This window comes from Alicycliphilus sp. T452 (genome assembly GCF_054512775.1).
The window spans coordinates 54,812-106,411 of record NZ_JBTNEH010000018.1 but is presented as its reverse complement, the minus strand read 5'-3'; the positions used below and the strand labels follow the sequence as shown (position 1 = coordinate 106,411).

Sequence of the window (51,600 nt, the reverse complement as noted above, 5' to 3'; positions counted from 1 at the left end):
CCTGATGACCATAGCAAGTCGGTACCACTCCTTCCCATCCCGAACAGGACAGTGAAACGACTTCGCGCCGATGATAGTGCGGGTCCCCGTGTGAAAGTAGGTCATCGTCAGGCTCTTACAGCCCAAATCGCCCCCCTGTGCATTCGCCCAGGGGGGCGTTTTGCTTTTGGGCAAAGGAAAATGTGCGAAATTCCACGCTCATGCAGCTCCAAGACATTCTCTATTCGCAAGGTTTCGGAACCCGCCGCATTTGCGCGGGCTTGATTCAGCAGGGCTGGGTGGCCGTGCACGGTGCCGGCTCGCCGGAGCCAGTCGTCTGTCTGGAGCCGGCACAGGATTTCGAGACGCAGGGGCTGGTGCTGCGTGTGCAAGGCCAGGACTGGCCGTACCACGCCAAGGCCTATGTGATGCTGAACAAGCCTGCCGGTACGGAATGCTCCCAGAAGCCTTCTGCCTATCCCAGCGTTTATACGCTGCTGCCAGCCCCGCTTCGGCAGCGGCCCAGCAAAGGGGCCGTGAGCGGGGTGCAGGCCGTGGGGCGGCTGGACCAGGATACGACGGGCCTGCTGCTGCTCAGCGATGACGGGCAATTCATCCACCGCATGGGCTCTCCGAAAAAGCATGTGCCGAAGGTGTACCAGGTGACGGCCAAGCATCCCGTCGATGCGGCGCAGGTCGAGCGCCTGTTGGCTGGCGTGGTGCTCGATGACGATCCCAGGCCTGTGCGCGCGGCGGCCTGCGTGCAACGTGACGCGCACCGGATCGACTTGACCTTGACCGAAGGCAAGTACCACCAGGTCAAGCGCATGATCGCGGCGGTAGGCAATCGCGTGGAGGCCCTGCACCGCGCCCGCATGGGGGGGCTGGAGCTCCCGGCTGGCATGGCGCCGGGGCAGTGGCGTTGGCTGGGCCCGGATGAACTCGCGCTGCTGAAATGACTTGCACAATGGGCATCACGTCAACGCCATGTGCCGCGCGGACGTTGTCCATGGGTCCTCGTGATGCGGGCTATGCCGAAGGGAGTTTTGGGGTGAAAGAATGGACAATGGGGCGCATGGCGGGCGTCCTTGTAGCCGCGTGCCTGGCGCTGGGAGCCCATGCTGCGGAACCGCCGGTGTTCGTGCTCAACTCCCTGCAGGCGGATATCAGCGTCATCGACCCGGTGACATGGACGGAGACGGCGCGCATCGCCACGGGCAAGGAGCCGCATCACCTCTATCTCACGCCCGATGAGAAGTCGCTGATCGTGGCCAACGCCCTGGGGGACAGTCTTACCTTCGTGGACCCGGGAACGGCGCAGGTGCAACGCACGGTGCGTGGCATCGTCGATCCCTACCACCTGCGGTTCTCGCCCGACATGCAGTGGCTGGTGACGGCCGCGAACCGGCTCAACCATGTGGATTTCTACCGCTGGGACGGCAAGGAGCCGACCCTGGTGCAGCGCGTTCCCACGGGCAAGACGCCCAGCCACCTGTGGATCGACAGCGCCAGCCGTACGGTGTATTCCACCATGCAGGACAGCGACGAACTGGTCGCGATCGATATCGCCACGCAGAAGATCAGGTGGCGCACCGGTACGGGTGCCATGCCGGCGGACGTGTATGGCAGCCCCGACGGCAGGCATCTCTTCGTCGGGCTCACGGGCAGCGACAGCGTGGAGGTGTTCGACATCTCGGGCGAGCTGCCGCGTAGCGTGCAGCGCATCAAGACCGGCAGCGGCGCCCACGCCTTCCGCGCCGCGGGCGACGGGCGCCATTTGTTCGTGAGCAACCGGGTGGCCAATACCATCAGCAAGATCGACATGCAGGCGCTGCGCGTAGTGGACTCCTATCCGGCGCCGGGCGGCCCCGACTGCATGGATGTATCGGCCGATGGCCGCTGGATCTATGTCAGCGCACGCTGGGCGCGCAAGATGCTCGTGATCGATACGGCCGAGCGCAAAGTGGCTCGCGCCATCAATGTCGGCAAGTCGCCCCACGGCGTCTGGACGCTCAGGCATGCCAAGCGTTAGCGGGTTCACTGGCGCGCAACCGTCGTGGCGGGCGTGTTGTGCAATCATTTTGATAGCTGCAAGCGCTTGTCCACTGGGCGCTAGTGCCCAAAATAATGCACAAGGCAGCTGCAATGGAGCGGTGTACCTGACCTTCGATACGGGGCACATGGGCATCGCGCCCCTGGTGGCCGAGGTGCTGCAGCGCCAGCGCGTGAAGGCCACCTTCTTCGCCGCCAACGAGCGCACGCAAAGCGGCGGCGGCAGCCTCGACGAGCAGTGGGCGCCGTGGTGGCGCGCACGGGCCGCGGAGGGGCACGAATTCGCCTCGCACACGCTGCACCACGTGTACTGGCGCGCCGACGAGGGCGCGGGGCTCAAGGTCAGGCCATCGGCGGGCCCCCAGGCCGGCAAGGATCTCTCGATGACGGCGGCGCAGTATTGCGCGGAGATCGATGGCGCCGCGGACCGGCTGCGCGCCATGACCGGCAAGGAGCCGCTGCCGCTGTTTCGCGCGCCGGGCGGCAAGACCTCGCCGCGCCTGCTGGAGGCCGCCCGGTCCTGCGGCTACACGCATGTGGGCTGGACGCCGGCAGGATTCCTGGGCGACGAGCTGCCGAGCGAGCGCTACGGCAACCAGATGCTGCTGGAGCAGGCGCTGCGCACCATCCGCGACGGCGACATACTGCTGGCCCACCTGGGCATCTGGTCGCGCAAGGACCCCTGGGCGCCGGCCGTGCTGGAGCCCTTGATCAAGGGCCTGAAGGAGCGCGGGCTGTGCTTTCGCACCCTGCGCGAACACCCCGTCTACGGGACGAAGGCCCAGCAGGGGAAGTGACATGGCCCGCGGCTATGCTGGGCGTTGATGAGCGCGATGCGATGGTGAATCCCATGTCCTGGCTATCCCTGCTGTTCGATGCCGCCCAGCAGTGGCTGTTCGAGGCCGTGGTGCAGCCGGCGTTGTTCGCGCTCGGGCTGGCCAATGTGCTCGAGGATGCCTACGTCGCCACGGGCTGGCTGCTCGTCGGCCTGCTGCAGCTGCTGGTGATGCTGGCCGTGATCGGCCCGCTGGAGCGCTGGCGGCCGGTGGAGCCCCTGCGGGACCGCGCCGCCGTGCGGGTCGATGTGATCTACACCCTGATCCACCGCCTGGGCCTGTTTCGCCTGGCCCTGTTCTTCATGGCGGAGCCGTTGTGGGACGGCCTGTTCGGCACGCTGCGCACCCATGGCTGGCGCACCTTCCAGCTCGACGCGCTGTGGCCGGGCGTGACGGACCGGTCTCTCGCGAGCCTGCTGCTGTACCTGCTGGTGTTCGACTTCGTGGACTACTGGATCCACCGCGGCCAGCACCGCCTGGGCTGGTGGTGGCGCCTGCACGCCCTGCACCATTCCCAGCGGCAGATGACCATGTGGAGCGACAGCCGCAACCACTTGCTGGACGACTTGCTGCGCGACGCCATCATCGTCGTCGTCGCGCAATGCATAGGCGTGGCGCCGGGCCAGTTCGTGGCCATCGTGGCGCTCACGCAGCTCAGCGAGAACCTGCACCACGCCAACCTGCGCCTGTGGTTCGGCAGCCTGGGCGAACGCCTGTGGATCAGCCCGCGCTTTCACCGCCTGCACCACGCCATCGGCACAGGGCATGAATCGGCGCCGGCGCAGCACACCGGCGTCCCGGTGCTCGGCGGGCACAACTTCGGCGTGCTGCTGCCCTGGTGGGACATGCTGTTCGGCACGGCCAACTTCGAGCGCCGCTACGACCCCACGGGCGTGCGCGACCAGGTCGAGCCTGGCCCCGATGGCCGGGTGCGCGACTACGGCAGTGGCTTCTGGGCCCAGCAATGGCGCGGCCTGCTGCGCCTGGCGGGGCGCGACTGAGCAGGCAATGGCGCTATGCTTGCGCGCATGGGGCCTTTTCTCGATTCTTTCTGGCGCGCCGCTGCCTACTGCCTGATGCCGCGCGTCGTGGCGCTGTCGCTGCTGCCGCTGCTCTTGATCACCCTGGCTGCCTGGGGCAGCGGGCATTTCTACTGGCAGCCGGCAGTGGCCTGGATGCAGGCGGCGCTGGAGGGCTCCGACTGGCTAGGCCTGCTGTGGGGCTGGCTGCGCCACTTCGGCGTGGACAACCTGCCCGTGGTGCTGGCGCCGCTGCTGGTGCTGATGCTGGCCACGCCCGTGGTCGTCATCGTCTGCGTGCTGGCGGTGGCCGTGCTCATGGCGCCGGCCATCGTTTCGCTGGTGGCGGAGCGGCGCTTTGCACAGCTGCAGCGCAAGCGGGGCGGCTCTTTCGTGGTCAGCGTGCTGTGGTCGCTGGGCTCCACCATCGCCGCGCTGCTGGCGCTGGTGGTCTCCATGCCGCTGTGGCTCGTTCCCCCGCTGGTGCTGGTGCTGCCGCCGCTGATCTGGGGCTGGCTGACCTACCGCGTCATGGCCTTCGACGCGCTGGCCGAGCATGCGAGCAGGCCGGAGCGGCAGGAGATCTTCAAGCGCCACAGGCTGAGCCTGCTGACCATCGGCGTGCTGTGCGGTTTCCTGGGCGCGGCGCCCGGCATCGTCTGGGCCTCGGGCGTGGTGTTCGCGGCGGCGTTCTTCATGCTCGTGCCCATCGCCATCTGGATCTACACGCTGGTGTTCGCCTTTTCTTCCCTGTGGTTCACCCACTTCTGCCTGGCGGCGTTGCAGCGGCTGCGGGAGCAGGACGGCGACCCGTCCTCTCCCCTGGCCACGCCCGCCATTCCTGCCAGCCCACCGCCGCCGGCGCTCGCTCCTCCGCCTTCTCCGGACTCGCATCCCGCATGATTCCATCCTTCGGCCTCATCATCGTCGGCGACGAAATCCTCTCGGGCAAGCGCGCGGACAAGCACCTGCCCAAGGTCATCGAACTGCTGGCCGCCCGCGGCCTTGCGCTGGCCTACGCGGACTATGTGGGCGACGACCGCCCGCGCATCACCGCGGCCCTGCAGCGCGCGTTCGCCTCGGGCGACGTCGTCTTCAGCTGCGGCGGCATAGGCGCCACGCCCGACGACCACACGCGCCAATGCGCGGCAGCCGCGCTGCAGCGGCCCCTGGCGCTGCACCCCGAGGCGGCGGCGCTGATCCGCGAGCGCATGCAGGACGTCGCGCGCGAGCAGGGCGAGGCGTTCGATCCCGACCGGCCGGACAACGCGCACCGGCTCAACATGGGCGTGTTCCCCGAGGGCGCGCGCATCATTCCCAACCCCTACAACAAGATCCCGGGCTTCTCCTGCGACGGGCCGGGAGGCGGCACGGTGCATTTCATGCCGGGCTTCCCGGTGATGGCCTGGCCCATGGTGGAGTGGGTGCTGGACCACTACTGTGCCCAGTGGTTCAACCGCCAGCCCCAAACCGAGCATTCGATCGTGCTGCATGGCGCTATGGAGGCCGCGCTCACCCCGCTCATGGAGCGCATAGAGGCCGCGCACCCTGGTATCAAGGTGTTCAGCCTGCCCAGTGTCGATCACCCCGTGCACGGCAGGCACGTGGAACTGGGGGTCAAGGGCCCGGCCGCGCTGGTTCCGGCGGCATGGCAGGAGCTTTACCAGGGTCTGCACCAATCTGGTGCGGGCATGGGCCCCGAAATGGTGCGCAATATCTGAGAAGGTGCCCCACTTAGAATCCCGCACGCAATCGGTGCACCGTGCGCCGCCTGGAATCGAGGGCGACCACGGTGGAGCACCCCAGCCCCACGGGCGCCGCGCGGGCTGGCACGCAACCTGCTTTTCCTTGCGCATCCTTTTTCGATGCGCATTTCTATCCCTGGAGAACCCTGATGGCCAAGACCGTTGCAGACGTGATGAAGATGGTGGAGGAAAACGAAGTCAAGTTCGTCGACCTGCGCTTCACGGACACCCGTGGCAAGGAACAGCACGTGACCGTGCCGATCTCGCACTTCGACGAGGACAAGTTCACCTCCGGCCATGCGTTCGACGGCTCCTCCGTCGCCGGCTGGAAGGGCATCGAAGCCTCGGACATGCAGCTCATGCCCGACCCGAGCACGGCCAACATCGACCCGTTCTTCGAGGAAACCACGCTGTTCCTGCAATGCGACGTGGTCGAGCCCGGCGACGGCAAGGCCTATGACCGCGACCCGCGCTCCATCGCCAAGCGCGCCGAGGCCTACCTGAAGGCCTCGGGCCTGGGCGACACGGCCTACTTCGGCCCCGAGCCCGAGTTCTTCATCTTCGACGGCGTGCGCTGGAGCAACGAGCCGGGCAAGGTGTTCTTCGAGATCGAGGAATACGAAGCTCCCTGGAACAGCGGCACCAAGTTCGACGGCGGCAACCGCGGCCACCGCCCCACGACCAAGGGTGGCTACTTCCCCGTGCCGCCCGTGGACAGCACGCAGGACATGCGCGCCGAGATGGTGCTGATCCTCGAGTCCCTGGGCATCCCGGTCGAGGTGTTCCACCACGAGGTGGCCGGCGCCGGCCAGAACGAGATCGGCACCAGGTTCTCCACCCTGGTCGAGCGCGCCGACTGGACCCAGGTGATGAAGTACGTCATCTGGAACGTGGCCAACGCCTATGGCAAGACGGCGACCTTCATGCCCAAGCCCTACGCGGGCGACAACGGCTCGGGCATGCACGTGCACCAGTCGATCTGGAAGGACGGCAAGAACCTGTTCGCGGGCGACGGCTACGCGGGCCTGTCGGACTTCGCGCTGTACTACATCGGCGGCATCATCAAGCACGCCCGCGCGCTCAACGCCATCACCAACCCCGGCACCAACAGCTACAAGCGCCTGGTGCCCGGCTTCGAGGCGCCGGTCAAGCTCGCCTACAGCTCGCGCAACCGCTCGGCGTCGATCCGCATCCCCTACGTGGCCAACCCCAAGGGCCGCCGCATCGAGGCGCGCTTCCCCGATCCTTCGTCCAACCCCTACCTGTGCTTCTCGGCGCTGATGATGGCGGGCCTGGACGGCGTGGAGAACAAGATCCATCCGGGCGAGGCCGCCACCAAGGACCTGTACCACCTGCCGCCCGAGGAGGACAAGCTGGTGCCCACCGTGTGCCACAGCCTGGACCAGGCGCTGGAGGCGCTGGACAAGGACCGCGGCTTCCTGACCAAGGGCGGCGTGTTCTCCGACAACATGCTGGACGCCTACATCGAGCTCAAGATGGGCGAGGTGCAGCGCTTCCGCATGGCGCCGCACCCCGTCGAGTACGACATGTACTACTCGCTGTGACCGGCACGGGGGGGCATCACGGCCTCCCGGCGGTGTGCCACAGGGCGGCTGCGGCCGCCTTTTTGCATGGCGGACCGTGCGGGCCAATCGGGCGCCGCAATTGGCGGTCCGGGGTGATTGGGGGATACTCAGCGCCGCCGTGCATGCGCCGCGCATGTCATGTGAGGAATCCGATGAAACACAGCCACAGCCTGCTTGCCCTGACCATCATTGCCGCCATGCTGCAGCCCGCCTGGGCGCAGGACCGTATCTACCGCTGCGGCAACGAGTACACCAACAACGCCGCCCAGGCCAAGGAGCGTGGCTGCAAGCTCGTCGAAGGCGGCAACGTGACGGTGCTGCAGGGGCCGCGGCCGGCCGCGGCGGCGCCAGGCGGCGGGGCCGGCGCCAGCGGCAGCCCGCCGGCGAATGCGCCGCGCGTGGATGCTGCCGACCAGCGCGCGCGCGACGCCGATGCGCGCGCCATCCTCGATGCCGAGCTGCGCAAGGCCGAGGCGCGCCTGGCCGAGCTGCGCAAGGAATACAACGACGGCTATCCCCAGCGCTCGGCCCTGGAGATGCGCAACCCTCAGGGCTACATCGAACGCACGGCCGAGCTCAAGGCCGCCGTGGCCCGCGCCGAGGCCGACGTGGCCGGCATCAAGCGCGAACTCGCGCGCTTGAACAAGTAAGCGCGGGCAAGGCAAGGGGGCACCATCATTTCGGCACCCCGGCCCGCGGAGCGCTATCAGGCGCTCGATCTCATCTCCACGCTGGTGGCCGTGCTGCACCCCGATGGTGCAGTGGTGTTCGTCAACGCCGCGCTGGAGGACGCCCTGGGCCTGTCGCGCCGCATGCTGGAGGGCGCGGACTTCGGCGCGCTGCTGACCGACCCGGCCATCCTGCAGAAGGCGCTGGCGGGCGCGCGCGGGCGCGACTTCGCGGCGCTGCGCTTCGAGGCCGCGCTGCGCCGTCCTCCGCAGGACCCGCTGCCCGTGCACGCCAACGTGGCGCGGGCCGAACCTGGCCGCGAGGTGATCGTGGAGCTGTGGCCGCTGGAGGCCCAGGCGCGCCAGGACCGCGAGGAGCGCCTGCGCGAGCAGGCCCAGGCGCACAAGGAACTGATCCGCAACCTGGCGCACGAGATCAAGAACCCGCTGGGCGGCATACGCGGCGCGGCGCAGCTGCTGCAAATGGAGCTGCCCGGCCCCGAGCTCGCCGAATACACCCAGGTCATCATCCACGAGGCCGACCGCCTGCAGGGCCTGGTGGACCGGCTGCTGGCGCCGCACCGCCATCCGCACCAGGTGGGCGACGTGAACATCCATGAAGTCTGCGAGCGCGTGCGCTCCCTGGTGCTGGCCGAATACCCCCAGGGCCTGGCCGTGCTGCGCGACTACGACACCTCGATCCCCGAGTTCCGCGGCGACCGCGCGCAGCTCCTGCAGGCGCTGCTCAACATCGTGCAGAACGCCGCGCAGGCGCTCGCCGAGCGCATCGCCGCCGGCGACGCGCAGATCACCCTGCGCACGCGCGTGGCCCGGCAGGTCACGTTCGGGCGCCAGCGCTACCGCCTGGCATTGGAATTGCATGTCATCGACAACGGGCCGGGCGTGCCCGAGGCCATCAGGGAGCGGATCTTCTATCCGCTGGTGACGGGCCGGGACGGTGGATCGGGGCTGGGCCTGACGCTGGCGCAGACCTTCGTGCAGCAGCACCAGGGCCTGATCGACTGCGACAGCGAACCGGGCCGCACGGACTTCCGCATCCTCATCCCGCTGCCCTGACCCCGGCCATGCAAGACCTACGGGAAAGGGAGCACCAACACATGAAGCCGATCTGGATAGTGGACGACGACCCCTCGATTCGCTTCGTCCTGGAGAGGGCGCTGGCGCGCGAGGGCCTGCCTACGCGCAGCTTCACGCAGGCGCGCGAGGTACTGGACGCGCTGGCCGGCGTGGCCGCGGGCGGCGCGGCGCAGCAGGGGCCGCAGGTGCTGGTGAGCGACATACGCATGCCCGGCGGCTCGGGCCTGCAGCTGCTGGAGCAGGTGCGCGCGCAGCAGCCGGGCCTGCCGGTCATCGTCATGACGGCCTATTCCGACCTGGACAGCGCCGTGTCCGCCTTCCAGGGCGGCGCGTTCGAGTACCTGCCCAAGCCCTTCGACGTGCCCAAGGCCGTGGAGCTGATCCGCCGCGCCGTGGAGGAAAGCGAGCGCGAGCAGGTGGCCGAGCAGCAGCAGGCCGACGCGCCCGAGATGCTGGGCCAGGCGCCGGCCATGCAGGACGTGTTCCGCGCCATCGGACGCCTGTCCCAGAGCGTGGTCACGGTGCTGGTCACGGGCGAATCGGGCACGGGCAAGGAGCTGGTGGCGCGCGCGCTGCACAGGCACTCGCCCGTGGCCGGGGGGCCGTTCGTGGCCATCAACACCGCGGCCATCCCCAAGGACCTGCTGGAGAGCGAGCTCTTTGGCCACGAGCGCGGCGCCTTCACCGGCGCGCAGGCGCAGCGGCGCGGGCGCTTCGAGCAGGCCGAGGGCGGCACGCTGTTCCTCGACGAGATCGGCGACATGCCGCTGGACCTGCAGACGCGCCTGCTGCGCGTGCTGTCCGACGGCCAGTTCTACCGCGTGGGTGGCCACGCCGCCGTCAAGTCCCACGTGCGCGTGATCGCCGCCACGCACCAGGACCTGGAGCAGCGCGTGCAGGGCGGCGCGTTCCGCGAGGACCTGTTCCACCGCCTCAACGTCATCCGCCTGCGCCTTCCTGCGCTGCGCGAGCGCCGCGAGGACGTGCCCATGCTCACGCGCCACTTCCTGCAACGCAGCGCGCGCCAGCTGGGCGTGGAGCCCAAGCGCATCTCCGACGCGGCGCTGGAGACGCTCATGCGCTTTGCCTTCCCCGGCAACGTGCGCCAGCTCGAGAACATCTGCCACTGGCTCACCGTCATGGCGCCGGCCCAGGTGATCTCGGCGCGGGACCTGCCGCCCGAGGTGCTGCAGGCGGGCGCGCCCGTCCATGCGCCCGCGGCGGCCGCCGACGAGGGCTGGGAGCTGGCGCTGGAGCGGGAGGCGCAAAGGCTGCTGCAGGACGGCCGGCCCGAGGTGTGGGACGCGCTGGCGCGCCGCTTCGAGTCGCGCCTGATCCGCACCGCCCTGCAGGCCACGCATGGCCGGCGCATGGAGGCCGCGCAGCGCCTGGGCATAGGCCGCAACACCATCACGCGCAAGATCCAGGAACTGGGGCTCGATGCGCCGGATGAGGTATGAAAAAGGCCTCCGGCGCTTGATGGATAAGCGCTGGCAGCTATTGAAAGAGTAGCTTCAGTCTAGGGCCTGTTAACAGGCCCTAGCGTGGCGACCACCGGCGCGTGGTCGCTGGGCTGCGGGTTCTTGCGCGGCACGCGGTCGATGCGGCAGGCTGTCACGCCCGCGCGCAGCGCCTCGCTCACCAGGATGTGGTCTATGCGCAGGCCGCGGTTCTTCTGGAAGCCCAGTTGCCGGTAGTCCCACCACGAATAGCTCTTCTCGGGCTGCTCGAACAGGCGGAACGCGTCGGTCAGGCCCAGCTCCAGCAGCTGGCGGAAATGCCGGCGCTCCTCCACCGTGTGGTGGATGGTGTCCTTCAGGCCCACGGGGTCGTAGGAATCGCGGTCCTCGGGCGCCACGTTGAAGTCGCCCACCAGCACCAGGCGCGGGTGCGCGGCCAGTTCGGCGCGCAGCCAGTCGTGCAGGGCGGCCAGCCACTGCAGCTTGTAGGCGAACTTGTCCGTGCCCGGCGCCTGGCCGTTCACGAAGTAGCAGTTCACCATGCGCAGCGGGCCGCCTTCCACGTCCAGCGTGGCGGCGATCACGCGCGCCTGCTCGTCTTCGTGGCCGGGAATGTTGCGCACCACGTCGCGCGGCGGCGTGCGGCTGACGATGGCCACGCCGTTGTAGGTCTTCTGGCCGAAGCACACCGCGTGGTAGCCCGCGGCCTCGAAGGCGTCGTGCGGGAACTTCTCGTCCACCAGCTTGAGTTCCTGCAGGCCGATGGCCTCCACCGGATTGGCGGCCAGCCATGCCAGCACCTGCGGCAGGCGCACGGAGAGGGAGTTGATGTTCCAGGTGGCCAGTTGCATGACGCTTCCTCGCTGCGGAAAGTGATTCGATACGTTCGATACATGCATGGGGCCACGGGCGCCATGAAAAGATCGTAAACACGCTCTAAAACCCGCCAGTGTAGACTGCCGGGTTTTTTGAGCCGCATGAACCGCACTATGGCGCAGAACACGGGGCGCACGGGTTTGACGGGTTCGGCGCTGGTGCGCCTGCTGGCCGGCATGGGCGAGGCGCCAGGGCGCGCGGGCGAGCCCCGCGCCGCATTCGCGGACGGCCTGGTCCAATGGGTGGGCTGGGCGGATGCCATCGCGCTGTCGGCCGCCCTGGAGCGGCCCGCGGCGTCCGCCACGGCCGCCGGCCCCCAGGCCCGCTACACCGGGGAACACGCTGAGTACGAGCGCGTGCGCGCCACGCTCGCGCAGGCCATCGGCCGCGAAGTGCAGGCTGCAGGCCGCTCGCCGCTGGAGGCCGGCATGGGCTTCGCTCCGTACCGCCAGTGCTGCGTGGCCCGCCAGCAGGCAATGGCCGTGGCGACAGGCGCGCTGCGCGACCGCGTGCGCGCTGCCCTGGCGGCCTGCGGCCCTGATGCGGCGCGGTTGGCCGCGGTGGACGTGGTGCTGGCCCAGGCGCTGGCGGCGCAGGAGCAGCGCCTGTTCGCGGCCGTGCCCGCGCGGCTCGAAAAACACTTCCAGCGGCTGTGTGCGGCCGAGGCCGGGCCGGACGCGTTCCGCGCCGACCTGCAGGCCGTGCTGCTGGCCGAGCTGGAGTTGAGATTGCAACCGGTCGAAGGGCTTCTCGAAGCGCTTCGCCGCCATACCCCTTCGGGCTGTACATGACGAAACTGTTTTCCCTGGCCGCGTTCGCGGCGGGCCTTGCCACCGTGGGCTGGGTGGGCGCGGGCTACCTGCAGGCCCAGCCGCTGGCGCTGGCCATCATCGTGCTGATCGCGGCGTTCTACCTGCTTGGCAGCTGGGAACTGCTGCGCTTCTCGCGCGCGACCGAGGCGCTGGCCGGTGCGCTGGGCGCGCTCTCGCAGACCCCCGCGCGGCTGGACGACTGGCTGGCCACGCTGCCCGCCGCGCTGCGCGACGCCGTGCGCCAGCGCGTCGAAGGCGCGCGCGCCGGCCTGCCGGGGCCGGTGCTCGCCTCGTACCTGAGCGGCCTGCTGGTGCTGCTGGGCATGCTGGGCACCTTCGGGGGCATGGTGGTCGCCCTGAACGGCACGGGCGCCGCGCTGGCAGGCGCCGACGGGCTCGATGCCATGCGCGACGCGCTGTCGGCGCCCGTGCGCGGCCTGGGGCTGGCGTTCGGCACCTCGGTGGCGGGCGTGGCCGCCTCGGCCATGCTGGGGCTGATGACGGCGCTGTGCCGGCGCGAGCGCATCCGCGCCGCGCGGCGGCTCGACGCCGCAGCGGCCGGCCCGCTGCGGCCCTTCTCCAGCCAGCACCAGCGCGAGGCATCGCTGCGCCTGCTGGGGCAGCAGGCGGGCGTCATGCCCCAGGTGGTGGACCGCCTGCAGGACTGCATGGCCGCGCTGGAGCGCCAGCAGCAGGCGCTGGGCGAGCGCCTTGCCGCCGAGCAGCAGCGCTTCTACAGCGAGACCGAAGCCGCCTACACCACCCTGGCCGCCACGGTGCAGCGCACGCTGGCGGACACCGCTGCGCAGAGCGCGGCCCAGGCCGGCGCGGCCATCCAGCCGGTGGCGGAAGCCACGCTGGCCGCCCTGGCGCGCGAGAGCACCCGCCTGCAGGAGTCGATGGCGCAGCAGGTGGGCCGCCAGCTCGACGCCATGGCCGAGCGCTTCGGCGAGGCCACCACCGCCGTCAGCACGCAATGGACGAGCGCGCTGGCCGAGCACCGCAGCACGGGCGAGGCCACCGCGCAGGCGCTGGGCGATGCGCTGGCGCGTTTCACGCAGGGTTTCGAGCAGCGCACGGCCGAACTGGCCGCCGACCTGGCGCAGCGGCTCTCGCACCAATCCGAAGCCCAGGCCACGCGCTGGGACGAGGCGCTGGCCCGCCAGGCCCACGAGGGCGCGCAACTGGCCGAGCGGCAGCAGCAGGCCCTGCAGGCCGCCACGGACGGCCTGGTCCGCCATGCCGCCGCACTGCAGGCATCGGTGGACCAGGCCCACGAGAGCCTGCAAAGCCGCCTGGCCGCGCAGGAAGAGCAGCGCCTGGCCCAATGGACGCAGGCGCTGCAGTCCGTCGCTGCCACGCTCGCCGACGAATGGCGCCGGGCGGGCGCCCAGGCCGCCGCGCAGCACCAGCAGACGGGCGAGGCGCTGGCCCGCCAGGCCCACGAGGGCGCGCAACTGGCCGAGCGCCAGCAGCAGGCCCTGCAGGCCGCCACGGACGGCCTGGCACGCCATGCCGCCGCACTGCAGGCATCGGTGGACCAGGCCCACGAGGGCCTGCAAAGCCGCCTGGCCGCGCAGGAGGAACAGCGCCTGGCCCGGTGGACGCAGGCGCTGCAGTCCGTGGCCGCCACGCTCGCCGACGAATGGCGCCGGGCGGGCGCCCAGGCCGCCGCGCAGCACCAGCAGACGGGCGATGCGCTGGCCCGGGCCGCGGACGATATCGCGCGCCACATGCAGGCCCAGGCGCAGGGCACGCTGGACGAGGTGCAGCGGCTGGTGCACGCCGCGGCAGAGGCGCCTCGCGCCGCGGCCCAGGCCATGGGCGAGCTGCGCCAGCAGATCACCGACAGCATCGCACGCGACAACGCCATGCTGGACGAGCGCGCACGCCTGCTCGAAACCCTGTCCACGCTGCTCGGTGCCGCCGGCCGCGCCGCCGACGAGCAGCGCAGCGCCATCGACGCGCTCGTGGCCCAGGCCGCCGGCGCCATGGAGCGCGCGGGCGGCCGCTTCGCCGAGACACTCGACGCGCAGGCGGGCCGCCTGGAAGGCGCGGCCGCGCAGGTCGCCGCCGGCGCCATCGAGGTCGCGAGCCTGGGCGAGGCCTTCGGCGGCGCGGTGCAGCTCTTCGGCCAGGCCAGCGCGCAGATGCTCGCGCAGCTGCAGCGCATCGAGGCCGCCATGGACAAGTCCCTCGCGCGCAGCGACGAGCAGCTCGACTACTACGTGGCCCAGGCGCGCGAGGTGATCGAGCTGAGCGTGGGCGCGCAAAAGCAGATCATCGACGGCCTGCAGCAGGTGGCCGCGCAGCGTGCCGAGGAGAGCGCGGCATGACGGTGCACGCCGGCAGCGAGCTCGACGATGGCCTGGAGCCCGCCGCGCCCGTGTGGGCCGTGTTCGGCGACCTGATGGGCGGCGCGCTGGGCGCGTTCGCGCTCATCCTCGTGTGCGCGTTGGGCATGCAGATGGAGCTGGCCGAACGCCTCAAGACCGAGCAGCGCCAGCGCGCCGAGCAGGCCCGCCGCCTCACCACGCTGGAGCAGGCCCTGGCCGGGCCGCTCGCGGCGGGCCGCGTGACGCTGCAGGACGGGCGCATCGGCATCAGCGGCAGCGTGCTGTTCGCCTTCAACTCCGACGAGCTCCAGCCCGAGGGGCGGCAGCTGCTGCGCAGCCTGTCCGCGCCGCTGGCCGCCTACCTGCGCGAGCGCGGCGAGATCCTCATGGTGAGCGGCTTCACCGACGACCGTCCCATGCGCGGCGGCGGCGGCAATGCGCGCTTCGCCGACAACTGGGAGCTGTCGGCCCAGCGCGCCCTGACCGTCACGCGCGCGCTCATCGACGAGGGCATTCCCTCGGCCCAGGTGTTCGCCGCCGCGTTCGGCGCCGAGCAGGCCGTGGCGTCGAATGCCGACGCCGAGGGGCGGGCGCGCAACCGCCGCGTGGAGATGGCCCCCATGCCGCGCCCCGCGCGCGGCGCGCAACCGTGAAGGGCAGAGCGTGAACCCGGTGCGATCGCTCTTCATGGAGGCGCTGGCGCGCCGGGCCGCCGCGCAGGCCGGGCAGGCGCGCCGCCTGCTCGATGCGCGGCTGGCCGCCTTGATGGCCGAATGCGGGCAGCCCGGCGCCGCAGGGCCTGTGGCCGCAGCGCCTGCCGCCCGCCCGCAGGGCGCGCTGGGCGCCCTGGCCCGGGAGCTGGCGCGCGGCCATGGGGAGGCCGCACCCGAAGGCGCGGCCGCTTCCCGGCGCGAGCTGCACACGCTGCAGCGCTTTCGCGCCACCTGGACGCGCCTGTCCGCCGAGGAGCGGCTGCGCCAGGCGCTGGCGCAGGTGCCGCCGCAGGCCGGGCCGCTCAACTCGCACCACCTCGTGCACCGCGCGCTGGTGCTGATGCGCGAGACCTCGCCCGAATACCTGCAGCGCTTCGTGCCCTACGTGGATGCGCTGCTCGCGCTCGACCGGATGCAGGCCCCGCCGCCGCCCGCGCCAGCGCCGGTGCGCAGCCGCCGCGCGGCGGCTAGCCGGGCCGCCGTTCGTAGGTCACGAAGCTGAACGGCAGGCCGCCGCTGCCCACGTGGCGGCTGCGCGCCACTTCCTGCCACTCGGGGCCGAGCTGGGGGGCATGGGCGTCGCCGTCGAAGTCGCGCCCGATCTCGGTCACCTCGATGCGGGTGGCCAGGGGCAGGGCCTGGGCGTAGATCTGCGCGCCGCCGATGATCCATGCCTCGGAATCCGTCTGCTTTGCCATCGATAGCGCCTCGCGCAGGCTGGATGCGCGCTGGGCGCCGATTTCGTTCCAATCCGCCTGGCGCGTGACGACGATGTTCGCGCGCCCCGGCAGTGGGCGGAAGCGCGCGGGCAGCGAGTCCCAGGTCTTGCGGCCCATGATGACCGGGTGGCCCTGGGTCAGCCGCTTGAAGTGCGCGAGGTCTTCCGGCAGGTGCCAGGGCATGGCGCCGTCCTTGCCGATGACGCCGTTGGCGGCGCGCGCGTAGATCAGGTGCACGTTCATACGGCCACCGGCGCCTTGATGGGCGGGTGCGGGTCGTAGCCCTCGACCTCGAAGTCTTCGTACCCGTAGCCGAAGATCGACGGCGGGCGGCGCTTGATGCGCAGCGTGGGGTAGGGCCGGGGCTCGCGCGCGAGCTGCGTGCGCACCTGCTCGAAGTGGTTGCTGTAGATGTGGCAGTCGCCGCCGGTCCAGATGAAGTCGCCCACCTCCAGGTCGCACTGCTGCGCCAGCATGTGGGTGAGCAGCGCGTAGCTGGCGATGTTGAAGGGCACGCCGAGGAAGATGTCGGCGCTGCGCTGGTAGAGCTGGCAGCTGAGCCTGCCCTCGGCCACGTAGAACTGGAAGAAGGCGTGGCAGGGCATCAGGGCCATCTTGTCGAGCTCGGCCACGTTCCAGGCGCTCACGATGATGCGGCGGCTGTCGGGGTTGGTCTTGAGCGTCTCGACCACCTGCGCGATCTGGTCGATGTGGCCGCCGCCGGGCGTGGGCCAGCTGCGCCACTGCACGCCGTACACGGGGCCCAGGTCGCCGCTCGCAGGGTCGGCCCATTCGTCCCAGATGGTCACGCCGCGCTCCTGCAGCCAGCGCGCGTTGCCGCTGCCCTGCAGGAACCACAGCAGCTCCAGGACGATGGACTTGAGGTGCACCTTCTTGGTGGTGACGAGCGGGAAGCCCTCGCGCAGATCGAAGCGCATCTGGTGGCCGAACACGCTCCTCGTGCCCGTGCCCGTGCGGTCGCCCTTGGCGGCGCCGTGCTCGAACACATGGCGCATGAGGTCTTCGTATTGGTGGCGGATGGGGCGGTGCGTCATTTTTTTGAATGAAAAGTGGCTCCAGCGCTTGACTGACAAGCGCTGGCGGCTCCTATTTTTGAAGAATGCAGCCCGGGTTCATGAGGCCCTGCGGGTCCAGCGCCTGCTTGATGGCGCGCATCATGGACAGGGCCACGGGCGACTTGTAGTGCGCGAGCTTGTCGGCCTTGAGCACGCCCACGCCGTGCTCGGCCGAGAACGATCCGTGGAACAGCGCCACGGCGTCGTAGACCAGCTGGTTCACCCGGTCTTCCTGCGTGCGCAGGAACTCGCGCGCGTCGCCGCCCTCGGGCGCCTGCACGTTGTAGTGCAGGTTGCCGTCGCCCAGGTGGCCGAAGTTGACCAGGCGCACGCCGGGGATCTCGCGCGCGAGCAGCGCGTCGGTGTGCTCGACGAACGCTGGGATGCGCGACGCGGCGATGGAGATGTCGTGCTTGATGTTCAGGCCTTCCTCGGCCTGGGCCAGCGGGATGCTCTCGCGGATGTGCCACAGCTCGTGCGCCTGCGACAGGCTCTCGGCCACCACGGCGTCGAGCACGCAGCCGTCCTCGAAGGCGAATTCCAGCAGCGCCTCGAAGCGCTCGCGCGCGTGCTCCTCGGACTCGCTGTCGCTGTTCTCCAGCAGCACGTAGTAGGGCGGCGCGCCGTCCAGCCCCGCGAACGGCACGCGCAGCTGCGGCATGTGCTTGATGACCAGCGACAGCGCGAACCGGCCCATGACCTCGAAGCCCGTGAGCCCCGCGCCCAGGTGCTGGTGCGCCAGGCCCAGCAGGCGTACGGCGGCCTGTATGGACGGCACGGCGGCCCAGGCGGTGAGCCGCGCGGCGGGCTGGGGGAAGAGCTTCATGGTGGCTGCGGTGATCACGCCCAGCGTGCCCTCGCTGCCGATGAACAGGTCGCGCAGGTCGTAGCCCGTGTTGTCCTTGCGCAGGCCGGAGAGGCCGTCCCACACCTCGCCCTGGGGCGTGACCACCTCCAGGCCCAGGCACAGCTCGCGCGTGTTGCCGTAGCGCACCACCTGGGTGCCGCCGGCGTTGGTGCCCAGGTTGCCTCCGATGGTGCAGCTGCCCTCGGCCGCCAGGCTCAGGGGGAACAGCAGGCCTTCCTTGTCGGCCGTCTCCTGCAGGCTTTGCAGGATGCAGCCGGCCTCCACGATCATGGTCAGGTTGTCGCGGTCGATGGCGCGCACCTGGTTCATGCGCGTGAGGCTCAGCACCACCTGGGTGCCGCTGCCGTCGGGCGTGCTGCCCACCGACAGGCCGGTGTTGCCGCCCTGCGGCACCATCGGGCTGCCGGCGGCGGCGCAGGCCTTGACCACGGCCGCCACCTCGGCGGTGGAGGCGGGGCGCACCACGGCCAGGGCCTTGCCCTTGACACGTTTGCGCCAGTCCTGTTCATAGGCCGTGAGGTCGCCATCGGTGAGCACATGGGCGGCGCCGACGATCTGGCGCAGGGAGTCGAGCAGGGCAGTGGTCATGGCAATCATTCGATCAAGTGGTGGCCGGCGCAGCCTTGGCGGCGCGCAGGCGCAGGCGCACGTGCAGGGCGCAGGCGGTGAACAGCAGCAGGCACAGCGCGATCTCGGCGCCGGCCAGCCAGTTGCCGGGGGCGGGGTCGCTCCAGGCGCGCACCACGCCTTCGGTGAAGTACAGCCACACCAGCAGGCTGACCCAGCGGTAGGTGTACATGCGCCGCTTGAGCAGGCCCGCCAGCGGCACGGCCAGCGGCAGCGCCTTGAGCGCCAGCCACGAGCCGCCGGGGCGCAGGGGGGCGAGCCACAGCTCCCAGGCCAGGCTGAGCACGATCAGGCCCAGCAGGCTGCCCACGGCCAGCCAGCGCGTGGCGGCCACGTCGGTGGTCACAGGGGGGGCGATTTCGGAATGCATGGGGCTGGCATCATATCGGCCATGTCCTTGTCCCCACCCCTTGCGCAGCGTATCGAGGCCTGGATCGCGCAGCTGTCGCACTTTCCCTGGCGCACCACGGCGCACATGCTGCGCGAGCGCTTCCGCGAGGACCGGCTGGGGCTCACCGCCAGCAGCCTCACGTTCACCACGCTGCTGGCGCTGGTGCCGTTCTTCACGGTGGCGCTGGCCGTCTTCTCGGCGTTCCCCATCTTCGGCCAGATGCAGCAGGTGCTGCAGCGCTGGCTGGTGGACAGCCTGGTGCCCGACAGCATCTCGCGCCCGGTGCTGGGCTACCTCACGCAGTTCTCGGCCAAGGCCAGCGGCCTGGGCATGGCGGGCTTTTCCGTGCTCATGCTCACGGCCCTGGCGCTGATCCTGACCATAGACCGCACGCTCAACACCATCTGGCGCGTGCGCCGCCTGCGCCCGCTGGGCCAGCGCGTGCTGATCTACTGGGCGGCCATCACGCTCGGCCCCCTGGTGCTGGCGGCCAGCCTGGCGCTCACCACCTCCATGGCCAGCGCCGCCTCGCGCGGCCTGGGCGCCACGCTGCCTGGCGGCACGCGCCTGCTGCTGGACTCCATCGAGTTCCTGGTGCTGGCCGCAGGCGTGGCGGCCATGTACCGCTACGTGCCCAACACCCAGGTGCACTGGCGCTACGCCTGGGCGGGCGGCCTGTTCGTGTCCGTGGGCATGGAGCTGGCCAAGAAGGGGCTGGCGCTGTACCTGGCCTCGGTGCCCACCTATTCGGTGCTCTACGGCACCTTCGCCACGCTGCCCATCCTGCTGCTGTGGATCTACGTGGCCTGGGTCATCGTGCTGCTGGGCGCCGTGGTCGCGGCCTACCTGCCCAGCCTGCTGGCCGGTGTGGCGCGGCATGCGGGCGGGCAGGGCTGGACCTTTCTGCTGGCCGTGGAGGCGCTGCAGCAGCTGCACGGTGCGCGCGGCCAGCCGGCCCACGGCCTCACGGCCGCGCAGCTGGCGCAGATGCTGCGCGTGGACGTGCTGCAGCTCGAACCCGTGCTGGACGCACTCATGGGCCTGGGCTGGGTGGTGCAGGTCAACGAAACCGCTGCCGGCGCGCCGGGCTCGGCGGACGCGCGCCACGTGCTGCTGGCCGACCCCGCCACCACCGCCATGGAGCCGCTGGTGCAGCGCCTGCTGCTGGAGCGCACCGGGCCGCTGGAGCGCTTCTGGGCCCACACGGGGCTGGAGGTGCTCAGGCTGGCCGACGTGCTGGAGCGCCCGCGGGCTGCGTGATTGTTGTTGGTTTATTGGGGGGCAGATTCCAATTTTCCGCAGGGGAAATTGGAATCTGCCCCCCAATAAACCTGACCCCCCACAGTACGGGAGCCTAGCGCGCCGCGCTGCGCTGCAGGATGCCCCGCAGCATGGTCCGCAGCAGCGGCTGCAGCGGGTCGGCCGGCGGGGTTGGGGGCTGCAGGGCGGCCGTCAGCTGCGGCCAATGGGCGGCCACGGTGCCGGTGACCTCGGCGCGCCAGCGCGCGCCCAGGTCGCCGGCCTGTTGCGCGGGTACCCGCCCCAGGTGGGACAGCGCCAGGTAGCGCGTGCATGCGGCCTCGGTCATGTGGCGCAGCAGTTCGTCGGTGTCGTCCTGCTTCTCCCCTTTTTTCTGCAGGGTGCGCAGCGCCCAGGCCGTGGTGCCGCCCAGCAGCGCGCCCAGGGCCGTGCCCACGCCCAGCGTCATGCCGCCCGTGCCTACGTCGATCATGGCGCCCACCTTGGCGCCGGCCGCGGCCCCTGCGGCCGCGCCGGCCGATGTGCCCACGGCCAGGGCCGTGCCGTCGCCGGTGCGTGTCTGTGGCGGCGGCGTGGGCGATGCGGGCGGCGGCAACTGCATGGGCGTGGGCAAGGCCGCCGCGCCGTGGCCGTGCAGGTCGCCCAGCGTGGCGTCCAGCTCGTGCAGCAGGGTGGCGTAGCGGGCGGCGCCCTGCCCGGCGCCCACCAGGGCGGCGCAGGCATGCAGGTGTCCGGCCAGCGCCTGCAGCGATTGGGTGAAGAGCGCCTCGTTGCGCGCCTGCCAGGCCTGGCCCAGCCGTGCCAGCGCGTGCTGCTGCGTGGGCAGCAGCGCTGCCAGGCGCTCGAACAACACACCGTCCTGGATCCAGCTGGGGCCGAATTCGGCGCCGCCGAGCGCCAGCGCGGGGGCCTGGCGCCAGGCGGGCGGAGCCTGGGGTGCCGGCCCGTCGCCCCAGGCGAGCACGGCATCGACGGGCGTGGCGGCGGCCGCGTCCGCAGGCTGGACGAGGCGCAGCCGGTCGCCCTGCGCGCTGGCCATGGCGCCATGGTCGGCGTGCAGCGCCAGCAGGATGCGCAGCGTTTCTTCCTGCGCCGGCGCGGTACACAGCAGGCCGACCAGCAGGTCGCCCGGCAGCGCCTGGCGCAGCGCGTCGAAGTCGCTGCCATGGGTCTCCAGCGTGCATGGGCGCGCCAGCCGCGCCTGGCGCCAGCCGGCCCAGGCGGCCAGCAGCAGGCGCGGGAGCACCACCACGAGGGCCAGCAGCCCCACGTACATCCACACCCAGCGGCTGCCGGCGGCGCCTTCGCCGGCGAAGTTCTGCGTGGCGGCGATGTCGGCCTGCGAGAACGGCGCCAGGCCGAGCAGCAGGGTGAGCGGCGCGAACAGAAGGCTGACGATGGCGTGCACCTGGGCCGCATCCAGGAAGGTGCTCTCCCAGCCGAATCGGTAGCTCACCACCAGCCCGCGCAGCAGCAGCGACAGCGCGATGCCCGCGGCCCAGGCGGCGGCGCACAGGTGCAGCACGCAGGCGGCCTGCTGCGCGAAGCGCTCCAGCGTGAGGGCCGACCAGCGCGCGTAGAAGCCGGCCGCGATGCGGGCCGCCAGGCCCCGGCGCGCGGCGCGCCCACCGGGCAGCTGGCGCCGCAGCACCCAGTGCTGCAGGGGGGCGAGCAGGCCGCGCTCCTTGCCCGGCCTGCGCCATGCGCGCCACAGCAGCAGGGCGTAGATGGCGATGTTCCAGCCCAGCACGGCCAGCAGCGGGGGCGAGAGCAGGTCCACGCGGTGCGCGTTGGCGATGCGGTCCAGCGCCAGCCCCAGCAGCAGCGCCGCCAGCGGCAGGCCGCGGGCCAGCCAGCGCGCGGATGCGCCGGGCTGCTGCAGCGCGGCCACGGTGGCGTCGCGGCCGGCGGCGCGCGCGACGACCGCGGCGGCGCGGTCGAGCACCACGTCGTCCACGCCCACGCGCTGCACGCCGCGGCCGCGCGCGGCCTCCATGGCCTGGCGCGTGGCCTCGTCCCACTCGGTCTGGCTGACCAGGGTGCGTTCGCCGTCCGCGTGCTCGATGGCCTGCGCCAGCGTCACGCTGCGCAGCTGCTGCCAGCTCACGTGCATGCCCGTCCTTTCTTCAGATCACGTAAACACGTTCTCAGATCACGTCTTGCGCCGCCGCCATGCCATGCAGCACGGCGCCCTCCAGCGTGGCCGGGTAGGGCCCGGCCACATAGTCGCCACAGGCCTGCAGGCCCGGCGCGATGGCGCGCAGCGGGCGCGCGAGGGCGGGGGTGCAGGCGAAGGTGGCGCGCTTCTCCACCACAGTTTGCACCACGCGCAGGCCGGGCAGGCGCAGGTCCTCGGCGGCCTGGGCCAGCACCTCGCGCTCCAGCCGGGCGCGCTCGCCCTCGAAGGCGCTGACCACGAAGGCCAGCAGGCCGGCCGTTCCATCGAGCCGCGCACGGTCGAACACGAACTGTGCGGGCCGCCCGCCCCGGTGGCGCAAGGCCAGCAGGGGCAGGGGCAGCAGCGCGCCGTGCGCGCCCGGCTGCTCGGCATACACGGTGGCGATGGCGCCGAAGCGCAAGGCCTGGGCCGTGGCGGCCCAGGCCTGCAGGCCGGCGTGTTCGGCGGCGGGCGTGGCGGCGCCGGCCACCAGGCGCGCGGCCTCGGCGCTGCCGGTGGCGAGCAGCACGGCGTGGAACGGCTTGCCGTCCACGCTCCAGCCGGCGCCGTCCCGCGCCAGGGATTGCACGCGCCGGCCCAGGTGCACGGCGTGGCCGCGTGCGCGCAGCCACTGGGCCGCGGGTTCGGGAAACAGGGCGCCCAGGTCGGTGCGCGGCAGCAGCAGGTGGGAGCCGCCGCGCCCGCTGAACAGGCTGTCGTGCAGCACGCGCAGGAAGGTCTGGCCGCAGGCCTCGCGCGTGGGCGTGTTCAGCGCGGAAACGCACAGCGGTTCGATGAACCCGTCCAGCAGCCGGGAAGGCAGGCCCGCGCACAGCTCGGCCACGCTGGCGCCCGGCGCGCAGCGAAAGCCCGCCAGGCGCCAGCGCGCCGCGCGCGCGAGCAGCGCCAGCCGTTCGCCGGCGCTCCAGCCGCGCGCGCGGGCGATGCCCATGAGCGCATCCCAGGGCGGCGGCGCATCCGGCAGGCGCAGGCCCGTGCCGTCGGGAAAGACCAGCGCGAGCGGCAGGCGCAGCAGCGCCTCCTCGGGCCGCACGCCCACGGTGCGCATCAGGTCCAGGCACTGGGCATAGGCGCCGACGAGGATGTGCTGGCCGTTGTCCAGCACCACGGGCCGGCCGTCCGCCAGCGTCGCCGCCACGGCGCGCGCGCGCCCGCCCGGCGTGCGGCTGGCCTCGAACACCGTCACGCCGTGGCCGGCCTGCGCGGCGCGCACGGCGGCGGCCATGCCGCCCCAGCCCGCGCCGATGACGGCGACCTTCATGGCTTGCCCTGCGGCGGCGGTCTTCGATGGAGGCGGTGATGGCGGGCGCATGAGGAAGGATGGCATGTGCCGCATGGCGGCGGCGCAGGATCCTGGAGGGCAATGAACATTCCAGAGAGGTGGATATAATTTAACAATCGTAACAAAATGATGGCGATATTTTTATGTGGAACAGCTTGCGGATCACCCAGCGGTTCATGATCGTGCTGTGCATGTTCTGGTTGCTGGGGGGCGCGGTGATCGGGGTGGGCCTTTGGGGCCTGTCTTCGGCGCGCGACAACCTGAAAACCCTCCATGATGAAGCCATGCGCCGGGCATTGCTGGCCAACCAGGTGACCGATCTGGCGGTGCAAAGCCGCATGCAGGTGCTGCTGGCCTTCCAGCATGCGCCGGGCAGCGAGTTGGCCAGCATCCACGACCATCCCGTCACGTTCCACCTGGACGCCGTCTTGGCCAATATGGCCAAGGCCGATGCCCTGCAAAAGGACATGGAGGGCGCGACGGAACCCAAGGAGCGCGCGCTGTTCGAGGCGGCGCAGGCCGCCAGGGCGGCGTGGGCGACGAAGCTGCGGCAAGAGGTGGAGCTCATCGGCAAGGGCGATTTCAGTCCCGCGAACATGGCCGCCTTCCTGGCCGCGGGCCGGGCGGAGGGCGAAGCAATGGTCAAGGCGATGCAGGCTTTCCGCGATTACCAGGTCGAGCGCGCCCATGACGCCTACCAGGCCGCGCAGCAGCGCTACGAAATCGGGCTGGTGGTTTTCGTGCTGGCCATCCTGCTGCTGGGGGTGCCTGCCTCCGCGCTGGGCCTGCTGCTGCTGGCGCGCCTGAACCGGGGCTTTCACGGCGCCAATACCGCCGCCGCGGCCATCGCCGCCGGCGACCTGACGCACCGCATCGAGCACCAGGGCAAGGACGAGATCGGGGCCATGCTGGCCCAGATGGAAACCATGCGCGGCAACCTGGGCCGGATGATCGGCCAGGTCAGCGATGGCGCGGAGATGATCGCCGGCGCATCCTCCCAGGTGGCGGTGGGCACGCAGGACCTGTCCTCGCGCACCGAGCAGCAGGCCAGCGCCCTGCAGCAGACGGCGTCGGCCACCGAGCAGCTGTCGGGCACCGTGCAGCAGAACGCCGACAGCGCGGCACAGGCCAGCCAGCTCGCGTCCTCGGCCACCGGCGTCGCGCAGCGCGGCGGCGCCGTGGTGTCGCAGGTGGTCGAAACCATGGAGGCCATCAACATGTCCTCGCGCAAGATCGTGGACATCATCGGCGTGATCGACGGCATTGCCTTCCAGACCAACATCCTGGCGCTCAACGCCGCCGTGGAGGCGGCGCGCGCGGGCGAGCAGGGGCGCGGCTTTGCCGTCGTGGCCGGCGAGGTGCGCAGCCTGGCGCAGCGCAGCGCGCAGGCGGCCAGGGAGGTCAAGCAGCTCATCACCGACTCGGTCGCCAAGGTCGAGGTCGGCAGCGGGCAGGTGGCGCAGGCGGGCGCGACCATGCAGGAAATCGTGACCGGCATCCAGCGCGTGGCCGACATCGTGGACGAGATCGCCATGGCCAGCCGCGAGCAATCCACGGGCCTGACTCAGATCAACCATGCCGTGGCGCACCTCGATGGCGTGACGCAGCAGAATGCGGCACTCGTCGAACAGACATCGGCTGCCTCCAGCGCGCTGCAGGAGCAGGCGCGCCAGCTTGCCAGCCTGGCGGCCACGTTCAGGCTGGAGCAGAGGGCCGCACGGCCCGCAGGGCTGGCCATCACCGCCGGCGCGCCGGCCGGCCAGCAGGCGCTGGCGGCGGTCTGATGGAGACGGCCACCTTCGCGGCGCTTGTGAACTACATGCGCCCGAGTGCCTGCACCTTCCACGCCAGCCACAGCTTGCGCAGCGGCGTGAGGCTGGTGCGCTGGTGCAGCACCTGGAAGCCGTCGGCCTCGATCTCGGCGAGCAGCGTGCGGTAGATGCTCGCCATCATCAGGCCGGGCTTCTGCGCGTGGCGGTCGGCGTCGGGCAGCAGGGCCAGGGCCTCGTCGTAGAGGCGGCGGGCGCGCTCGGCCTGGAAGCGCATCAGCGCGGTGAAGCGGTCCGAATACTCGCGCCGGGTGATCTCGTGCGCCTTGACGTCGAACTGCTGCAGCTCGGCGATGGGCAGGTAGATGCGCCCGCGCATGGCGTCCTCGCCCACGTCGCGGATGATGTTGGTGAGCTGGAATGCCAGGCCCAGCCTGTGCGCGTATTCGGTGGTGCGCTCATCCTGCTGACCGAAGATGCGCGCCGCCACCTCGCCCACCACGCCGGCCACCAGGTGGCAGTAGCGCGCCAGGCCCGCGAAGTCGAGGTAGCGCGTCTGTTCCAGGTCCATCTGGCAGCCCTCGATCACGGCCTGCAGCTGGCTCTGCCCTATGCCGTAGGCGGGCACGTGCGGCATCAGCGCCTGCATCACCGGGTGGCTGGGCCGGCCGGCGAAGGCCTGCGCCACCTCGCCCTGCCACCAGGCGAGCTTGGCCTGGGCGACGCTCGCGTCGGAGACGTCGTCCACCACGTCGTCCACCTCGCGGCAGAAGGCGTAGAAGGCCGTGATGGCGGCGCGGCGCTGGCGTGGCAGGAACAGAAAGGCGTAATAGAAGCTGCTGCCGGAGGCGGCCGCCTTTTGCTGCACGTACTGGTCGGGATTCATGGGGGCGTGATTGTCCCATGCGCGCCGTGCGGCTCTGGCCGTCCACCCGGTGCCGCAGCCATAAAAAGCCCGGAGGCGCAGGGCGCGCCGGGCCATGGCGGGATGCCCGGCGCTCAGCGGGCCTTGCCGACGGCGAGGTTCCACAGCGCGACGAGCTGCTCGTACTCGGCCGATGCCTGGTCCTGGTCGAGGGGAAAGATCTTGACCGACTTCAGATCAGGCAGCGTGGTGAGCCTGGACACCTGGATGTCGGTGCGCGTGGGGCGGCGGAAGTTCTTCACGAGCTCGGCTTCCTGCACGTCCTTGCTCATGAGCGCGTTGTACAGCGTCTTGGCGGCGGCCATGTTCTTGGCGCCCTTGACGATGAACATGCCCTCGGGCGCCAGGTAGCTGCCTTCGCTGGGGTACACGAGCCTGATCTCCTTCTGGCCGCCGGCCACGTATTCCTGGGCGGCGTATTCGATGGTCAGGCCCACGGCGTACTCACCGGCGGCCACGCCCTTGTACGTGGTGCCCGACGAGGACGTCACAACGGCGTTGGCGGCGATCTTCTCCAGGCCGTCCTTGCCGAACTGCTTGAGCAGGCCGTACACCAGCATGTAGGCGGTGGCGCTCTTGCTGGGGTCGGTGATGGCGAACTTGCCCTTCCACTCGGGTTTCATGAGGTCGGACCAGGTCTTGGGCGCAGCCAGGCCCTTGAGCTGGCGCTCGTTGACCATCATCACCATCACGTGCAGGTTGGTGCCCACCCACAGGTTGCCGGGGCCGCGGAACTCGGCGGGGATGGCCTCGATGCCCGGGGCCTTGTAGGGCTCCAGCAGGTCCTTGTAGGCACCCAGCGTGCCGAAGCCGCCGCTCCAGAGCACGTCGCCACGCGGATTCTTGGCCTCGGCCTGGATGCGCTTCATCAGCGACCCCGTACCGCCCGTCACCTGCTGCACGTTCAGCGAGGGCGCCTGTTTCTTGACCACGTCGAGGGCGGTCTCGATGGTCTCGGTGTTGTTGGACGAGTACAGCACCACGGTCTGCGCCTGGGCTAGGCTGGCCACCAGGCTGACAGCGGCCAATGTGCATTGCAAAAGGGTCTTGATTTTCATGGAGGGCCTTTCGGTGGGGGTTACTTGCTGGAAAAGAGGTTGATGCGGAAGACCTTGATCGACACGATGATGGGCAGCAGGATCACGGTGACCAGTGCGGCGCCATATGCCGAGGCCAGGCCCAGGCGTCCGCCGTCGACCTGGCGGAAGATGGCGATGGGCATGGTCTCCAGGCCGCCCGTGTAGACCACCACGGAGGCCGACAGCTCCGAGATGGTGGTGACCCACATCAGGATGGCGGCCGAGACGAGCGAGGCTTTCATCGCCGGCAGCACCACCTTGAAGAAGCTCTTGAGCGGCGACACGCCCAGGCTGATGGAGGCTTCCTCGATCGATTCCGGGATGTTGAACAGCGTGGACGACGCGTTGCGCACCGCGAACGGCAGGCGGCGCACGGTATAGGCCAGCACCATGATGCCCGAGGTGCCTGCGAGAACGAGCCAGCCGGTGTTGAAGGTCTGCACCAGCGCAATGCCCAGCACCGTGCCCGAGATGGTCAGCGGCAGCACGACGATGTAGTCCAGTACCTGGGTCAGGGCGTTGCGCTTCTTGATGGTGAGATAGCTCACGAGCACGGCGAACGCCACGCCGGCCAGCGTGGCCATGGACGAGAAGCGGATGGAGTTCAGGATGGGTTCGGGCGCGCCATGCAGCGCGCGCTGCAGGCTTCCCAGCGACCAGGAGCCCCAGCGCATCACCGGGCCGCTGGTTTCGGTGAACGCCGCAATGAACACCACCACCAGCGGCAGCATGGACGCAAGGATGATGAGGCCCACGGCGCCCGTGAACAGCAGCGCTGCCCCCGAGCGTACGCGCACCGGCGCGGGTGCCCGGCCCTGGGTCATGGTGTAGATCTTGCGCTCCACCACGCGCTTCTGGAAGAACAGCACCACGGCGACGATGGCGATGGAGACCACGGACATGGCGCTTTGCAGCGCGGGGCTGCCGCCCATCTCGCTGACGAAGGTGTTGTAGGTCATCACGGAGAGCAGCGGCACGCGGCTGCCCAGCATCATCGACAGCGCGAAATTACCCACCACCAGCGTGAACACCACCAGCGCATTCACCAGCACCGCGGGCAGCATCACCGGAACCAGCACGCGCAGCTTTGTGACCAGGGGCGAGGTGCCCAGGCTCAGGCCCGCTTCCTCCAGTTGCCCGTCGAAGCCGCGCAGCGCGGCGAGCACGCCCAGGTAGATATAGGTGTAGTACACCAGCGTCATCGAGAAGACCATGCCCGTCCAGCCGTAGAACGAAGGCAGCTCGATGCCGAGGCTGGCGAAGAAATTGGTCAGCAGGCCGTTGTTGCCCAGGATCAGCAGCCAGGACTGGCCGACGATGATCTCCGGGATCACGATGGTCAGCACCGGCAGTACCGCCACCAGGTTCTTCAGCGGAAACTCGTAGTGCGCCACCATGTACGCAAAGGGCACGCCCACCAGCACAGTGCAGGTCGTGACGGAAAAGCCCAGCACCAGTGTGTTGCGGAAGGCCTCCACGTATTGGCTGTCGTGCAGCAGCGCCGCGAAGGCGGCCAGTGAATAGCCGCCGGACTCGTCCAGCACGCTGTTGCCGAACAGCACGGCCAGCGGATACAGCACAAAGAACGACAACAGGGCCAGGCTGACCAAGGTCAGCACGCCCCAGGGCCACCAGTTGATTTTCATGCCGGCTGCCTTCTGGTTATGCGGCCGCCTGGGGCACGACGCGGCTGTGTGCGGGCACCAGCACCTGCACCCGGTCGCCCGGCTGGAAGTCGGCCACGGTGTTGCCGGCATGCTGCTCCACGCGGATCTCGGGGCCATCGTGCAATTGCACGCGATAGGCCGTCTTGAATCCCAGGTATTGCCGGCGCAGCACCTGGCCGCCCAGCGCATTGGGCACGTGGGGCGCCGGCGCCATGAGGGACAGGTCTTCGGGGCGTGCGATCAGCACGCCCTCGCTGCCCGGCAGCGGCCCGCCCGGCACGCCGTCCATGAGGCGGCCGGCGAGCTCGAAGCGCACGTGGTCCGCGCCCGCCGCGGCGTGCGTCCTGACGGGCAGCACGTTGGCGGAGCCGATGAAGTCGGCCACATAGGCGTTGACGGGCGTGCCGTACAGCTCTTCGGGCGTGCCCAACTGGGCGATGCTGCCGCGGTCCATGATGGCAATGCGGTCGGACATGGCCAGGGCCTCTTCCTGATCGTGCGTCACGAACACGGTGGTGATGCCGGCCTCGCGCACCAGATCCAGGATCACGTCGCGCATCTGCAGGCGCATCTTGGCGTCCAGGTTGGACAGCGGCTCGTCCATCAGCAGCACACGGGGGCGAATCACCAGGGCACGCGCCAGCGCCACGCGCTGGCGCTGGCCGCCGCTCATCTGCGCGGGGTAGCGGTCCGCCAGGGCTGACAGGCCCACCTTCTCCAGGGCCTGGCCCACACGTGCGGCGATCTCGGGCTTGGGCACCTTGCGAGCGCGCAGCCCATAGGCCACGTTGTCGAAGGCGGTCTTGTCGGGGAACAGCGCATAGTCCTGGAACACCATGCCGATGTCGCGGTGGTGGGTGGATACGCGCGTCACATCGTCCTGGTCGAACAACAGGCGCCCACCTTCGGGCTCATAGAAGCCCGCGATGCAGCGCAGCAGCGTGGTCTTGCCGCAGCCGCTGGGGCCCAGCAGGGTGTAGAACGCGCCGTCGGGAATGTGCAGCGACAGGTGCTGCAGCACCGTCTGTCCGCCAAACTGTTTGACGATGCCGTCGATGGTGATGGATGCCATGGGGAAAATCGGATGCATGGAAGGCTTGTGGCGCATGCTATGAAGGCCGCGCAAGGGTCACAAGCGGTAATTTTTGGGGCATGGCGTTAATTTTTCTAATGGCTGGTACCCCTAAGATGCCCCTAAGATCAGGCGGCGCGCCGGGCTTGGCCCCGGGGCGCCGGTGCTGCGCGGACTTGCCGCGCACGCCCTTCGCCCCGCGTCCACCATGCTGCTCCTGTGCCCACTTCTCCTGCTGCTTCTGCACGTTCATGTGCCGGGCGTGGAGGCCTGCGCCTGGAACACTTCCTGCTGAGGGCCGCGCGTGGCCAGGCGGGTGCTGCCTCCGCTCAAGGCCCTGCGGGCCTTCGAGGCTGCGGCGCGCCATGCCAGCTTCACAGCCGCGGCCGTTGAGCTGAGCATCACCCACAGCGCGATCAGCCAGCAGGTCCGCATCCTGGAGGAATACCTGGGCCGGCCCCTGTTTGCGCGCGAAGCCCGGGGCGTGCTGCTGCTGCCGCATGCACGCGATTACTTCCTGGAAGTGCAGGGCAGCCTGGACCGCATTGCCGCGGCCACGCAGACCTTCAAGTCGCCGGGCGAGTTGCGCGTGTTGCGGGTCTGCACCTCGCCCTCGCTGGCCATGAAATGGCTGATTCCGCGCCTCGCGGGCTATCAGGCGGTGGCGCCGGATACCGAGGTGCAGCTGTCCACCCTGGGGCGCCAGTTCATCGACAAGGCCGATGCGAGCAACGACGTGGTGATCCGCCGCGCGCCCATGCAGCGGCCCGAGCATACCTGCGTGCGCTGCCTGGACGACCACCTGCTGCCCGTGGCGTCGCCGCGCTTTATTCGGCACAACCGCATCCACAGCGTGGCCGATTGCCTGGGGCACCCACTGCTGCAGGTCTGCGGCAGCATGGATGCATGGCCGCGCTGGTTCGGCCTGGCGGGGCTGGAGGTGCCGTCGCAGCTGCCGGGGCCGGTGTTCGACCATCACTTCCTGAGTCTGCAGGCCGCGATGAACGATCTGGGCCTGGCCATGGCGCCCTGGTGCCTGCTCGAAGAGGACATGCGCGCCGACCGCCTGCGCCCGCTGTTCGCACGTCCGCATCTGCCCGACATGGGCATCTATGCCATGTACCGCACCGACAGCCCGGCGGCGCCCCTCGCGCGTCAGTTCGTGGCCTGGCTCGGCGGGTTGGGGCATGCCGCTGGTTGATGCCCCGGCACCGGCAACCCTTCAAGGAAACCCTATATGCATGAGATTCACCCGGGCCTGTGGGTTCGCGACCGCGACCTCCTGAGGCCGCTGGTCGACTACCGCCTGATCGCCTTCGACATGGATTCGACGCTGATCGCCATCGAAACGGTGGACGAACTGGCCGAGGTGGCAGGCCGCGGCGCGGAGGTGGCCGCGATCACCGAGGCTGCCATGCGCGGCGATCTGCCGGACTACAAGGAGAGCCTGCGCCTGCGCGTGGCGCTGCTGCGTGGTCTGCCCGTTGACGCGCTCGATGCCGTGTATGAGCACAGGCTGCGCCTGAACCCCGGTGTGCCCGAGCTGATCGGCGCCTGCAAGGCGGCGGGCCTGCGCTGCATTCTCGCGACAGGGGGCTTCACCTGTTTCACCGACCGCCTGCGCGTGCGGCTGGGCCTGGAAGATGTGCGGGCCAACGTGCTGGAGGTACAGGGCGGCCTGGTCACCGGCCGCCTGCTGCCGCAGCCCTGGGGCGACATTGTCGATGGCGAGGAAAAGCGCCGCATGCTGCTGGACACCTGCAGAGCCATGGGCATTGCGCCCGTGCAGGCCATTGCCATGGGCGACGGCGCCAACGATCTGCCGATGCTGGGCGCAGCGGGCTTGGGCGTGGCCTACCGCGCCAAGCCCATGGTGCGTGCGCGGGCCGACGTGGCCATCGACAGCGGCGGCGTGGACCGGCTGCTGGAGCTGCTGCGCTGAACGTCTCCGCCGATTTGGGGTGAAGTGGCCTGTAGCGCCAATCACTAAAGGATATATAGCTATTCTTTCAGTAGCTTCTACGCATGCGCGCCGCGCGCGCCAGCATGCGCAGCCAGTCCGGCGCGCCCAGCCGGGGCCGCGTGGTCAGGCTGGCGCCGCCCAGGGCCTGCACCTTGTCGAGGATGCGCAGGCCGCCCTGCACCACCAGGCGCAGCTCCCAGCCCGCGCGGCCGGGCAGGCGGTGCACCAGCGGCGCGCCCTGCAGCATGAGATCGCGCGCCCAGGCGGCGCAGTCGAGGATGAGGCGGTCGCTCGCGGGCGTGCGCCGCAGCGCGTCGAGGTCGGCGCGCGCCACGCCGTGGGCCGCGCAGTCGGCGTCCGCCAGGTAGTGGCGGCCGCGCGGCAGGTCCACGCTCAGGTCCTGCCAGAAGTTGATGAGCTGCAGGGCGCTGCAGATGGCGTCGCTCTCGCGCAGGGCCGCGTCGCCGTGCACGCCGTACAGGTGCAGCAGCAGCCGGCCCACGGGGTTGGCCGAGCGGCGGCAGTAGTCGAGCAGCGCGGCGCGGTCGGCATGGGCGGCGCCGTCCCGGGTCATGGCCACGTCCTGCATGAAGGCGTCGAGCAGGTCGTCGAGCAGCGCCACGGGCAGCTGGTGGCTGCGCAGCGTGGCCTGCAGCGGGCCGAAGACAACGGCCCAGCGCGGCCCGGGGAGGCGGCCGGCGGCAATGGAGTGCAGTTCGGCGCGGTAGGCGCGCAGGTCGGCCAGGCGCTCGCCGGGGCTGGCCTGGCCTTCGTCGGCGATGTCGTCGGCCGCGCGGGCGAAGGCGTAGATGGCGGCGATCGGCTGGCGCAGGCGCGGCGGGCACAGCAGCGAGGCGACGGGGAAGTTCTCGTAATGCGTGACCGGCGCCGCCCGGGTGGGCGCGGCGGCGGGCTGCGGGGATGGTCGGGCGTTCACCGCGGGGATTGTCGCTTGACAGTGAAAAAGGGTTTCACCTAGATTACTAACCCATCGGTCATTAACTGAGCCGTTGTGGCTCATCGCCTGCCATGCCTTTACTTCCAGCCTTCGTGCGGCCCCGGTCGGGGCTTTTTTTGTCGCCGGGCCGCCCCAAGACAAAAAGCGGCCCCCTTGGGGGGCAGCGAACCACGCATTGCGGGGAGCGTGGGGGCATTCTGCTGTGGGCCCTCGGCGTCAGCCTGGGGCTGCTGGCGGGCTGTTCGCGCCAGCAGCCCGCGCCCGAGCCCGTGCGGGCGGTCAAGCTGCTGACCGTGGCCGCGTCGCCCCTTCAGATGCAGCTGGAGTACGCGGGCGAGGTGCGCGCGCGCGTGGAGTCGCGCCTGTCCTTCCGCGTGGCGGGCAAGATCGTGCAGCGCCAGGCCGAGCTGGGCCAGCGCGTGCAGGCCGGGCAGCTGCTGGCCCGGCTCGACGCGCGCGACTACGAGCTGGCCACGCAGGCCGCGCGCGCCCAGGTGGCGGCCGCCACCACGCAGCGCGACCTGGCGGCGGCGGACTTCGAGCGCTTCTCGCAGCTCAAGGCGCAGAACTTCATCAGCGGCGCCGAGCTGGACCGGCGCCAGGCGCAGCTCAAGTCGGCCCAGGCGGCGCTGGAGCAGGCGCGCGCGCAGCTCGCGTCCCAGGGCAACCAGGCCGACTACACGCGCCTGCTGGCCGACGCGGACGGCGTGGTGACGGGCATAGACGCCGAGCCCGGCCAGGTGGTGGCCGCCGGCACGCCCGTGGTGCGCGTCGCGCGCGACGGCCCGCGCGACGCGGTGTTCTACGTGCCCGAGGACAAGGTGGGCCAGCTGCGCGTGGGGCAGGCCGTGCAGGTGCGCGCCTGGTCGGCGGGCGCGCCGATGCCGGGCAAGGTGCGCGAGGTGGCGGCCAGCGCCGACCCGGTGACGCGCACCTTCCTCGTCAAGGTGGCGGTGGACGGCGGCGACGTGCCGCCGCTGGGCGCCACCGTCTACGTGGCGCCGCAGGCTTTCGCGCACGGCGGCGTGCAGGCCATGCGCCTGCCCACGAGCAGCCTGCGCCAGGAGGGCGGGCAGACCGCGGTCTGGGTGTACGAGCCCGGCGAGGGCGGCGGCGGCACGGTGCGCTCGCAGGTGGTGCAGATCGCCACGGCCGACGGCAACGAGGCCGTGATCGCCGCGGGCCTGGCGCCCGGCATGCAGGTGGTGGCCACCGGTGTGCATGCGCTGGCGCCGGGGCAGAAGGTGACGGTCTACAAGCCAAAATCGCCTCAAGCGCCCGAAGGGCAAGCGTCGGCAGCTATGAATGCGGGAGCGTCTGCGGCACCGGCCGCGGCGCGTTGAGGGGGCGCCATGTCGCAAATGGAACCCCGCAAGGGCTTCAACCTGTCCCTGTGGGCGCTGAACCACGTGGCCCTGACGCGCTACCTGATGGTGGTGCTGATGGTGCTGGGCGTCGCCGCCTACTTCCAGCTGGGGCAGGACGAGGACCCGCCCTTCACCTTCCGCGCGATGGTGGTGCGCACCTACTGGCCCGGCGCCACGGCGCAGCAGGTGGCCGAGCAGGTGACCGACAAGCTCGAACGCACGCTGCAGGAGGTGCCCTACGCCGACAAGATCCGCAGCTACAGCAAGCCGGGCGAGTCGCAGATCATCTTCGAGATCAAGGACTCGTCGCGGCCCGCCGAAGTGGCCAACGTCTGGTACCAGGTGCGCAAGAAGATCGGCGACATGCGCTACCAGCTGCCGGGCAACATCCAGGGCCCGTTCTTCAACGACGAGTTCGGCGACGTGTTCGGTGTGATCTACGCGCTGCAGGGCGAGGGCTTCAGCTACGCCGAGCTCAAGGACTTCGCCGACGAAGTGCGCCAGCAGCTGCTGCGCGTGAAGGACGTGGCCAAGGTCGAGCAGTTCGGCGTGCAGGACGAGAAGGTCTGGGTCGAGGTTTCGCAGAAACGCCTGGCCCAGCTGGGGCTGGACTTCAACGCGGTGCTGCAGCAGCTGGGCGCGCAGAACGCGGTGGAGAGCGCGGGCGTGATCCAGTCGCCGCAGGACATGGTGCAGGTGCGCGTGGGCGGGCAGTTCACCAGCGTGGAGCAGCTGCGCGCCATGCCGATACGCGGCGCCTCGGGGGCGCAGCTGCGCCTGTCCGACATCGCCGAGGTGCGCCGCGGCTACGTGGAGCCGCCGTCGGTCAAGGTGCGCTTCCAGGGCCGGGAGGCCATAGGCCTGGGCATCTCCATGGCCAAGGGCGGGGACATCATCGCCCTGGGCAAGGCGCTGCGCGCAGCGGCGGCCGGCATCCAGGCGCGCCTGCCCGCGGGCGTGCAGCTGCACCAGGTGCAGGACCAGCCGGCGTCCGTGGCCGCCTCGGTGAACGAGTTCGTCAAGGTGCTCATCGAGGCCGTGGTCATCGTGCTGGGCGTGAGCTTCGTGTCGCTGGGGCTGCACAAGGGCGGGCGCTTCGGCTGGCACATCGACTACCGGCCCGGCCTGGTGGTGGGCATCACCATCCCGCTGGTGCTGGCCGTCACCTTCCTGGCCATGCATTACCTGGGCATAGGGCTGCACAAGGTGTCGCTGGGTTCGCTCATCATCGCCCTGGGGCTGCTGGTGGACGACGCCATCATTGCCGTGGAGATGATGGTGCGCAAGATGGAGGAGGGCTACGACAAGGTGCGCGCCGCCACCTTCGCCTACGACGTGACGGCCAAGCCCATGCTGACGGGCACGCTGATCACGGCGGCGGGCTTCCTGCCCATCGGCATCGCCAAGTCGGTCACGGGCGAATACACCTTCGCTATCTTCGCCGTGACGGTGATCGCGCTGGTGCTGTCGTGGATCGTCTCGGTCTACTTCGTGCCCTACCTGGGCACGCTGCTGCTCAAGGTCAAGCCCCACGATCCCGACGCGCCGCCGCACGAGCTGTTCGACACGCCGTTCTACAACCGCTTCCGCGCCACCGTGAACTGGTGCGTGCAGCACCGCTGGATCACCATAGGCGCCACCGTCGCCATCTTCGCGCTGGGCATCGCGGGCATGGGGCGCGTGCAGCAGCAGTTCTTCCCGGATTCGAGCCGGCCCGAGATCATGGTGGACCTCTGGTTCCCCGAGGGCACCGCCTTCGCCGCCAACGAGGCCGTCACCAAGCGCCTGGAGCGGCGCCTGATGGAGCAGGACGGCGTGGAAAGCGTGGCCGCCTGGGTGGGCTCGGGCACGCCGCGCTTCTACCTGCCGCTGGACCAGGTGTTCCCGCAGAGCAACGTGTCGCAGTTCATCGTGCTGGCCAAGGGCCTGCCCGAGCGCGAGGCCCTGCGCCTGAGCCTGCCCAGGCTGCTGGCCGAGGAGGTGCCCGAGGCGCGCGGCCGCGTGAAGCTGCTGCCCAACGGGCCGCCCGTGCCGTACCCCGTGCAGTTCCGCGTGCTGGGCGGCGACCCGGCCACGCTGCGCCTGCGCGCCGACGAGGTCAAGGCCGCGATGCGCGCCAACGCCAACCTGGTCGGCGTGAACGACAACTGGAACGAGTCGGTGAAGGTGGTGCGCCTGGAGGTGGACCAGGACAAGGCGCGCGCGCTGGGCGTGACCAGCCAGTCCATCGCCCAGGCCTCGCGCATCATGTTCACGGGCACCACCGTGGGCCAGTACCGCGAGAACGACAAGCTCATCGACATCGTGCTGCGCCAGTCGCCCGACGAGCGCGAGGCCATCTCCGACATCGCCAACGCCTACCTGCCCACGGCCTCGGGGCGCTCGATACCGCTCACGCAGATCGCCAGGCCCGTGTTCACCTGGGAGCCGGGCGTGATGTGGCGCTGGAGCCGCGACTACGCCATCACCGTGCAGGGCGACCTGGTGGAAGGCCTGCAGGGTGCCACCGTCACCGCCCAGCTGCTGCCCGAGCTGCGCGCGCTGGAGGCGCGCTGGCGCGCGGCGGGCGACAACGGCGTGCGCATCGAGGTGGCGGGCGCGGTGGAGGAGAGCAGCAAGGGCTCGGCCTCCATCGTGGCCGGGGTGCCGGTGATGCTGTTCATCGTCTTCACGCTGCTCATGCTGCAGCTGCACAGCTTCAGCCGCTCGGTGCTGGTGTTCCTCACCGGGCCGCTGGGCATCGCGGGCGTGGCAGCGGCGCTGCTGCTCCTGAACCGGCCGTTCGGCTTCGTGGCGCTGCTGGGCGTGATCGCGCTCATGGGCATGATCCAGCGCAACTCGGTGATCCTGATCGACCAGATCGAGATCGACCGCGCGGCCGGCGTGCCCACCTGGAACGCCATCGTGGAGGCGGCGGTGCGGCGCCTGCGCCCCATCGTTCTCACGGCCGCGGCGGCGGTGCTGGCCATGATCCCGCTCTCGCGCAGCGTGTTCTGGGGGCCGATGGCCGTGGCCATCATGGGCGGGCTGGTCGTGGCCACCGTGCTCACGCTGCTGGCGCTGCCCGCCATGTACGCGGCCTGGTTCCGCGTGCGCAGGCAGTAGGCATCGGCGGTGGGTATGCGCAACAAGGTAAAATCTATGGTTTACCTAATTCACCCGGTCGGCTGGCTACCAGGCCCGTCGGCCGGATGGCGAGAGCAGCGCGGGTGGCGAAATTGGTAGACGCACCAGGTTTAGGTCCTGACGCCAGCAATGGTGTGGGGGTTCGAGTCCCCCCCCGCGCACCACAAGACCGAGGCACAGCCCGGCACACTACCTGACACTAGGAACAACCATGGCCGTAACTGTTGAAACCCTTGAGAAGCTCGAGCGCAAGATCACGCTGAGCCTGCCCGTGACCACCATCCAGAGCGAAGTGGATGCGCGCTTGAAGCGCCTGGCGCGCACCGTCAAGATGGACGGCTTCCGTCCCGGCAAGGTTCCCATGAGCGTGGTGGCCCAGCGCTACGGCTACTCGGTGCAGTACGAGGTGCTCAACGACAAGGTCGGCGAGGCCTTCGCCCAGGCCGCCAATGAAGCGCAGCTGCGCGTGGCGGGCCAGCCGCGCATCACCGAGAAGGACGGATCTCCCGAGGGCCAGGTGACCTTCGATGCCGTGTTCGAGGTGTTCCCCGAGGTGAAGATCGGCGACCTGTCCACCGCCGAGGTGGACAAGCTCTCGGCCGACGTCACCGAGGCCGCCATCGACAAGACCCTGGACATCCTGCGCAAGCAGCGCCGCAGCTTCGCGCAGCGCGCCCAGGGCGCGCCCGCCGAGGATGGCGACCGCGTGACCGTGGACTTCGAGGGCAAGATCGACGGCGAGCCCTTCCAGGGCGGCAAGGCCGAGGACTTCCAGTTCCTGGTCGGCGAAGGCCAGATGCTCAAGGAATTCGAGGACGCCGTGCGCGGCATGAAGTCGGGCGAGAGCAAGACCTTCCCGCTGGCCTTCCCCGAGGACTACCATGGCAAGGACGTGGCCGGCAAGACGGCCGACTTCCTGGTCACCGTCAAGAAGATCGAGGCCGCCCACCTGCCCGAGGTGAACGAGCAGCTGGCCAAGTCGCTGGGCATCGCCGACGGCACGGTCGAGGGCCTGCGCGCCGACATCAAGAAGAACCTGGAGCGCGAGGTCAAGTTCCGCCTGCTGGCCCGCAACAAGCAGGCCGTGATGGACGCCCTGGTGGCCAAGGCCGAACTGGACCTGCCCAACGCCAGCGTGCAGTCCGAGATCGCCCGCCTGCTCGAAGGCGCGCGCGCCGAACTCAAGCAGCGCGGCGTCAAGGATGCCGACAAGGCCGAAATCCCCGAGGACGTGTTCCGCCCCCAGGCCGAGCGTCGCGTGCGCCTGGGCCTGGTGGTCGCTGAACTGGTGCGCGCCAACGACCTGCAGGCCAAGCCCGAGCAGCTCAAGGCCCACATCGACGAACTGGCCGCCAGCTACGAGAAGCCCGAGGACGTCGTGCGCTGGTACTTCAGCGACCGCCAGCGCCTGGCCGAGGTCGAGGCCGTGGTCATCGAGAACAACGTCACGGACTTCGTCCTGGGCAAGGCCAAGGTCAACGAGAAGGCCGTGTCCTTCGACGAACTGATGGGCCAGGCCTGATACACCCTGGCGGCGTGCCCTGCAGTGGCGTGCCGCAGGTGGGTCTTGCGGGGCTTGTGCTTTGCTGCACAAGCCCCATTTATTTTCTGGGTACAGTACCGCCCCTGACTGGAGAAATACATGAGCGCACTGGAAACGCAGGCCCTGGGCATGATTCCCATGGTCATCGAGCAATCGGGCCGCGGGGAGCGGTCCTACGACATCTATTCACGCCTGCTCAAGGAGCGCGTGATCTTCCTGGTGGGGGAGGTCAATGACCAGACCGCCAACCTGGTTGTGGCGCAGCTGCTGTTCCTGGAGAGCGAGAACCCGGACAAGGACATCTCGTTCTACATCAACTCCCCGGGCGGCAGCGTGACGGCCGGCATGGCCATCTACGACACCATGCAGTTCATCAAGCCCGACGTGTCCACGCTGTGCTGTGGCTTTGCCGCCAGCATGGGTGCCTTCCTGCTGGCCGCCGGCGCCAAGGGCAAGCGCTTCTCGCTGCCCAACTCCAAGATCATGATCCACCAGGTGCTGGGCGGCGCGCGTGGCCAGGCGACCGACATCGAGATCCACGCCCGCGACATCCTGCGTACCAAGGACCAGATGAACCGCATCCTGGCGGAGCGCACCGGCCAGTCGATCGAGAAGGTGAAGGCCGATACCGAGCGCGACTACTTCATGACCGCCGACGAGGCCAAGGACTATGGGCTGGTCGACCAGGTGATCTCCAAGCGTTCCTGACCGTCAGGCTTGCCGGGCCCGGCGTTTCCCGCAGGGGAAACGCCGTTTTTATTTCGTTATCATCTTGACAACATCCCCTGTCATAAGGCACTGCTTCCATGGCCGATAAAAAAGGCTCCTCCAGCGAAAAAACCCTTTACTGCTCTTTCTGCGGCAAAAGCCAGCACGAGGTAAAGAAGCTGATCGCCGGCCCGTCAGTCTTTATTTGCGACGAGTGCATTGACCTGTGCAACGAGATCATCCGCGACGAGCAGCCTCCGGGTGAAGCCGCGCGCGAGGGGCGCGGCGATCTGCCCACGCCGGCCGAGATCAAGGCCAACCTCGACAGCTACGTGATCGGCCAGGAAAAGGCCAAGCGCACGCTGGCTGTGGCCGTGTACAACCACTACAAGCGCCTGCGCCACAAGGACAAGGCCGGCAAGGACGACGTGGAACTGTCCAAGAGCAACATCCTGCTCATCGGCCCCACGGGCTCGGGCAAGACGCTGCTGGCGCAGACGCTGGCGCGCCAGCTCGACGTGCCCTTCGTGATGGCCGACGCCACCACGCTGACCGAGGCCGGCTACGTGGGCGAGGACGTGGAGAACATCGTCCAGAAGCTCCTCCAAAGCTGCAACTACGACGTGGAGCGCGCCCAGCGCGGCATCGTCTACATCGACGAGATCGACAAGATCAGCCGCAAGTCCGACAACCCCAGCATCACGCGCGACGTGTCGGGCGAGGGCGTGCAGCAGGCGCTGCTCAAGCTCATCGAGGGCACCATGGCCAGCGTGCCGCCCCAGGGCGGGCGCAAGCACCCGAACCAGGACTTCCTGCAGATCGACACGACCAACATCCTGTTCATCTGCGGCGGCGCGTTCGCGGGCCTTGAGAAGGTGATCGAAAACCGTACCGAGGCGTCGGGCATAGGCTTCGGCGCGGCGGTCAAGAGCAAGAAGCAGCGCTCGCTCACCGAGGTGTTCCAGGACATCGAGCCCGAGGACCTCATCAAGTTCGGCCTGATCCCCGAGCTGGTGGGCCGCATGCCCGTGGTGACGGCGCTGGCCGAGCTCGGCGAGGACGCCCTGGTGCAGATCCTCACCGAACCCAAGAATGCGCTGGTCAAGCAGTACAGCAAGCTGCTCGCCATGGAGGGCGTGGACCTGGAGATACGCCCCGCGGCGCTCAAGGCCATCGCGCGCAAGGCCATTGCCCGCAAGACCGGTGCCCGCGGGCTGCGCTCCATTCTGGAGCAGGCCCTGATCGGCACCATGTTCGATCTGCCCAATGTGTCCAACGTGGAGAAGGTCGTGGTGGACGAGGCCACCATCGAGGAAAGCAAGGCGCCGCTGCTGCTCTACCGCGAGGCGGCCAAGACGGCCTGAGGCCAGCCGGGCCGGCGCTTTCGCCGCGGCGGCCAGGCGGCCGTTGCGCCCGAGCGGCCGAGCCGCTGGATTGAAAACGTTGTCCATGGCCCCACTTCCATGGACACAACTGAGGATTCCCCATGTCCGGACATACACCCCTGCCCGCTACCCCCCTGGATCTGCCATTGTTGCCGCTGCGCGACGTGGTGGTGTTTCCCCACATGGTGATCCCCCTTTTCGTGGGGCGCCCCAAGAGCATCAAGGCCCTGGAAATGGCCATGGACGCAGACCGCAGCATCATGCTGGTGGCCCAGAAGGCTGCCGCCAAGGACGAGCCCCAGGTGTCGGACATGTTCGAGGTGGGTTGCGTCTCCAACATCCTGCAGATGCTCAAGCTCCCCGACGGCACGGTGAAGGTGCTGGTCGAGGGCCAGCAGCGCGCCCAGGTGACCATGGTGCACGATGCGGAAACGCACTTCACGGCCACGGTGACGCCGGTGCAGGAAGAGGCGGAGGACGGCAAGTCGAGCGAAATCGAAGCACTGCGCCGTGCCGTGATGCAGCAGTTCGACCAGTACGTGAAGCTCAACAAGAAGATCCCGCCGGAAATCCTGACCTCGATCGCGAGCATCGACGACCCGGGCCGCCTGGCAGACACCATTGCCGCCCACCTGCCGCTCAAGCTGGAGAACAAGCAGCGCGTGCTCGATATGGCGGGCATCAAGCAGCGGTTGGAAGACCTCTTCGAGCAGCTCGACCGCGAGGTGGACATCCTCAACGTGGACAAGCGCATCCGCGGCCGCGTGAAGCGACAGATGGAAAAGAGCCAGCGCGACTTCTATCTGAACGAGCAGGTCAAGGCCATCCAGAAGGAGCTCGGCGAGGGCGAGGAAGGCGCGGACATCGAAGAGATCGAGAAGAAGATCAAGTCCGCCAAGATGCCTGCCGAGGCGCGCAAGAAGGCCGAAGGCGAGTTCAAGAAGCTCAAGCTCATGTCGCCCATGTCGGCGGAGGCCACGGTGGTGCGCAACTACATCGACGTGCTCACCAGCCTGCCTTGGAGCAAGAAGACCAAGATCAAGCACGACCTGGCGCTTGCGGAGAACGTGCTCAACGAGGACCACTACGGTCTGGACAAGGTCAAGGACCGCATCCTGGAATACCTCGCGGTGCAGCAGCGCGTGGACAAGGTCAAGGCGCCCATCCTGTGCCTCGTGGGTCCTCCGGGCGTGGGCAAGACCTCGCTGGGCCAGTCCATCGCCAAGGCCACGGGGCGCAAGTACGTACGCATGGCGCTGGGCGGCATGCGCGACGAGGCGGAAATCCGCGGCCACCGCCGCACCTACATCGGCGCCATGCCGGGCAAGGTGCTGCAAAGCCTGGGCAAGGCCGGCACGCGCAACCCGCTGTTCCTGCTCGACGAGATCGACAAGCTGGGCACGGACTTCCGAGGCGATCCGTCCAGCGCATTGCTGGAGGTGCTCGACCCGGAGCAGAACCACAAGTTCGGCGACCACTACGTCGAGGTGGACTTCGACCTGTCCGACGTGATGTTCGTCGCCACGTCGAACTCGATGAACATCCCGCCGGCCCTGCTCGACCGCATGGAGGTGATCCGCCTCTCGGGCTACACGGAGGACGAGAAGACCAACATCGCCATCAAGTACCTGCTGCCCAAGCAGATGACCAACAATGGCGTCAAGGACGAGGAGTTGCGCGTGACCGAATCGGCCGTGCGCGACATCGTGCGCTACTACACGCGCGAGGCGGGAGTGCGCTCGCTGGAGCGCGAGCTCTCCAAGATCTGCCGCAAGGTGGTCAAGGGCCTGCAGCTCAAGAAGCTGCAGGCGCCGGTCGAGGTATCGGCGGACAACCTGTCCGAATACCTGGGCGTGCGCAAGTTCAGCTACGGACATGCCGAGAAGCAGAACCAGGTGGGTCAGGTGGTCGGGCTGGCGTGGACCGAGGTGGGCGGCGACCTGCTCACGATCGAGGTGGCCACCATGCCGGGCAAAGGCAACATCACGCGCACGGGTTCGCTCGGGGACGTGATGAAGGAGTCCGTCGAGGCGGCACGCACCGTGGTGCGCAGCCGTGCGCGCCTGCTGGGCATCCGTGACGACGCCTTCGAGAAGCGCGACCTGCACATCCACGTGCCCGATGGCGCCACGCCCAAGGACGGTCCGAGCGCAGGCATCGCCATGACCACGGCCATCGTCTCCGCGCTGACCGGCATACCCGTGCGCGCCGATGTGGCCATGACGGGCGAAATCACGCTGCGCGGCGAGGTGACCGAGATCGGCGGCCTGAAAGAAAAGCTGCTGGCGGCCTTGCGCGGCGGCATCAAGACGGTGCTGATACCCGAAGCCAACGTCAAGGACCTGCAGGAGATACCGGATAACGTGAAGAGCGGCCTGGAGATCGTGCCCGTGAAGTGGATCGACAAGGTGCTCGAACAGGCGCTTGAACGTAAACCAACGCCACTGGCCGAGGAGGATGTGGCCCCGGCCGTCCCTGTGGCGGCTGCACGTGAGGCGGTGACAGGCTCTGTTAAGCATTAATGGAAAAGATGCGCAGATTTTTTGTGCGGCCCAGAAAATAGGCTACAATTCGCTCCATCGACGCTAAACGTTGTACAATGCAAGGCTTCGGTAAATGCGGGAATAGCTCAGTTGGTAGAGCGCAACCTTGCCAAGGTTGAGGTCGTCGGTTCGAGACCGATTTCCCGCTCCAGGTTCGAGCAAAAAGGGGAAGCTTTTGCTTCCCTTTTTTGTCAAGAAGCAGGGTTCGGCGCGGTAGCAAAGCGGTTATGCACCGGATTGCAAATCCGTTGAGGCCGGTTCGACTCCGGCCCGCGCCTCCACAAAAACCCGTATTACACATAAGAAAGCCGCTACGTAAAAAATAGCGGCTTTTCTCTTTTCGGGCCTTGAATGCGGTTCAAGCCGATTCGCTGCCACTTCGAATCGGTAGCGCTGCTACTGTCTGACGGATCGTTGGTGCATACTCGACCGCCATTTCTTCACTGTTCCACCCGCGCCGCCGCCGGGCAAGGACGGATCCCATGACTGCACACCATGCCGACATCGATGCGCTGCGGCGCCTGATCTTTGGGCGCGCCACTTGCCGCTCCTACCTGCCTGACCCCGTGTCCGAGGCTGTGATCCGCAGCATCGTGGAAGTAGCGCGCGGCACCGCCTCGTGGTGCAACACGCAGCCCTGGGACCTGGTGGTCACTTCGGGCGAGAGTACCGACAGGTTCCGTGACGCGCTGATGGAGCAGGCGCGCCGGTACCCCGGGCTGGATTCCGACTTTCCGTTTCCGGACGAATACAAGGGCGTGTACCTGGACCGCCGTCGCCGCGCGGGCCTGCAGCTCTACGAGGTGCTGGGCATAGCCCGGAGCGACAAGGAGCGGCGCGACGCCCAGTCGTTCGAGAATTTCCGCTTGTTCGGTGCGCCGCACGTGGCGATCGTCACCGTGCCGCAGGAACTGGGCGCGTATGGCGCTGTGGATGCGGGCGGCTTCGTCAGTTCCTTCCTGCTCTCGGCTCAGGCCCACGGCGTAGCCACCACGCCTCAGGCGGCGCTGGCAATGCAGTCGGGGTTCATCCGCCGGTACTTCGGCATGCCCGAAGGGCGCAAGGTAGTGTGCGGCATCTCCTTCGGCTATCCCGATGTGGAGCACCCGGTGAACGGCTACCGTACCGAACGCGCCGGGGTGGATGACATCCTGAGGCTGGTATGACCCCATGTCCATGCTGCAGACGCTGCATGATGCGGTGCGCGACTGCGCAGTCTGAAGGAAAGGCGCAATCAAGGTGCCCGTCATCCGTGGCGGTGGGCGCGCCTTCTGTGCGGACAACGACCTCGAGTCGCCGGCTTGAAAGCACGTGGGTTTGGGTTGTTTCTTGAAATCGACCGGAAATCGATGCTAGAATCCAAATCTTTCCGAAATGCATTGCGTAATGGCGGTGTGTTGAGGGAGTGCGGGAATAGCTCAGTTGGTAGAGCGCAACCTTGCCAAGGTTGAGGTCGTCGGTTCGAGACCGATTTCCCGCTCCAGATATTCCAAGGGAAGCCTAGGCTTCCCTTTTTTATTGGCTGAAATGGTCGCTCAGTGGCGTGCAAAGGCGCGGCGAGGCATTGCACTCACGTGCTGCTCCAGTTACCCTGCGCCGATGTACCCTGCCGGGTGGCGGGCGCCCCGATGGTGAAATTGGTAGACACTGCGGACTTAAAATCCGCCGCTTCCTGCAAAGGGGCGTGCCGGTTCGACCCCGGCTCGGGGCACCATGAAGATTCGATATGTCACATTACACCGCTCCTTTTGAAATCCATGTCCACGGCCAGGTGCAACTGCGGGCCGATGTGGACTTCAACCAGATCCAGGAGGCGCTCAAGCCGCTGTGGAAATACGCCGGGGCGCGCTCGCTTGCCGATGGCGCGGCCAGTGCCTATGAGGAGGAGCCGGGCATCCAGTTCGACGCCAAGGAGCATGTGCTGCAGATGTGCTGGACGGTGAGCGGAGATGAGGATTTCCGCCAGTCGCTCGATGAGATGTGCATGAGCCTCAATGAGTTGGCCGAGCAGGGCGCGGCCATCGAGGTGACCTTCTACGATACCGAATTCGATGAGGAAGAGGCCCCCGAGGACGAGGACGCGCGCGACGATTTCGTGATGCTGTTCGTGGGGCCGACGCCCGCCGCCATCATGCAGGTGCAGCGCGACCTGCTGGTGCAGGATGTGGTCAACCTCATGGAGCGCCACTTCGATGGCTCGCAACTGGGGGGAGTGGTGTCGGAAATCGACAAGCTGTTCTCGCAGCGGTTCGACGCGCTGGTGAACTCGCTGGAGATCGGCAAGCCTCCGCGCGGCCTGGGCGGGCAGGGCGGCAGCGGCCATGGCGGCGGCCGCCGCCCGCGACACCTGCATTGACCCGCATCCCCCGGCGGCGCAGCGGCGCCGGTCGCCGCATCGGGGCGGACCTCGCTCCTTGACGCGCGGTGCCCGGGCAGCCCTGGTGGTCGTGCCGGGTCTATTCGTGCGCAGCCCTCGGCGGACCGTTGCCACGCCCACAATAGCGCCATGTCCGCAACGCACTCCGATGAACTGCTCGCCCAGGTGGCGGCCCTGCCTCCGCTGCCCGGGGTGTACCGCTATTTCGACGCGCAGGGCGCGCTGCTGTACGTGGGCAAGGCCCGCAACCTGAAAAAGCGCGTCAGCAGCTACTTCGCCAAGCAGCATGGCGGCACGCGCATCGGCCACATGGTGGGCAAGATCGTGCGCCTGGAAACGACAGTGGTGCGCTCCGAGGCGGAGGCGCTGCTGCTGGAAAACAACCTCATCAAGTCGCTCGGCCCCAAGTACAACATCCTGTTTCGCGACGACAAGAGCTATCCCTATCTCAAGATCACCGGCGTGGCCGAAAGGGACGGCGAGGGCGACGCGCCGGGCCAGCGCTATCCGCGGATCGCGTATTACCGGGGATCGGTGGACAAGCGCCACCGCTACTTCGGCCCCTATCCGGGAGCCTGGGCGGTCAAGGAGACCATCCAGCTGCTGCAGAAGGTGTTCCGCCTGCGTACCTGCGAGGATACGGTGTTCGCCAATCGTACGCGTCCCTGCCTGCTCTACCAGATCAAGCGCTGCACGGCGCCCTGCGTGGGGCTGATCTTGCCCGAGAGCTATGCCGGCGACGTGCGCAGCGCCGAGGCCCTGCTGCGCGGCGAAACGCAGGAGCTGCTCCAGGAGCTGGAGCGGCGCATGCTGGCGCACTCCGAGCGGCTGGAGTTCGAGCTGGCGGCCGAGGTGCGCAACCAGATCACGGCGCTGTCGCGCGTGCTGCACCAGCAGGCCGTGGAGAGCGTCTCGGACAAGGACGTGGACATCCTCGCCGTGAAGGTGGCAGGCGGGCGCGCCTGCGTGAACCTGGCCATGGTGCGCGGCGGCCGCCACCTGGGGGACAGGGCCTATTTCCCCGTGCATGTCGAAGACGCTGCGGGCGTGTTCCAGTTGGAGGATCAGGAGGAGGGCGCAGGCGCGGCGCAGCCCGATTGCCCCGTGGAGGCGCAGGTGCTCGAAGCCTTCATGGCCCAGCACTACCTGGGCGTGCCCGTGCCGCCCACGCTGATCACGAGCCTGCCGGTGGAGCAGCGGCTGCTGGAGGCCTTGTCGGAGCAGAGCGGCGTGCGCGTGACCGCCGTGCACCAGCCGCGCGAGCAGCGCCGCGCGTGGCTGGAGATGGCGCAACAGAATGCCGAGATCCAGCTGGCCCGGTTGCTGGCCGAGGAAGGCTCGCAGCGGGCGCGCACGCGCGCTCTGGCTGAGGCGCTGGATCTGGATGCCGAGGACCTGGATCGGTTCACGATCGAGTGCTTCGACATCTCGCATACTGCAGGCGAGGCCACGCAGGCCTCGTGCGTGGTGTTCCATCACCACAAGATGCAGGGCAGCGAATACCGCCGCTTCAAGATCGACGGCATCACCGGCGGAGACGACTACGCCGCCATGCGCCAGGTGTTGACGCGGCGCTACAGCAAGGTGGCCGAGGCGCAGCGCGAGGCCGGCGGCGCCGAGGTGCCCGACAAGCGCGCGCGCCTGCCCGACCTGGTGCTGGTCGACGGCGGCAAGGGGCAGGTGAGCATGGCGCGCGAGGTGTTCACGGAGCTGGGGCTGGATATCTCGCGCATCGTGGGCGTGGAAAAGGGCGAGGGGCGCAAGGTGGGCCTGGAGGAACTGGTGTTCGCCGACGGGCGCGAGAAGGTCTATCTCGGCCGCGACTCGGCGGCGCTGATGCTGGTGGCCCAGATCCGCGACGAGGCGCACCGCTTCGCCATCACCGGCATGCGCGCGGCCCGCGCCAAGGCGCGCACGGGTGGCAGCCGGCTGGAGGATATTCCCGGGGTGGGGCCCAAGAAGCGCGCGCGCCTGCTGCAGCGCTTCGGCGGCGTGCGCGGCGTCGCTGACGCAAGCGTGGCCGACCTGGCGACGGTGGAAGGCATCTCCCATGGCCTGGCCGAGGAAATCTACCACGCCCTGCGCTGAACGGCCGCCGCGGTGGGGCATCGCGATGCATGACACAATCGCTCCCCATGTTTTTCACCATTCCCACGATCATGACCTGGACGCGCATCGTCGCGATACCCTTGATCGTGGGCGTGTTCTATGCGCCGATGGAGCCGGCCACGCGCAACCTCATCGCCACGGCGATGTTCGTGGTGTTTGCCGCCACCGACTGGCTCGATGGCTTTCTTGCGCGCAAGCTCAACCAGACGTCTGCCTTTGGCGCCTTTCTCGATCCGGTGGCGGACAAGTTTCTCGTCTGTGCATCGCTGCTGGTATTGGTGCACATGCAGCGCGCCGATGTCTTCGTGGCCCTCATCATCATTGGCCGCGAGATCGCCATCAGCGCGCTGCGCGAGTGGATGGCGCAGATCGGCGCGAGCAAGAGCGTGGCCGTGCACATGCTGGGCAAGCTCAAGACCACGGTGCAGATGGTTGCAATTCCTTTCCTGCTCTATGACGGACGATTGTTCAACATCATCGACACTGGCGTGTGGGGCACCTGGCTCATCTGGCTCGCGGCCGTGCTGACCGTGTGGTCCATGGTGTACTACCTGCAAAAAGCCTTGCCCGAGATACGTGCCCGTGTCGCCAAATAGCCTTGCCTGAGGTGTCGTTGCAACACGGCCGGGCCTGGAGTACGGCCCTGGTGCCGTTTGTCAATACGGAATCCGCCTAGCGCCAGCGTTTGCGAGACAAAACAGGGGGAAGAGCCCTGGAGCACCATGCAAATGCGACTAGAATCCGCAGCCATGCTGTCGCTGTGGCGGTACGTCTTATTGACACCCTACAGGGCGATGGTTTTAATCTGCGACAGCAATTTCTGCCGCTGTTCCAGTATTTTCATGCGCTGGCCGCCATTGGCATCACGCCAGTGGCGCAAGGCATTGAAGATCAGATTTGCATAAGACATTCATCCACTCTTTTCCCGAGGGGCTTCCTGTGAACAAATCCGAATTGATAGAGCACATCGCTTCCCAAGCAGATATCTCCAAGGCCGCTGCGACGCGTGCCCTGGAGTCCACGATCGACGCGGTCAAGAAGACCCTGAAGAAGGGTGGGACGGTGTCGCTGGTCGGTTTCGGGACCTTCGCCGTTGGCAAGCGCGCCGCCCGTACCGGCCGCAATCCCCGCACGGGCGCTACGATTAAAATCAAGGCTGCTAAAGTGCCGAAGTTCCGTCCAGGCAAGGCGTTGAAGGACGCCCTGAACTGATTGTGAGATATGGGGGGTGCTTAGCTCAGTTGGTAGAGCGGCGCCCTTACAAGGCGTAGGTCAGCGGTTCGACCCCGTTAGCACCCACCACCCCAGACAAAGGCGAACGCGAGTTCGCCTTTTCTTTTGCAGCCGTTGAAAGATCGACCATGTTGGAATCCATCCGCAAGCACACCAAGTGGGTGATGGGCTTGCTGTTCTTGCTGATCATTCCCTCGTTCATCCTCGTGGGGATAGACCGGAACTACTTTGGCGGAGGCAGCCCGGTCGTGGCGCGGGTGGATGGCAAGGACATCACACAGGCCGACTGGGACAACGCGCACCGCGTGGAAAGCGACCGCATCCGTGCGCAGTCGCCGGGCATCGATGCCAAACTGCTCGATTCGCCGCAGGCGCGCTACGCCACGCTGGAGCGCCTGGTGCGCGACCGCGTGCTGCAGGTTGCCGCGCAGAAGATGCACATGCTGACCAGCGATGCGCGTTTGGCGCGCGAACTGCAAAGCATTCCCCAGATCGCCGCGCTCAAGCGCCCGGACGGTACGCTGGACGCCGAGGCCTACCGCGCCCTGGCGGGTTCCCAGGGCCTCACCCCGGAGGGCCTGGAGGCGCGCATGCGCCACGACATATCGGTCAATCAGGTCATGGGTAGCGTGGTGGCATCCGCATTCGCCGGCCCCGCGGAATCCAAGCTCGCGCTGGATGCCATCTTCCAGCGCAGGGAGATCCAGGTTGCGCGATTCAATCCATCGACTTACGTGTCCAAGGTCACGGTGGCGGACGCCGATCTCGAAGCCTACTACAAGGCCCATCCCGCCAAATTCCAGCAATCGGAGCAGGCCACGGCGGAATACGTCGTTCTGGACCTGGATGCGGTGAAGGCCGGCATCACGCTCAACGAGGACGATCTGCGCACCTATTACAAGGAAAACCTCGGCCGCCTGTCCGGCAAGGAGGAGCGCCGCGCAAGCCACATCCTGGTCAGCGCGGCCAAGGATGCACCCGCTGCCGAGCGCGAAAAGGCCAAGGCCAAGGCGCAGGAACTGCTGGCGGAGGTGCGCAAGGCGCCCGGCCGCTTTGCCGAGATCGCCAGGAAGGAGTCGCAGGACACCGGCTCGGCCGCTTCCGGCGGGGACCTGGGATTCTTTGGCCACGGCGCCATGGTCAAGCCGTTCGAAGATGCGGTGTTCTCGCTGAAGAAGGGCGAGATCAGCGACGTGGTGGCAACCGACTTCGGCTACCACGTCATCATGCTCACCGACATCAAGACTCCGCGCCAGCCGAGCTTCGAGGAGCTGCGCCCGTCGCTGGAGGCGGAGCTCAAGCAGCAGCAGGCGCAGCGCAAGTTCGCCGAGGTGGCCGAAACCTTTGCCAACGCGGTCTACGAGCAGCCGGACAGCCTGCAGCCGGTGGCGGACAAGCTCAAGCTCAAGATCCATACCGCCACGGGAGTGACGCGTGTGCCGTCCCCGGGTGCGAAGGGCGCATTGGCCAACCCGCGCTTGCTGGAGGTGCTGTTCCAGCCGGACTCGGTGCAGAACAAGCGCAACACCGAAGCCATCGAGATCGGCAACAGCACCCTGGCGGCGGCGCGGATCACCGCTTATCAGCCTGCCATGACGCTGCCGCTGGACAAGGCGCGCGAACAGGTGCGCTCGCTCTACGTCGCGGACAAGTCCGCGGAGCTCGCGCGGCAGGACGGCCAGGCCAGGCTGTCTGCCTGGAAGGCCAGTCCCGACGGCGCCGCGGGCCTTTCCGCCCCCGTGACGGTGTCCCGCGACCGCCCGCAGAACCAGCCGCGCGCGGTGGTCGATGCGGCCCTGCGGGCACCCACGGACAAGCTGCCCGCCTGGACCGGCGTGGACCTTGCGGAGCAGGGCTATGCCGTGCTGAAGGTCAACCGCATCGTGCCGCGGGACGCCGCGGATGAAGCGACGGCGCGCATGGAGCGCGAGCAGTACCTGCAGCTCTGGGTCTCGGCCGAAGCGCAGGCGTACTACGAGTTGCTCAAGCAGCGCTTCAAGGTGCAGATCAAGGCGCCGCGTCCGGCGGCGCAAGGCGAGTCGCAAAGCTGACAAGGTCTGCGAGAAGCGAAATGACCTTGCTCCTCTGCGTTCCTGGAGGGCAAGGTGCTCGCACTGCATGCCCGCCGCTGCCAGTCGCCGCCGTGGTGCGCAACGCAGGCAGCCATGTGAGCCAGACGTCGTTACCGTCAGTG

General features: G+C 68.7%; 43 protein-coding genes, 6 tRNA genes and 1 rRNA gene. 37 read left to right on the top strand and 13 right to left on the bottom strand.

The genetic code is table 11. The annotated features are described in order from the left end of the window. The 11 genes from rrf (at window position 1) to ntrC (ending at window position 10,443) form a co-directional block, all read left to right on the top strand. A 5S ribosomal RNA gene (rrf, locus tag ACX12L_RS16290) occupies window positions 1-113 on the top strand. 87 nt (window positions 114-200) lie between these two features. Further along, window positions 201-938 (top strand): 16S rRNA pseudouridine(516) synthase, encoded by a 738-nt coding sequence (locus ACX12L_RS16285; protein WP_459263503.1) that lies wholly within the window; start codon window positions 201-203, stop codon window positions 936-938. Window positions 939-1,045: 107 nt separating this feature from the next. Continuing rightward, on the top strand, window positions 1,046-2,011 hold the full coding sequence (locus ACX12L_RS16280) for a YncE family protein (RefSeq protein WP_459263505.1): 966 nt from the start codon (window positions 1,046-1,048) through the stop codon (window positions 2,009-2,011). Next, on the top strand, window positions 1,998-2,828 hold the full coding sequence (locus tag ACX12L_RS16275; RefSeq protein WP_459263502.1) for a polysaccharide deacetylase family protein: 831 nt from the start codon (window positions 1,998-2,000) through the stop codon (window positions 2,826-2,828). Before ACX12L_RS16280 ends, ACX12L_RS16275 begins: the two co-directional genes overlap by 14 nt. A 53-nt stretch (window positions 2,829-2,881) precedes the next feature. After that, a complete protein-coding gene (locus ACX12L_RS16270; RefSeq protein WP_459263501.1) occupies window positions 2,882-3,868 on the top strand; it encodes a sterol desaturase family protein in 987 nt (328 codons plus the stop codon). A gap of 15 nt (window positions 3,869-3,883) precedes the next feature. Further along, the gene (locus ACX12L_RS16265; RefSeq protein WP_459263500.1) at window positions 3,884-4,789 is read left to right on the top strand and encodes an EI24 domain-containing protein; all 906 of its coding nucleotides are present in this window, start codon (window positions 3,884-3,886) and stop codon (window positions 4,787-4,789) included. Continuing rightward, complete coding sequence (locus tag ACX12L_RS16260; RefSeq protein WP_459263499.1) at window positions 4,786-5,607, top strand: competence/damage-inducible protein A; 822 nt, start codon at window positions 4,786-4,788, stop codon at window positions 5,605-5,607. Before ACX12L_RS16265 ends, ACX12L_RS16260 begins: the two co-directional genes overlap by 4 nt. A 173-nt stretch (window positions 5,608-5,780) precedes the next feature. Next, on the top strand, window positions 5,781-7,196 hold the full coding sequence (gene glnA, locus ACX12L_RS16255; RefSeq protein WP_459263498.1) for a type I glutamate--ammonia ligase: 1,416 nt from the start codon (window positions 5,781-5,783) through the stop codon (window positions 7,194-7,196). 173 nt (window positions 7,197-7,369) lie between these two features. Beyond that, window positions 7,370-7,867 carry a hypothetical protein gene (locus ACX12L_RS16250; RefSeq protein ID WP_459263497.1) on the top strand — a complete coding sequence of 166 codons (498 nt, stop codon included), beginning with the start codon at window positions 7,370-7,372 and terminating at the stop codon, window positions 7,865-7,867. A 24-nt stretch (window positions 7,868-7,891) separates the two neighbouring features. After that, window positions 7,892-8,962, top strand: coding sequence for a nitrogen regulation protein NR(II) (gene glnL, locus ACX12L_RS16245; RefSeq protein ID WP_459263504.1), 1,071 nt, complete (start codon window positions 7,892-7,894; stop codon window positions 8,960-8,962). Window positions 8,963-9,003: 41 nt separating this feature from the next. Then, complete coding sequence (ntrC, locus tag ACX12L_RS16240; protein WP_459263496.1) at window positions 9,004-10,443, top strand: nitrogen regulation protein NR(I); 1,440 nt, start codon at window positions 9,004-9,006, stop codon at window positions 10,441-10,443. 59 nt (window positions 10,444-10,502) lie between these two features. Here ntrC and xth read toward each other — a convergent pair whose 3' ends face one another. Further along, a complete protein-coding gene (xth, locus tag ACX12L_RS16235) occupies window positions 10,503-11,294 on the bottom strand; it encodes an exodeoxyribonuclease III (protein WP_459263495.1) in 792 nt (263 codons plus the stop codon). A gap of 126 nt (window positions 11,295-11,420) precedes the next feature. Here xth and ACX12L_RS16230 point away from each other — a divergent pair, with 126 nt between their 5' ends. From ACX12L_RS16230 to ACX12L_RS16215, 4 genes are read left to right on the top strand one after another with little or no spacing between them, the layout of a single operon-like run. Further along, a complete protein-coding gene (locus ACX12L_RS16230) occupies window positions 11,421-12,110 on the top strand; it encodes a DUF3348 family protein (protein ID WP_459263494.1) in 690 nt (229 codons plus the stop codon). Further along, window positions 12,107-14,467 carry a DUF802 domain-containing protein gene (locus ACX12L_RS16225; protein ID WP_459263493.1) on the top strand — a complete coding sequence of 787 codons (2,361 nt, stop codon included), beginning with the start codon at window positions 12,107-12,109 and terminating at the stop codon, window positions 14,465-14,467. The genes ACX12L_RS16230 and ACX12L_RS16225 overlap by 4 nt, the downstream gene beginning before the upstream one ends. Next, window positions 14,464-15,120, top strand: coding sequence for an OmpA family protein (locus ACX12L_RS16220; protein WP_459263492.1), 657 nt, complete (start codon window positions 14,464-14,466; stop codon window positions 15,118-15,120). Before ACX12L_RS16225 ends, ACX12L_RS16220 begins: the two co-directional genes overlap by 4 nt. A 10-nt stretch (window positions 15,121-15,130) precedes the next feature. Then, window positions 15,131-15,682, top strand: a complete 552-nt coding sequence (locus tag ACX12L_RS16215; RefSeq protein WP_459263491.1) for a DUF2894 domain-containing protein — start codon at window positions 15,131-15,133, stop codon at window positions 15,680-15,682. On the opposite strand, the gene ACX12L_RS16210 is transcribed toward ACX12L_RS16215, so the two are convergent. The 4 genes from ACX12L_RS16210 to ACX12L_RS16195 are packed head-to-tail and all read right to left on the bottom strand — an operon-like array spanning window position 15,648 to window position 18,840. Next, window positions 15,648-16,142 (bottom strand): dihydrofolate reductase, encoded by a 495-nt coding sequence (locus ACX12L_RS16210; RefSeq protein ID WP_459263490.1) that lies wholly within the window; start codon window positions 16,140-16,142, stop codon window positions 15,648-15,650. The two genes, ACX12L_RS16215 and ACX12L_RS16210, sit on opposite strands and share 35 nt — an antisense overlap. After that, on the bottom strand, window positions 16,139-16,954 hold the full coding sequence (locus ACX12L_RS16205; RefSeq protein ID WP_459263489.1) for a thymidylate synthase: 816 nt from the start codon (window positions 16,952-16,954) through the stop codon (window positions 16,139-16,141). The genes ACX12L_RS16210 and ACX12L_RS16205 overlap by 4 nt, the downstream gene beginning before the upstream one ends. Before the next feature lie 52 nt (window positions 16,955-17,006). Further along, window positions 17,007-18,431 (bottom strand): FAD-binding oxidoreductase, encoded by a 1,425-nt coding sequence (locus tag ACX12L_RS16200; protein WP_459263488.1) that lies wholly within the window; start codon window positions 18,429-18,431, stop codon window positions 17,007-17,009. 13 nt (window positions 18,432-18,444) lie between these two features. Then, window positions 18,445-18,840 (bottom strand): DUF2069 domain-containing protein, encoded by a 396-nt coding sequence (locus ACX12L_RS16195; RefSeq protein WP_459263487.1) that lies wholly within the window; start codon window positions 18,838-18,840, stop codon window positions 18,445-18,447. A 21-nt stretch (window positions 18,841-18,861) separates the two neighbouring features. Here ACX12L_RS16195 and ACX12L_RS16190 point away from each other — a divergent pair, with 21 nt between their 5' ends. Continuing rightward, window positions 18,862-20,121: a YihY family inner membrane protein gene (locus tag ACX12L_RS16190; RefSeq protein WP_459263486.1), complete on the top strand. Its 1,260-nt coding sequence runs from the start codon at window positions 18,862-18,864 to the stop codon at window positions 20,119-20,121. Window positions 20,122-20,215: 94 nt separating this feature from the next. On the opposite strand, the gene ACX12L_RS16185 is transcribed toward ACX12L_RS16190, so the two are convergent. Then, a complete protein-coding gene (locus ACX12L_RS16185; RefSeq protein ID WP_459263485.1) occupies window positions 20,216-22,234 on the bottom strand; it encodes a DUF3482 domain-containing protein in 2,019 nt (672 codons plus the stop codon). A 34-nt stretch (window positions 22,235-22,268) separates the two neighbouring features. Beyond that, complete coding sequence (hpnE, locus tag ACX12L_RS16180; RefSeq protein ID WP_459263484.1) at window positions 22,269-23,561, bottom strand: hydroxysqualene dehydroxylase HpnE; 1,293 nt, start codon at window positions 23,559-23,561, stop codon at window positions 22,269-22,271. 164 nt (window positions 23,562-23,725) lie between these two features. Here hpnE and ACX12L_RS16175 point away from each other — a divergent pair, with 164 nt between their 5' ends. Further along, entirely contained in the window at window positions 23,726-25,366 is a 1,641-nt protein-coding gene (locus ACX12L_RS16175) for a methyl-accepting chemotaxis protein (RefSeq protein WP_459263483.1), read from the top strand. Between the two features lie 31 nt (window positions 25,367-25,397). On the opposite strand, the gene hpnD is transcribed toward ACX12L_RS16175, so the two are convergent. The 4 genes from hpnD to ACX12L_RS16155 form a co-directional block, all read right to left on the bottom strand. Then, on the bottom strand, window positions 25,398-26,237 hold the full coding sequence (gene hpnD / locus ACX12L_RS16170; RefSeq protein ID WP_459263482.1) for a presqualene diphosphate synthase HpnD: 840 nt from the start codon (window positions 26,235-26,237) through the stop codon (window positions 25,398-25,400). 113 nt (window positions 26,238-26,350) lie between these two features. Next, window positions 26,351-27,334 carry an ABC transporter substrate-binding protein gene (locus ACX12L_RS16165; RefSeq protein WP_459263481.1) on the bottom strand — a complete coding sequence of 328 codons (984 nt, stop codon included), beginning with the start codon at window positions 27,332-27,334 and terminating at the stop codon, window positions 26,351-26,353. Between the two features lie 20 nt (window positions 27,335-27,354). Next, window positions 27,355-29,001, bottom strand: coding sequence for an ABC transporter permease (locus tag ACX12L_RS16160; RefSeq protein WP_459263480.1), 1,647 nt, complete (start codon window positions 28,999-29,001; stop codon window positions 27,355-27,357). 16 nt (window positions 29,002-29,017) lie between these two features. Next, entirely contained in the window at window positions 29,018-30,094 is a 1,077-nt protein-coding gene (locus tag ACX12L_RS16155) for an ABC transporter ATP-binding protein (protein ID WP_459263479.1), read from the bottom strand. 304 nt (window positions 30,095-30,398) lie between these two features. Between ACX12L_RS16155 and ACX12L_RS16150 the strand changes: the two genes are divergently transcribed. Further along, on the top strand, window positions 30,399-31,295 hold the full coding sequence (locus ACX12L_RS16150; protein ID WP_459263478.1) for a LysR substrate-binding domain-containing protein: 897 nt from the start codon (window positions 30,399-30,401) through the stop codon (window positions 31,293-31,295). 36 nt (window positions 31,296-31,331) lie between these two features. Then, window positions 31,332-32,036 carry a phosphoserine phosphatase SerB gene (gene serB, locus ACX12L_RS16145; protein ID WP_459263477.1) on the top strand — a complete coding sequence of 235 codons (705 nt, stop codon included), beginning with the start codon at window positions 31,332-31,334 and terminating at the stop codon, window positions 32,034-32,036. Between the two features lie 67 nt (window positions 32,037-32,103). On the opposite strand, the gene hpnC is transcribed toward serB, so the two are convergent. Beyond that, window positions 32,104-32,994: a squalene synthase HpnC gene (gene hpnC, locus ACX12L_RS16140; RefSeq protein WP_459263476.1), complete on the bottom strand. Its 891-nt coding sequence runs from the start codon at window positions 32,992-32,994 to the stop codon at window positions 32,104-32,106. A 92-nt stretch (window positions 32,995-33,086) separates the two neighbouring features. On the opposite strand from hpnC, the gene ACX12L_RS16135 reads away from it, so the two are divergent. From ACX12L_RS16135 to pgsA, 15 genes are all read left to right on the top strand, one after another. Beyond that, complete coding sequence (locus tag ACX12L_RS16135; RefSeq protein ID WP_459263475.1) at window positions 33,087-34,358, top strand: efflux RND transporter periplasmic adaptor subunit; 1,272 nt, start codon at window positions 33,087-33,089, stop codon at window positions 34,356-34,358. Window positions 34,359-34,367: 9 nt separating this feature from the next. Next, a complete protein-coding gene (locus ACX12L_RS16130; RefSeq protein WP_459263474.1) occupies window positions 34,368-37,487 on the top strand; it encodes an efflux RND transporter permease subunit in 3,120 nt (1,039 codons plus the stop codon). 98 nt (window positions 37,488-37,585) lie between these two features. After that, window positions 37,586-37,672: transfer RNA gene (locus tag ACX12L_RS16125), tRNA-Leu, on the top strand. A gap of 47 nt (window positions 37,673-37,719) precedes the next feature. Further along, the gene (gene tig / locus ACX12L_RS16120; protein WP_459263473.1) at window positions 37,720-39,030 is read left to right on the top strand and encodes a trigger factor; all 1,311 of its coding nucleotides are present in this window, start codon (window positions 37,720-37,722) and stop codon (window positions 39,028-39,030) included. A gap of 120 nt (window positions 39,031-39,150) precedes the next feature. Beyond that, complete coding sequence (clpP, locus tag ACX12L_RS16115) at window positions 39,151-39,759, top strand: ATP-dependent Clp endopeptidase proteolytic subunit ClpP (RefSeq protein ID WP_459263472.1); 609 nt, start codon at window positions 39,151-39,153, stop codon at window positions 39,757-39,759. A 98-nt stretch (window positions 39,760-39,857) separates the two neighbouring features. Then, window positions 39,858-41,123, top strand: coding sequence for an ATP-dependent Clp protease ATP-binding subunit ClpX (gene clpX / locus ACX12L_RS16110; RefSeq protein WP_459263471.1), 1,266 nt, complete (start codon window positions 39,858-39,860; stop codon window positions 41,121-41,123). A gap of 122 nt (window positions 41,124-41,245) precedes the next feature. Further along, window positions 41,246-43,666 carry an endopeptidase La gene (gene lon, locus ACX12L_RS16105; RefSeq protein ID WP_459263470.1) on the top strand — a complete coding sequence of 807 codons (2,421 nt, stop codon included), beginning with the start codon at window positions 41,246-41,248 and terminating at the stop codon, window positions 43,664-43,666. 96 nt (window positions 43,667-43,762) lie between these two features. Beyond that, window positions 43,763-43,838 (top strand) — tRNA-Gly (locus ACX12L_RS16100). Window positions 43,839-43,894: 56 nt separating this feature from the next. Continuing rightward, window positions 43,895-43,968: transfer RNA gene (locus ACX12L_RS16095), tRNA-Cys, on the top strand. A 201-nt stretch (window positions 43,969-44,169) separates the two neighbouring features. After that, window positions 44,170-44,853: a nitroreductase gene (locus tag ACX12L_RS16090; RefSeq protein ID WP_459263469.1), complete on the top strand. Its 684-nt coding sequence runs from the start codon at window positions 44,170-44,172 to the stop codon at window positions 44,851-44,853. Between the two features lie 241 nt (window positions 44,854-45,094). Beyond that, window positions 45,095-45,170, top strand: a tRNA-Gly gene (locus ACX12L_RS16085). 139 nt (window positions 45,171-45,309) lie between these two features. Then, window positions 45,310-45,401 (top strand) — tRNA-Leu (locus ACX12L_RS16080). A gap of 12 nt (window positions 45,402-45,413) precedes the next feature. Beyond that, a complete protein-coding gene (locus tag ACX12L_RS16075) occupies window positions 45,414-46,043 on the top strand; it encodes a DUF6806 family protein (RefSeq protein WP_459263468.1) in 630 nt (209 codons plus the stop codon). 150 nt (window positions 46,044-46,193) lie between these two features. After that, window positions 46,194-48,152 (top strand): excinuclease ABC subunit UvrC, encoded by a 1,959-nt coding sequence (gene uvrC, locus ACX12L_RS16070; protein WP_459263467.1) that lies wholly within the window; start codon window positions 46,194-46,196, stop codon window positions 48,150-48,152. Window positions 48,153-48,199: 47 nt separating this feature from the next. After that, window positions 48,200-48,769 (top strand): CDP-diacylglycerol--glycerol-3-phosphate 3-phosphatidyltransferase, encoded by a 570-nt coding sequence (gene pgsA / locus ACX12L_RS16065; RefSeq protein WP_094437562.1) that lies wholly within the window; start codon window positions 48,200-48,202, stop codon window positions 48,767-48,769. A gap of 188 nt (window positions 48,770-48,957) precedes the next feature. On the opposite strand, the gene ACX12L_RS16060 is transcribed toward pgsA, so the two are convergent. Next, entirely contained in the window at window positions 48,958-49,083 is a 126-nt protein-coding gene (locus ACX12L_RS16060; RefSeq protein WP_459263466.1) for a hypothetical protein, read from the bottom strand. Window positions 49,084-49,112: 29 nt separating this feature from the next. Between ACX12L_RS16060 and ACX12L_RS16055 the strand changes: the two genes are divergently transcribed. The 3 genes from ACX12L_RS16055 to ACX12L_RS16045 all read left to right on the top strand — a co-directional run bounded on the left by ACX12L_RS16055 (window position 49,113) and on the right by ACX12L_RS16045 (window position 51,457). Beyond that, window positions 49,113-49,385: an HU family DNA-binding protein gene (locus tag ACX12L_RS16055; protein ID WP_013519705.1), complete on the top strand. Its 273-nt coding sequence runs from the start codon at window positions 49,113-49,115 to the stop codon at window positions 49,383-49,385. Between the two features lie 14 nt (window positions 49,386-49,399). Beyond that, a tRNA-Val gene (locus ACX12L_RS16050) sits at window positions 49,400-49,475 on the top strand. Window positions 49,476-49,534: 59 nt separating this feature from the next. Continuing rightward, window positions 49,535-51,457 carry a SurA N-terminal domain-containing protein gene (locus ACX12L_RS16045; protein WP_459263465.1) on the top strand — a complete coding sequence of 641 codons (1,923 nt, stop codon included), beginning with the start codon at window positions 49,535-49,537 and terminating at the stop codon, window positions 51,455-51,457. Window positions 51,458-51,600 lie beyond the last annotated feature (143 nt).

Coding starts and splice junctions, on each gene's coding strand:
- ACX12L_RS16175 (WP_459263483.1), top strand. CDS start 23,726: ATGTGGAACAGCTTGCGGATCACCCAGCGGTTCATGATCGTGCTGTGC.
- ACX12L_RS16225 (WP_459263493.1), top strand. CDS start 12,107: ATGACGAAACTGTTTTCCCTGGCCGCGTTCGCGGCGGGCCTTGCCACC.
- ACX12L_RS16185 (WP_459263485.1), bottom strand. CDS start 22,234: ATGCACGTGAGCTGGCAGCAGCTGCGCAGCGTGACGCTGGCGCAGGCC.
- glnA (WP_459263498.1), top strand. CDS start 5,781: ATGGCCAAGACCGTTGCAGACGTGATGAAGATGGTGGAGGAAAACGAA.
- ACX12L_RS16275 (WP_459263502.1), top strand. CDS start 1,998: ATGCCAAGCGTTAGCGGGTTCACTGGCGCGCAACCGTCGTGGCGGGCG.
- ACX12L_RS16230 (WP_459263494.1), top strand. CDS start 11,421: ATGAACCGCACTATGGCGCAGAACACGGGGCGCACGGGTTTGACGGGT.
- ACX12L_RS16210 (WP_459263490.1), bottom strand. CDS start 16,142: ATGAACGTGCACCTGATCTACGCGCGCGCCGCCAACGGCGTCATCGGC.
- ACX12L_RS16090 (WP_459263469.1), top strand. CDS start 44,170: ATGACTGCACACCATGCCGACATCGATGCGCTGCGGCGCCTGATCTTT.
- hpnD (WP_459263482.1), bottom strand. CDS start 26,237: ATGAATCCCGACCAGTACGTGCAGCAAAAGGCGGCCGCCTCCGGCAGC.
- pgsA (WP_094437562.1), top strand. CDS start 48,200: ATGTTTTTCACCATTCCCACGATCATGACCTGGACGCGCATCGTCGCG.
- ACX12L_RS16260 (WP_459263499.1), top strand. CDS start 4,786: ATGATTCCATCCTTCGGCCTCATCATCGTCGGCGACGAAATCCTCTCG.
- clpP (WP_459263472.1), top strand. CDS start 39,151: ATGAGCGCACTGGAAACGCAGGCCCTGGGCATGATTCCCATGGTCATC.
- uvrC (WP_459263467.1), top strand. CDS start 46,194: ATGTCCGCAACGCACTCCGATGAACTGCTCGCCCAGGTGGCGGCCCTG.
- ACX12L_RS16130 (WP_459263474.1), top strand. CDS start 34,368: ATGTCGCAAATGGAACCCCGCAAGGGCTTCAACCTGTCCCTGTGGGCG.
- ACX12L_RS16075 (WP_459263468.1), top strand. CDS start 45,414: ATGTCACATTACACCGCTCCTTTTGAAATCCATGTCCACGGCCAGGTG.
- ACX12L_RS16250 (WP_459263497.1), top strand. CDS start 7,370: ATGAAACACAGCCACAGCCTGCTTGCCCTGACCATCATTGCCGCCATG.
- ACX12L_RS16195 (WP_459263487.1), bottom strand. CDS start 18,840: ATGCATTCCGAAATCGCCCCCCCTGTGACCACCGACGTGGCCGCCACG.
- ACX12L_RS16285 (WP_459263503.1), top strand. CDS start 201: ATGCAGCTCCAAGACATTCTCTATTCGCAAGGTTTCGGAACCCGCCGC.
- xth (WP_459263495.1), bottom strand. CDS start 11,294: ATGCAACTGGCCACCTGGAACATCAACTCCCTCTCCGTGCGCCTGCCG.
- ACX12L_RS16280 (WP_459263505.1), top strand. CDS start 1,046: ATGGGGCGCATGGCGGGCGTCCTTGTAGCCGCGTGCCTGGCGCTGGGA.
- ACX12L_RS16220 (WP_459263492.1), top strand. CDS start 14,464: ATGACGGTGCACGCCGGCAGCGAGCTCGACGATGGCCTGGAGCCCGCC.
- ACX12L_RS16160 (WP_459263480.1), bottom strand. CDS start 29,001: ATGAAAATCAACTGGTGGCCCTGGGGCGTGCTGACCTTGGTCAGCCTG.
- ACX12L_RS16165 (WP_459263481.1), bottom strand. CDS start 27,334: ATGAAAATCAAGACCCTTTTGCAATGCACATTGGCCGCTGTCAGCCTG.
- ACX12L_RS16045 (WP_459263465.1), top strand. CDS start 49,535: ATGTTGGAATCCATCCGCAAGCACACCAAGTGGGTGATGGGCTTGCTG.
- ntrC (WP_459263496.1), top strand. CDS start 9,004: ATGAAGCCGATCTGGATAGTGGACGACGACCCCTCGATTCGCTTCGTC.
- ACX12L_RS16135 (WP_459263475.1), top strand. CDS start 33,087: ATGCCTTTACTTCCAGCCTTCGTGCGGCCCCGGTCGGGGCTTTTTTTG.
- ACX12L_RS16265 (WP_459263500.1), top strand. CDS start 3,884: ATGCTTGCGCGCATGGGGCCTTTTCTCGATTCTTTCTGGCGCGCCGCT.
- lon (WP_459263470.1), top strand. CDS start 41,246: ATGTCCGGACATACACCCCTGCCCGCTACCCCCCTGGATCTGCCATTG.
- ACX12L_RS16060 (WP_459263466.1), bottom strand. CDS start 49,083: ATGTCTTATGCAAATCTGATCTTCAATGCCTTGCGCCACTGGCGTGAT.
- tig (WP_459263473.1), top strand. CDS start 37,720: ATGGCCGTAACTGTTGAAACCCTTGAGAAGCTCGAGCGCAAGATCACG.
- hpnE (WP_459263484.1), bottom strand. CDS start 23,561: ATGAAGGTCGCCGTCATCGGCGCGGGCTGGGGCGGCATGGCCGCCGCC.
- ACX12L_RS16205 (WP_459263489.1), bottom strand. CDS start 16,954: ATGACGCACCGCCCCATCCGCCACCAATACGAAGACCTCATGCGCCAT.
- clpX (WP_459263471.1), top strand. CDS start 39,858: ATGGCCGATAAAAAAGGCTCCTCCAGCGAAAAAACCCTTTACTGCTCT.
- serB (WP_459263477.1), top strand. CDS start 31,332: ATGCATGAGATTCACCCGGGCCTGTGGGTTCGCGACCGCGACCTCCTG.
- ACX12L_RS16200 (WP_459263488.1), bottom strand. CDS start 18,431: ATGACCACTGCCCTGCTCGACTCCCTGCGCCAGATCGTCGGCGCCGCC.
- ACX12L_RS16155 (WP_459263479.1), bottom strand. CDS start 30,094: ATGGCATCCATCACCATCGACGGCATCGTCAAACAGTTTGGCGGACAG.
- ACX12L_RS16190 (WP_459263486.1), top strand. CDS start 18,862: ATGTCCTTGTCCCCACCCCTTGCGCAGCGTATCGAGGCCTGGATCGCG.
- ACX12L_RS16270 (WP_459263501.1), top strand. CDS start 2,882: ATGTCCTGGCTATCCCTGCTGTTCGATGCCGCCCAGCAGTGGCTGTTC.